Source organism: Pedobacter riviphilus, assembly GCF_014692875.1.
Taxonomy (GTDB): domain Bacteria; phylum Bacteroidota; class Bacteroidia; order Sphingobacteriales; family Sphingobacteriaceae; genus Pedobacter; species Pedobacter riviphilus.
On record NZ_CP061171.1, the window covers coordinates 4,554,393 to 4,612,063 of the forward strand.

A 57,671-nucleotide genomic window follows, 5' to 3' on the forward strand; every position below is an offset into this window, starting at 1 on the left:
TTGTACTGATAAAACTCCTAAAGAAATTTTCGCGGAGCTGTAGTGATGCCAGTATAATAATTACCGTTACCGGGATGAGCACCAGGTAATCGTTATAGTTGATTTTAAACACTGAGGGGAACTTATTGCCTAATGGCTTCCATATCTGATAAAACGAGCTTAAATTATCTTTCCAATAATAAAATACAGCCAAAAAAAAGAAAACCGTTATAAAGCCAATTAAACCCGCTACCCATTCGCGCCAATTAAACGACCTAAAAAGCAATAGCGCTAAAAAGATCATGAGCAACATGGCCATAAATGGAAAGTAGATCAATGTTCCAACCCCTATAATCATCCCGATATCGAAAACAGTAGTAATAGCGTTAGCACTTTTACCCAGTTTTAAAAACTTATCTATAATCCAGATCAACAGAAAGTTGCATAATAATGCCGGACTTAGAATCATAAAAGGCATAAATAGGCTTGTTCCTGTTATAAACATCAATCCCGGCAGGAAACTGGGTTTGGCCAATAAATTATGGTTGTTTACAACCCGGTTGAAAATTAAAGCCTGTACATAAACCAAAAGTGCAGCGATAAAAATATTAGTGTATGGCGTAAAGGCGTCGTCTAAATTGATATTGATCAGCAATCGGGCAAATGGCTCCAAAAAATCAAAGTTCAGCTTATCGTGCGTTTCATGAAAAATGGCAATACGCAGAAAGAACGTGTACGCCAGCAAGAATACGAGGTTAATTGGATTTAGCTTTCTAAACTGATTAATCATGCCTTTTTAAAGAGTAGGCAAAGTAAAGAAAATAATTTAATAGTAGCAGAAGAAAGACTAAAGCAGGGAATGCATATTGTTGTCTCTCTCATAAAGTTTTGTCAGTCTGTCCAAAGGACTCCTACGGAGAGCGGAGTTGAAGACCATTTGGTAAATAAAAAAGTAGAAAAGCTGATGACGGGAGTTCTGTTCTTTTTTAGGAAAGCAGGTTCCTGTTCTTATCGGTTCCGACAGTCCTGCCATCCGCTTTACCTCTCTGCGTTCGGTGCCCGCTCCTGCCAGGTTTAGATTACGCAGTACTGTGCCACGGATTAGAATAAAACTAAGACTAAAGCAGGGAATGCATATTGTCGTCTCTCTCATAAAGTTTTGTCAGTCTGTCCAAAGGACTCCTACGGAGAGCGGAGTTGAAGACCATTTGGCAAATAAAAAAGTAGAAAAGCTGATGAGGGGAGTTTTGTTCTTCCTTAGGAAAGCAAGTTCCTGTTCGTATCGCTTCCGATAGTCCTGCCATCCGCTTTACCTCTCTGCGTTCGGTGCCCGCTCCTGTCAGGTTTAGATTACACAGTACTGTGCCACGGATTAGAATAAGCCTAAGACTAAAGCAGGGATGTATTAGTTCTCTATCTTATAAAGTTTTATCAGTCTGTCCAAAGGACTCCTACGGAGAGCGGAGTCGAAGACCATTTGGTAAAAAAAAGTAGAAAAGCTAATAAGGGGAGTTCTGTTCTTCTTTAGGAAAGCAGGTTCCTGTTTATGTCTGTTCCGATAGTCCTGCCATCCGCTTTACCTCTCTGCGTTCGGTGCCCGCTCCTGTCAGGTTTAGATTACACAGTACTGTGCCACGGATTAGAATAAGACTAAAAATCAACCAGGTAACTCAATTAATCTTAGAGATCATTCGACTCTATTCGGGATGATAAATCATGAGCGAATTGACTTTGGACTGGAGATTTAAGACTCAGGACTAACCCTCGCGTATCTCTTCACCATATCATCAATGATTTGGGCCGTTTCGTCCGGAAAATTAAACTCATGCTGTTGAGGATTTTCTACCCAGTTTTTAATAATCGGCAACCAGTTTCTGGTACTTCCCCAAATTACAGGCAAACCAAATTGTTTTAAAGCGTAGGCATTACATTGCTGCTCAAATTGGAAACGCATAGGTGCAACCAAAAGTTTTTTCTTTAAGTAAAGTGCTTCTGCAGGTCCTTCGAAACCGCCGCCGGTAAATAAACCTTCGCAGGTAGCCAGGCTTTTATTAAATTTTTCATTGTTAACAGGCTCTACAAAAACATTCCCATCCCGGTAGGCAACTTTACTGTGTTTAGAAAAAACCTGCCACGTAACATCAGGTAGCTGAGTAAAAAGTTTGACCAAACGTTTATCGTCAATGGCTGGAAGATAGACGGTATAATGGCCTAAGTTTTCACTTTTCAGGTTTCGGATCTCCGCCCTGATTACCGGGGTATGAATAAAAGTATCGTAACGGTCGAAATGAAAGCCAATATGGTAATTGGTAGGTGCATAGCGGCTCAAAATAAGCTTTCCCCAATCTAAAGTTCTCGGACGGGGTACTTTTTTAGATTTAAACGCCGCCTGATGGCTCAAGGAAACACATTCTATGCCCTGTAGTTTACAGGCCCAGGCACTTACAGGTTCAAAATCGTTAACGATTAAGTTGTAATCTTTCAACGGCAGCTGCTTCATATCTTTTCTAAAGCGGAAAAGATTCATGTTCAACCATGTTTTAAAATGGTCTACACCACCTTTTTTCCCAAAGATAAAACTGAAACCATGCAATTGGTATTTTACGGGCTGACTGAGCTTCACGTCGGCTTGCGTTCCACTTACTAAAATATCCAATTCACCATATTTTTGTAGCAAAGGAATAATTTCCCTCGCCCTACTGATATGACCATTACCTGTTCCCTGTATTGCGTAAAGTATCTTCATTTATGCCCGAATATCTAAAATTATTGGGCAATTTCATATTTTATATTCTGTAAAAGAATATTTATATCGAGTTTACTTTTTAAATCCTCTGCGTCAGAAAGGATTCCTTCATCCAATTCATCCTTCGTAAAATGCTGATGTTCGTACTTAAACACCGTCCAGCTTTTGTTTTCGTACTCTAAAGCGGTTAAACTTTCTACCCAATCCCCACTGTTCAGGTAAACTACTTTTCCCTCTTCAGTGGCAATTTCGCGCTGTTCAGCCTGATGAATATGACCACAAACGACATACTGATAACCTTTTTCGATAGCCAGTTCTGCTGCTGTTTGTTCAAAACTGTTGATGAACTTAACGGCATCTTTAAACTTAGCTTTGATTTTTTTCGAAAAACTCATCTTCTCTCTTCCAAATGCTGTAAGTACCCAGTTTACAAAACTATTAATGAGGATCAGCGTATCGTAGCCAACTGCGCCAAGTTTAGCCAGCCATTTAGAATGCTGCATGGTAACATCAAAAACATCTCCGTGAAAAAACCATGCTTTTTTACCATCCAGTTCTAAGATTAATTTGTTCTGAAGGTGGAAAGTCCCCATTTCCATGCCATCGAATTTGCGGAGCATTTCATCATGATTTCCCGTGAGGTAGTGAACCTGAACACCTTCCGACACGAATTTCATCAGTTTACGGATCACTTTCATGTGCGATTCGGGCCAATAACTTTTGCTAAACTGCCAGATATCAATGATATCGCCGTTTAAAATCAACGTTTTTGGCTTTATACTCTTAAGGTATTTTAAAAGTTCTTTTGCATGGCAACCGTAGGTGCCTAAATGTACATCGGATATTACGACTACATCGACATTTCTTTTATCCATAAACGGGAAATTTTAGGGGGGAAGAATCTTATTACCGCTCGATTAAAGCAGTTCAGAGATAAATTAGCTGTGTTACCACTCCTCTTCCTCATCGAGTTTTACCTCAAAGGGGCTAAAGAAATAAAGTACAACAATTAATAAGCATACGGCAAAGAATGACTCCAACATATCATCTGATTTACATTACAAAGATAAGACGCTGTATATCAAACAAATGTTACGACATTGTTAAATTATTATTCCATTTGATAAAGAATGTTAAAATGACATTCGAAGGGGCTGTTTGGTTCAATAGTTCATTAGTCATTGGTTCATTGCCCACCGTCATCATCGCTGAGATGGTCCGCAAAGCGGAATACAGTAAGATATTAGTGTCTGTTAGCAAAAGGCCTAAAATAGTATTCTTAAGCACAGCGCTATTTCCATTCTTCATAGCCATTCCGTAAGGCCAAAGCACTGTTTTCCGTTCCGCTTTTAAACCGGCATGGTCAATTTTTTGGCAGGCACAGTTCAGGCCTATCCACTGGCTTTAATAAAAAAAATGCGAGCCGGTAGTTTTGTTTCTTTTGCTATCAAAAGAAAGAAGGCCCCGCGGCTAGCGGTTAAGCAAAATCCATTCCATCACCTATTTTACATTTTCTCTAGTTAAAAGGTCCTTCGACTACGCTCAGGATGACACGTGGGGTGAAATCGACTTTGGATTATTGAATAAAGACTTAAGGCTGATTGTACTTTATAGATCCTGAAACAAGTTCAGGAGGACGATCGCAAGTGTGAACACTCAGAATCACAGATACGCAGTGAATTCATCTTAAAGGTCCCCTTCGACAGGCTCAGGATGACAAACCGTGGCGACATTCCGTGTTTCTGTGTTTCCGTGGCAAGAAATCATTTGCAACCGGCAACAAAAAACCCCACAAGATCAAAATCCTGTGGGGTATAAATCTATTTAAAGAAATATTAAGCTTTAGCTGCTTTCTTTTTCTTCTTTTCTTCTGAATAAAATCCAAAGCCCAATCCGGCAAGCAACAAGATCGATCCTGCCAAAGAGATTTTCTCTCCAGTATAATACGATGTTGGGTGGAAAATAAACTCAAGTTTATGGTTACCTGCCTCTAATTGCGCTGCACGTAAAACGTAATCGGCCCTAAAGTATGGCTTTTCAACACCATCAATATACATTTTCCAGCCTTTATCATAATATATTTCTGAAAATACTGCAATTACATCTTTAGCGGTTGAATATTCGTAGGTTAAGTGATCAGGATTATAATTAGTTAATTTAATAAAACCTTCCTGGCCAGTTCCCAAACGTTTGGTATCGATCGAATTTTTGAAACTTTCATCAACAATGGCCTCCTTTTTAGCGTCAAAACTGCTAATGGCCTTCATTTCTTCATCAGCATTTTTGGCAAATTGAACACTTTGTACAAACCAGGCATTACCAGCAGCCGTTGCGTTACGCTGCATTTTATACGATCCGTTTTGAGGATCTTGTGTAATGATGTACTTGGTATTTAACATATCCAATACATCCTGATTAATGCTTTTGGTCATTTGGTTATCTACCAGCTCCTGAAAACGTTTTAACCTTGCCGAGTGGAAACCACCTACTGTCTTATGGAAATATGAAGTTTCTGCACTTTTAAACGGATCGCCTAATGACATATCAAAGACCCTGAAATTTGGATCTTTATCCGCTGCAATAAAATTATCTACATCTCTTGGCTGATAGTGATTGTCCAGATCGGATTTGCTTACAAAATTCTGGTTGTTTAAATATCTACGATCTACCTGCCATAAATCAATCAGTACAAACAAAGCCAATAAACCAAAAGCCAATTGCATGTTCATCTTTTTGGTAATGAAAGCCCAGGTAATACCAAAACCTACTGCAATAAACAATAGCGAACGTAAAGCATCTGCACGGGCTAAAGCTACACGATCAGCAACTATGCCATTTAAAATCTGCATCGCCGCAGCGCGGTTATTTTGTAAGGCTTGTGTTAAAGCATCTAAAATCTGTGGTTGATTAGCCTGCGTAAAGCTGAAAAACGCAGTTGGGATCACGGCAATGATCAATGCAAAACCGCCGGTTATACCTGCAGACCATGTTAACCGCTGTACCAAATATTTTTGATCGTATTTACCATCCTGTGCTTCCTTAATGGCCAATACCGCTAATAAAGGAACCAAGAACCCAACAACTGCTAGAATAGATTCAACTGCCCTGAATTTGTTGTAACCTGGTAGGTAATCAAAAAAGATATCTGAGATAAATGGCAGGTTTTGTCCGAATGATAAAAACAACAACAAAACACTGGTTCCCAAGATCCACCATTTCCAACGGTGTTTTACTATAAACAAACCGAAAACGAACAAGAAACAAATGATTGCTCCAAAATAATAAGGACCGGATGTACCTGGTTTATTACCCCAATACTGGTTAGTGCCCAAATTCTGTGCAACATAACCAATGGCCTGACGTGGATCTACACCCTGAAGATTTTTCTCTACAGCTTTATAGGTATTGCTTTCAGGTTTGATCATTTCATCAATACTGCTAGCACCGCCATAAATATTCGGGATCAGGAAAGAGAAACTCTCGCCAACACCCTGGCTCCATTGGTAAGCGTACTCTTTATCCAAACCATTTGCAGGTTCAGCCTTATCGGTTGTTAAATTAGATTTACCACGGATAGTTTCTTTGCCATACTCGTAAGTGGTCCACAAAGTACCCGCGTTTACGAGTACTGATAAGAAAATACCGGCAACGATATAAGCGATCGATTTACCAAATGTTTGAAGCTGTTTTGCCTTAATGGCATGGTAAAGCTCGATACAGCCTAAAATAAACAAGGCTATAAATAAATAATAGGTCATTTGGATGTGGTTCGAACGGATCTCCAAGGCCATAAACAGTGCCAGTAAACTCCCTCCAACCAAATATCTTCCTCTTAAGATGAGGATGATGGCCGCTAAAATAGGAGCGAAGAAACCAATGGCCAAAGCTTTATTACTGTGCCCTGCAGCTATAATGATGAAATTATAGGAGGTAAATGCAAAGGCAATAGCACCCGCAGCTGCCAGCCATGGATTTATTTTCAATACACAGAACAATAAATACGCACCCAAAAGATATAATAAAACCGTACCCACTGGATCAGGAAATACGCCTTTAATTACATCAATACCATAAGTGGTAATATTAAGCGGATATTGTACCCAGATCTGATAAGCGGGCATACCGCCAAACATCTGATTAGTCCAAAGTGGTCCTTTGCCATCTTTAGCCTTAATATCCATAATTTCTTTCTGCATGGCTTTGGCCTGTAAAACATCGCCTTGTTGTGGTGCCTTACCTTGCAAAACAGGACTGAAGTAGGCAAAAGTGATGACTACAAAAAATGCAATAATGGCTAAGTGAATGCCATTTTTATTAAACCAGTTATTCATTAAGGTTTGTTTAAGTTTAAACGAACGTCAAAAATAAAAAATTGGGCGGTATAAAAAAGTAATAAATTAAATGCATGCTGAATAAAAAATTAGATTTGTAGCAAAGAATAAAAATTCAACCTATTTATTATGAGAAAGTTTGTCGTTACAACCGCTCTTGCTTTATTATCTTTTTCTTCGTTTTCGCAAATTGTAAGTTTAAATACCAATGAAATTAAAAAGCTGAAAAGCCAGATCAAAAATGATGAGGAAACCAAAAAGCTATACCTGGGCTTTGAAAAATCGACATTAAATTATCTAAACGAACAACCCAACCCAATTGATACCATCAGAACCGAAGGATTGTTAAAGGGTAATCCAAAAAAAGAGAAAACCAGATTAGCCCTGGCAGATATGAACAAAATGTTTGCGCTGGCTTTACAATACAAAATTACCAGTGACCAAAAATATTTAAACAAATGTGTAGAATTTCTTGGCGCATGGGCCAAAATCAATAAACCAAATGGCGATCCTATTGACGATACCAATCTGGATAAAGCCATTGAAGCTTACGACCTGATTAAAAAAGATATTTCAACAACCGATAAAAAACAGATTGAACAATGGCTTACTGAAACAGCCTGGGCTGAAATTAACAGCAAACGCATGAAAGCAGGGAGAGCCACTGCCATTAATAACTGGAATGCACACCGCTTAAAAGAAGTTGGCGAAATCGGTTACACCTTAAACAATCAGGATTTTATTAAGTGGACCATCGGCAATTTAAAAAGCCACATCAATATCAATCTATATGCTGACGGAACAAGTTTGGATTTTAAAGAGCGCGATGCCATGCATTATCACATTTACGATCTTGAACCCATGCTAAAGTTGGCCATTATGATCGACAGAGCGAAGGGCCCAAATTTTTATACTTACGAGTCGCCTAAAGGATCTTCGATCAAAAAATCTGTAGAATGGTTGATCCCATACATCAATGGTGAAAAACAACACGAAGAATATGTGCATACTACCGTTAAATTCGACCGCGACCGAGCAAAGAACAATGAGCCTGGATTTGCTCCTGGGACGATGTTTAAACCAGATTTGGCTTTGCCCGTATTAAAGCTGTCTGTTTATTTCGATAGGGCACAGGTTGAACTGTTAAAAAAAGTAAATAACAATGATGGCAACTGGCAGATGGTACTAGATGAAATACAACGAGAAAGTAAATAGCTTCCAAAACAAATAAAGTTTCAATAATTATTGAAACTTTAAAAATAAGCTTATATTTGTTTATGGAATTAGCAGCAGCGAAATTAAAATTTATTGAAGCTTGGGGCAAATTAGGCTCCGAATGGGGAATTAATCGCACGATGGCCCAGGTACATGCGTTATTACTCATTTCTCCTGAAGCGCTTACCACCGAAGAAATTATGGAAGCACTCAGTATCTCAAGGGGAAATGCCAACATGACACTCCGCGATTTAATTGGATGGGGCTTAATTGAAAAACAACATAAAGCAGGCGAGCGCAAAGAGTATTTTTTTGCCGATAAAGATGTTTGGAATATTTCCCGCCAGGTAGCTAAAGAGCGTAAAAAAAGAGAGTTAGAGCCTGTTTTAAAAGTTTTGAATGAACTGTCAACTGTAACGGGTGATGAAAAAGACCCAGAGTTTAAAACCTTTAAAAAATCGGTAAGCGATATTAACAAACTTGCCCTCAACGTAGATAAAACTTTAGAAACGATGCTTAAAGCAGAAGAGAATTGGTTCTGGGGCTCGGTTTTGAAAGTGTTTAAATAGATTTGAGAGGGGAGATGTGAGTACGAGGTATTGAGTAGCTAGATTTGAGTAGTAAGTATTGAGTATCAAGTAGTAAGTATCGAGTATTAAGACATATTCACCTTAAATGATAAACCCTAACCACTAAACGCTAAACCCAAAAAAGCCTTACCCTTAAGTTTGGCTTAATTTTTTAACCATATCTTTCATTTTTTACTGAAAGTATTAAAATTTAAATAAAATGAAAACGCTTAAGAACCATGTGATTTTATTTGACAATGAGTGCCCAATGTGTTATGCCTATACCAAAGCCTTTGTAAAAACAGGTATGTTGGCTCAAGATGGTCGTGAGGCCTACCAGGAAATGCCACAAAACATTTGCCCGCTGGTAGATAAGCAAAGGGTTGCCAATGAAATTGCACTCGTTAATACCGAAACAGGCGAAGTTACTTACGGCATCCAGAGTTTGTTCAAAATTATCGCAAACGCTATCCCCTTTTTTAAGCCTTTATTTTTGTTTAGTCCATTTGTTTACCTGATGCGTAAATTTTATGCATTTATTTCTTACAACCGTAAAGTGATTATTCCAGCTGCAGTTAAAGAAAACACAATACAGCCAACTTTTAAACTCCATTACCGCATTGCTTTTCTACTTTTAACCTGGGCTATTACTGCTTATATATTAACAGATTATGAGCATCTGCTTACCGATTTTGTACCGTTAGGTAGTAGATACCGCGAATACTTAATTTGTGGCGGCCAGCTATTTTTCCAAGGCGCAATTATTAGCTTTTATAGAAAAGAAAAGCTTTGGGATTACTTGGGGAATATGATGACCATTTCTTTCGCAGGTTCACTTTTACTCTTGCCTATTATAATTCTGGCAAAATATGTCAGCTTTCTGCCTTTATTTTTTCTGCTGTATTTTCTAATGGTTGCGGGACTGATGTTTTTAGCGCATATCCGAAGAAGTAAATTATTAAAGCTAGGTTGGTTGATGAGTGTTACCTGGGCGCTTTACCGCTTAATTGTTTTGAGTTTAATCTTAATTTTATAATGATCATGAAATACGGAAAAATTATACTGGCCGGAGGAAATGGTTATTTGGGCGGTGTATTGGCGCAATATTTTAGCAGTCTGGCTGATGAGGTGATCATTCTGGCCAGAAAACCACAAGCCAAAACGGGCAATATTAAAACGTTGGTATGGGATGGTAAAACCATAGATGAGTGGAGCCAAAGCTTGAAAGGTGCTGATCTCTTGGTTAACCTTTGCGGTAAAAATGTAAACTGCAGGTACACCGAAAAAAACAAAAAAGAAATTTTTGATTCAAGATTGATCCCCACGCATTTACTGGGCAAAGCGATTGAGGAAATGGAAAATCCACCAAAACTTTGGATCAATATTACTTCTGCCACTATATATCGTCATGCGGAAGACCATTCTCAAGATGAGTTAACAGGCGAAATCGGTGAGGGTTTTTCTATTGAAGTTTGCAAAGCCTGGGAAAATAACTTTTTTGAAACCAATACGCCCAATACCCGAAAAATAGCCCTTAGAATGGGTATTGTTTTAGGTATTAAAGATGGTGCGTTTCCTCGCTTACTTAACCTGGTCAAACTGGGCATGGGTGGTAAACAGGGCAATGGCGAACAGTATGTAAGCTGGGTGCACGAGTTAGATGCCGCAGGCAGTATTGAATGGTTACTGAACCACAATGAGATTGAAGGCATAATAAACTGTACCGCACCCGAGCCAATTAAAAACCACCTGTTTATGCACAGCATCAGAAAAGCCTATGGCATCAGCTTTGGCTTGCCTGCTCCAGCCTGGCTACTGGCCATAGGCGCAAAAATAATCGGAACGGAAACGGAACTGATTTTAAAAAGCAGGTGGGTTAAACCAGCAGTACTCCTAAATAGTGGATTTGATTTTAAATACGGAAAAATTGATGAGGCGATGAGCGCGCTAAGTGCGAAGCAGAAAGACCAAAACAAAAGGCAAGGTGCGGTGAGCAGGGTCAGATAGCAAAAAGACTAAAAGGAATAAGCATATGCCTATAATCATATTAAAAACATTGATTAATGCGCCAATCGAGCATTGCTTTGATCTATCTAGAAATATCGATCTCCACTTACAATCGATGAAAGCTTCTGGAGAAAATGCAATAGCTGGAAAAAAGACTGGTTTGATCAATTTACATGAATCGGTTACCTGGCGAGCCAAGCATTTTGGTATTCCATTCGAAATGACAAATAAGATCAGTAAAATGGAATACCCAACATTTTTTGTAGACGAGATGGTTAAAGGTCCCTTTAAAAAACTCCATCACCAACACCAGTTTAAAATAATGGGTTCTCAGACAGAAATGACCGATATTTTCGAGTTTCAGGCACCGCTTGGCTTATTAGGCTGGCTTGTAGAAAAAATATTTCTTAAAAATTATATGTTAAAGCTCATTGAGAAAAGAAATAAGGTAATCAAACTTCAAGCTGAAAGGTAAGATGTATTATAAACTAACTGCATCTTGGATTTTAATAAAAAACCCTGAAGCAAGTTCAGGGTTCAGTTTTATTTCACTTCTTCGTAGTCTACGAAGTCGCCGAGTTTATCTGTTTTACTTTGATCGGGTTTTGGAGGCATATAATCTATCGAAATAGAGCCTTCAGGTTTTGACCGTCTTTGTTGTTGCTGTCCTGTAGCCTGACTTTGCATTTTGCTGGCCAGGTTATTAAACAGCATTGGCAGAATTAACCTAATCAACATTCTGATCAGCCAAAGTACCAATATTGTGATGAAAATGAATTTTACTAATGCCATTCTTTAAATTACTGTTGTTACAAATATAGACGTCATAAAATTTATTTTGTTACTTTTTCTGCCTTTAATTGCAATTTGATTACAATATAATACGTAAATAAGCCAAAAAGGTTTTATATCCCTATTAATCTTCAACTATTTCAGCTACGCGGCCAACCTGACCATCTTCGAGCCTCACTTTTATCCCTCTGGAATGAAATGCTGATGAAGTAAGCAGATCTTTCACCACGCCATAAGTGATGTTTCCAGATCGCTGATCTTTCTTCAAAATAATTCCGACCTCTAGCCCCGGATAAATATCTTTTCTGTTTTGCCCGTCCATTGTGCTGTAATTAAGATGATGATGAAAATTTCAAAATTCCATAATTATTTTGAATGTTAAGGTAATTTACTAAAATCTATTTCAGGTTTCTTACCTGTAGTACTTCTGGTAAAGATTTTTCTTGGTGTGGTATAATCGTTAAAAAAGCCACCATTTTTTAAATAAAAGGCACCCTTATCTACTCCTCCCTGGTAATCCATCCGATATCCTTTTGCTCCTGTATTGTCGGTAGTAAAGCGCGCAGATTTTAATTCAGTCCACGTTCCTTTATCATCGCAGATCCATTGGTTATCAAAGAAAACTTTTCGCGATAGATCGCCCTGTACAGGAGAGAAATTTTCTAAAAAGGAATGGAAGCGTTTTAAATAGGTTTTAGTTTGCGGCCTGGTAAAACTGGCAATCAGTTGCCATTTATTGGTTTCAGGGGCAAAGAAATAGGCCGTATATGTGGTTAGGCTATCTTTTCCAGGTACACCATGCAACAAGAATTTATAGGTGTTTCCTGCTTTCCACATGTAGTTCAGGTAGCTCTGGCCTCCAGCACCTTCGTTACCAAATTCTCCCGTGTGTACGCCTTCGCCTTTCTTAAGCATTTTAATTTTATGCGATTCTGGAATACTTTTAGGATCGTCGGTATTGAAAGGGCTCCATACCGAAAACAGGATATGCCGTTCGGTTGGACTATTTACCTGCATACCGAAATAGCCTTCACCAAATCCGTTCGCCATAAAATAAGAACCTAAGATATCTTCGCCCTTTGGTACAGTTACTTCGTTATAATACCACGCTGCATTTACATTTTCAGGTTGCTGATAGTTCAGGTGAACCGACGGCCCGCGTCTGCCCCAATGAAAAAAGTTGCCTTCATTGTTTTTAACGTAAGCTGTTTTGCCTTCGGTAGCTGTCCCGCCAATAGATAAGGTTTCTATCGAAGGAAATCTGCCTGCACTTTTGCTTATTCCTTTAATCGTTAAGGCTATATAACCTGTATCTTTAATTGTCCACTCGCCAATTTTACCGTCAAATGGCTTGGTTTCATCGAAACTCACCTTTTTAGATTGGTTGTTGATGGCGAATTCCAGAACTGATTGCCCATCGACCAAAGGTTTATCGCTTAATGATACCGTTATGGTACCAGGTTTAGAAACTCTAAAATAGGCTGTAAAATATTCTTTCGGATCAGACCAGTTTACAATTCCCCTGTTGGATAATGTTCTTTCTGAATCCTCATGTAAAGAACTGTAGGCATTACCTCCAAGTGGGAGGGAAATGGCTGTAATATTTTGGGCATAACTTTTTAGCCCCATTACGCCGAGTACGATCAGCGTGACTAGTTTTAGGGATTTCATTTGATGATTTTTAGATAACTTATTGAACTGCAATTCTAACTCAAATTATCTAAAAATCAATCTTTAAAACCAAATCGTTACTTGCCGAATTTTTCGTTGAACATTTTCTCTAGGGCAAACATTTCATCGCGCAGTTTTGCTGCCTGTAAAAAGTCCATGTCTTTTGCTGCTTTTTGCATATCCTTACGGGTTGTATCGATTGCCCTTTGCAGCTCAGCTTTACCCATGTACTGTACAATTGGATCTGCTGCAATACTGATTTCTGCATTTTCAACGTAAGCCCTTGCTTTATTATCACTAGCTTTTTGCGAGAAATCAAGTACTGAAGTCTGTTCTAAAATGGCTTCTCTCGATTTTCCGACCGTTTTTGGGGTAATGCCATTTTCAAGGTTGTAAGCAATCTGTATATCTCTACGCCTGTTCGTTTCAGAGATGGTTTTTTCCATACTTTCCGTAATGCCATCAGCATACATAATTACACGGCCCTTATCGTTACGGGCCGCACGGCCGATGGTTTGGATGAGCGATTTTTCAGACCGTAAGAAACCTTCTTTATCTGCATCTAGAATAGCAACCAAGGTAACCTCTGGCAAATCCAAGCCTTCACGTAAAAGGTTAATGCCCACCAATACATCAAATTCTCCTAAACGTAAACCACGAAGAATTTCTACGCGTTCAAGGGTTTTAATTTCTGAGTGGATATACCTGGTTTTGATGTTTAAGCGATCAAGATATTTTGTCAATTCTTCAGCCATGCGCTTGGTTAGCGTAGTAACCAGAATACGTCCGCCATCTTTTATGGTAATGTCTATTTCATCTAAAAGATCATCAACCTGGTTAATGGCAGGCCTAATCTCTATAACAGGGTCTAATAATCCGGTTGGCCTAATTACCTGCTCCACCACCACACCTTCTGATTTTTCCAACTCATATTCGGCTGGAGTAGCGCTTACATAAATGGTTTGTGGTGCAAGGGCTTCGAATTCGTTAAAGTTCAAAGGTCGGTTATCAAGTGCAGCCGGCAAACGGAAACCATATTCAACCAAAGATAATTTCCTCGATCTATCTCCACCATACATAGCCCTAATCTGCGGAACGGTAACGTGACTTTCGTCAATTACCATTAAATAATCATCAGGAAAATAATCCAGCAAACAGAAAGGGCGCATGCCTGGCTGTCTGCCATCAAAGAAACGAGAATAGTTTTCGATACCTGAGCAATAACCTAATTCTTTCATCATTTCGATATCGAAATTGGTCCGCTCTTCTAGTCTTTTAGCTTCCAATAAGTGTCTATCGGCAATCAATTGGTTCTTACGGATTTCCAGTTCTTCCTGTATACCCCAGATCGAGGAATTAAACCTATCTTTCGGGGTAACGAAAAGGTTGGCCGGATAAATGGCCATATCTTCTAATTTTTCTATCGTTTTTCCAGAAACCGGATCAATAGAAGAAAGTTCTTCAATATCATCACCGAAAAAAGAAATGCGGTAAGCGTGATCAAGATAGGCTGGAAAAATATCTACCGTATCGCCTTTAACCCTAAAGGTTCCGCGTTTAAAGTCTGTTGTGGTTCTGGAATATAAAATCTCAACTAAGTTATGCAAAAATGCATTCCTCGAAATCCTTAAGCCCACACCAAAACGGAAAACCATCCGCGAAAAATCTTCCGGATTGCCCATACCATAAATACAGGAGATGGATGATACCACGATAATATCACGCCTACCGCTCATTAACGAAGAAGTAGTGCGTAACCGGAGTTTTTCAATCTCTTCGTTTATGCTCAAGTCTTTTTCGATATAAGTATTGCTTGATGCGATAAAAGCTTCTGGCTGATAGTAATCGTAATAAGAAACAAAATAATTCACCGAGTTTTCAGGGAAGAAATTTTTGAACTCGCCATAAAGCTGCGCTGCCAAAGTTTTATTGTGACTCAAAATCAGGGTAGGTTTTTGCGTCTGCTCAATCACATTGGCTATCGTAAATGTTTTTCCAGATCCCGTAACGCCTAATAAAGTTTGATAATGTTCGTTGGCATTTACGCCATCTACCAATTGTTTTATCGCGTTTGGCTGATCTCCGGTAGGTTGATATTCTGAGGTGATTTTAAATTTCATGGGTATATCAAACTTAGTTAAAATTGATCTTTAAATCAATTTTAATGTTCTCTCCTCCGCTTATAAAAACATAAACGGCTGGGAGGAAATATACGGTTTAAGCCGCAAAGAGTAAAACAGGCTAAAGTCAGGAAAATTAGTAATTATGCGTTTTCATCTATTATCTAAATACAATAAGCTATAAAACAAAAATTGAGCATAAGCTCTACAAAAGGATATCAATGTTGTAAATCAAAAGTTATACTTTTGATTTACAACACAAAAGCATACATTTTTTAAATGGGAACCTATTTAATGGCGAATCGTTTGCAAGATCGTTAGGCGTTAGTGCACCAACCGTTAACAGGTATCTAGATTTTTTAGAGGGAGGTTTTTTGATCAGAAGATTACAACCATGGTTTGTTAATGCAAAAAAACGTCTGGTTAAATCATCAAAAACATATACCAGAGACACAGGGATTCTTCATAGGTTATTAAATATCCCCAGCTATAGTGACTTATTTGGCCATCCAGGAATAGGAGCTTCTTGGGAAGGCTACGTAGTTGAACAGATTTATCAAATAAAAGAAAAACAAACAGAACTTTTTTTTATCGGACTCAAAGAGGGGCAGAATGCGATTTGGTTCTTGTACAGGGAATTACACCACTTGCATGTATCGAAATTAAATTATCAAATGCGCCAACAGTATCTCAAGGTTTTATAAACTGCACCAAAGATCTTGAACCAAAGTACAAATATATTATCACTCCAAAAAGCGAAACTTACCTATCTTCAAATGATATAACGGTAACAAACCTGAAGAATTTTCTATTGGATATTTTACCTCAGATACAATAAGATCCCCGTTGAAATTCAACGGGGATCTTCTCCATCGTCGTCACCCTGAATTCATTTCAGGGTCTTTATCACGTCTGAGCTATACACAATCCTTTCCACAAGCTACGATTGACAGATTCCAAGAGCGATCGTCATTCTCGCGAAAGCGAGAATCTTAATACCACCTACAAATACTACTAAGGCATTACGATTTCCAATCAAGTTGGGAATGACGATTGCTCAGGATATAATGCGGCTATTTACCCGCTGCGGCCTGCATTGGGTTTTTACCAACCGATTGGCCTCTTACTGTTCCACCCGCTTTGGTTTTATATACCTTAAACTTACTTTCTTTTGCTTTACCGCCCCAAGTATTATTTGAAGTATCAATATCTGCGGTTTCGCGTAATGGATCAATTAAAATAGAGGCTACTTCTTTGTTTTTAACATAGAACTTAGCTGTTTTCAATTCATTATGTCTCCAAATCTGCGCCGGAATACGGTCTATTTCCTTTGTTCCGTCTTTATACGTAAATTCAACAATGATCGGCATTACCAAGCCTCCTCTGTTGCTAAAGCTTAATTCGTAAAGAAATTTGTTGCCATATTTGTCCTGTTCAGCCGAAGGAACAGCTTCTAATGTTGCAGCCGTTTCGGTTTTGGTAGCAACAGTGGTATCAACAGTAACCATTCCTCTGTCGTATTTATAATAGAAATCTTGTGCTCCAGGAGTTTTATCTACATAAAAATTAATCTTCTTATCCTCACGGTTTCTGATTTTCGAAATATCTTCAAAGGCATTAACAGCGGGTTTATCAATTTTAACCATTTTCGATTTGGCTTCCGGTAAATCTTTAGGAAAATCGGCTTTTGCAAATTTCACACTATCTAAAGATATATCGCAGGGATCGGTTCCGTAAAACCAGCCTCTCCAAAACCAATCTAAATCTTCACCGCTGGCATCTTCCATGGTACGGAAAAGATCAGCAGGCTCTGGATGTTTAAAAGCCCATCTTCTCGAATATTCCTTAAATGCATAATCGAAAAGTTCTCTTCCCATGATGGTTTCGCGAAGGATATTTAAGCCGGTAGCAGGCTTCGAATAGGCATTCGGACCGAAACGGGCAATATTTTCAGAGTTGGTCATAATTGGTTCCAACTCGTCTTTAGGCAGTTTCATGTAATCAACAATGGTATATGCCGGCCCTTTTTTACTTGGAAATTTGTTATCCCAGAGTTCTTCGGTTAAATACTCTACAAAAGAATTTAGTCCTTCATCCATCCAGGTCCATTGGCGTTCATCACTATTTATAATCATCGGGAAGAAGTTGTGTCCAACCTCGTGAATAATTACACCTAACATCCCATTTTTAGTGCTTTCGCTGTATGTACCATCAGTATCTGTGCGGCCATAGTTAAAGCAGATCATTGGGTATTCCATTCCGTTTGCAGCCTCAATACTTTGTGCAACCGGATAAGGATAAGGGATAGTAAAATCTGAGTAGGTTTTAATGGTATGCGCCACCGCACGGGTAGAAAACTTGCTGTAAAGGTTGTATGCTTCCTTTCCATAAAAACTCATACACATTACAGTATTGTTATTGGCCTGAATTTTTTGAGGCATCGCATCCCAGATAAACTTGCGGGAAGATGTCCAGGCAAAATCGCGGACATTATTCGCATTAAAAACCCATGTTTTTTTAGCTGTAGATTTTTTGGTTTCCGCCAGTTTAGCTTCAGCCAAGGTTTGGATTTCTACCGGCGCGGCCGCAGTTTTAGCAGAATTATACCTACTTAATTGCGTGGGATTTAAAACAGCGCTATAATTGATACACTCTCCTGTTGAACCCACAAGGTGATCAGCTGGAACTGTCATTTGAACTTTAAAATCGCCAAAGGTTAAGGCAAACTCACCTCTACCGGTAAATTGATGGTTCTGCCATCCCTGAAAATCGCTGTATACACACAAGCGTGGGTACCACTGGGTCATGGTAAACAGGTAGTTTCCATCGGCTGGAAAAAACTCATAACCTCCACGGCCACCAACACTCATCCGGTCAGAAATTTTATAGTTCCAATCGATATTGAAGATAAATTTTTGCCCAGTTCTCAGCGCAACTGGCAAATCAACCCTCATCATGGTTTTATTAACCGTATAAGGTAAGTTTTTGCCGGTTGCATCGGTTAATTTGGTAATATTTATTCCATATCCGTTATTTCCTGTTGCAATTAACTGATCTAAATTTTTAGTATTTCCGGGAGCAGGCATTTTAGTCGCATCCTGATAATTGGCATTTCTATCCGTGCTATGCTCATTTTCATCAAGCTGCAACCAGATATAAGTTAATGGATCGGGAGAGTTGTTGGTGTAAGTGATCGTTTCAGATCCCGTTAACAACAGATTTTTTTCATCCAGCTCGCATTTGATGTTATAATCGGCACGTTGCTGCCAGTATTTAACGCCCGGCGCTCCGCTGGCTGTACGTTGTTCGTTAGGTGTCGGTAAAATGGTGCCCAATTGCTCAAACTTATTCCCATGGTTGCTCCCTGGGTTATTCTGAATGTTTTGGGCCATAGCCACACTACCAGAAAAGAATAGCAGGCCGGTTAAAGTAAATAGTTTATTCATTATACAGTTTATTAAAAAGGAATTCGTTCTAAAGCCATTTTTAAAGCCAGGCTAAATACGGCTGCTGATATAAATAAAACCCAGCTTATGCGCTTTATGCGAGTATAATTAAAAATTAAAAAGGTAATTAAAAGGATGAAGATCACCATAAAAACCTGTCCGGCTTCTAAGCCTACATTAAACCCAAATAGGCCACAGCCAATATTCTGATCTTTGGCCAGCATTATCCGGATGGAGTTTGCAAAACCCATTCCATGGATTAGCCCAAAGCCAAGTGCCAAAAAATAATTGATCTTGATTGATTTTAAGGAGAAATTCTTTCTGAACAAATTGCTGATTGCGGTAATTACAATGGTACAGGGAATTAAGAACTCTACCCACCTGCTATCAAACCTGATAATATCTAATACACTTAAAAGTAAGGTAAATGAATGACCAATGGTAAAGGCCGTAACCAGTATGAGCACCTGTTTTAAATTGACATAACTATAAATAGCAACCAGTGCCAAAATAAACAGCTGGTGATCTAAAGCATCGGCACTGATAATGTGCGCCCAACCCAATTTAAAATAAAAGATAAAATCTTGTAACGGCATGAATAAAAAGCTAACTATTGAGAATAAAATAGTTTACAATAGCTAAAATTATATTTTTAATTACAAAAAGCCTAAATATCATTCAAACAAACCCATAAATACCAAATTTGTTACTAATTTTTAGCGCATTTAATACTTTTTGATGAAATTTTATCACAAATAACAGGGTTTACAGTTGTAAACAAAATTGTTGTTTCATATACATCGCCAATACAGTAACTTGGTACTTACAACTATTGGTCTTCTATCTGATACTATGCTTTGTCTTAAATATTATCTGCAAAAACCAGAAAAAGGTTTCGATCCGGTTCCAAAAGCTTTTGCAGAAAAATATGCAGCAAATGAATACAAAAAAATTGACAATGAAATAATAGAGGTCATAAAAAGCCATTTAGGTGATTTCGAAAACAAAACTTTACTTGATCTGGGTGCCGGTCCGGGGCAATATAGTATCGAATTTGCCAGGAGGGGTGCAAAAGTGACCTGGCACGACATTAGCCGGAATTACTTAACCATAGCAAAAGCTAAAGCTAAAGACGAGAATATAATGGTAGATTTTTCATTGGGTTATTTAGAAGAAGCCCATGGCAAGTTCGATGTTATTTTTAATCGTATATGTTGGTATTACTGCATCAACGATTACCGGTTTGCAAAATGCATCTATAAATTAATTAAAAAAAATGGGTATGGTTTTATTGTGGTTAACAATGAGAAGTTTCTTCAGGAAGAACTTGAAAAAGAATCAGGATTTAGAAAATTGGCCATTAAAATGAGTTATTGGCTCAATGAAAATTTTAACATTAAGCTTATGCATGTTCATCCATCACATAAGAAACTAAGTAAAATATTTGCCAGCTTAAATTTCAGGCACTTGCATTTAGAACAATGTGGACACAACACCTTAATTACATTTAACAAGTAGACTGATTATCTGTTAACTTTGCCCTCCTTAACCCTTTTAAGAAAAGATTTAAATATGTTGATACGTAAATTAAAATATAGCTTTTTGCTTTTGTTTGTTGCTTTTTTTTCCGTTGGAGCAGGAATAAAACATCCATTACATTTAAGTACAACAGAAGTAAGCTTTAATGCGAAGGATAAAACTTTAGAAGTAAGCTGTAAAATCTTTTCTGACGACTTTGAGGCAATTTTAGCCAGATTATACAAACAGAAAACCGACCTGAGCAATCCGAATATGAAGAATGCCATGGATGAATTGGTAAAAAAATATCTACTTTCTCATTTACAACTAAAAGCCAATGGGAAAGCTGTTGCCATGAACTACATCGGATTTGAGATCGATCATGAGGCCACTAATATTTATCTTGAGGTAGAGAAAATTCCGTCTATAAAATCTGTTGAGGTGAACGATACTATTTTATATGACATGTTTGATGATCAGATGAGCATTGTACATATTGTAAAAGGCTCCAACCGTAAAAGCACAAAAATCCTTTACCCTGAAAAAAAGTTCACAGCAAACTTTTAATTGTAATTTTTGTATTAAATTACGGCTCAATGTTAAATTACCGTTAATTTTAGAGGCAATATTATTAAAGTTAATATCTGCTGAGAAATATTTCTTGTAATCTTTTTTTAAATACCGTGTTATTAAAATAAGTTATGCATCTAATCATCTTCTCCAACATATTAACGCCTCGGATAAAATATATCTTTAACTTTATTTTTAAAGATATTCTTAAAACAGAATTAGAATTTACGGGCAATCGCCAATATTTTCTACAGAGTGAGCATATCAAAATCAGTTATGGCGAAGAGCCATTAGGTGAGGAACTTTTCTTTAAGCATACCGCTTTACTCTTCTCCAATAAATTAGAAGAAATTAAGCCAAAAACGATTCCTTTTGGCGAATATCAGGCTCCTTTTCCGGTTGCACAATCAACCCTGCCATTTGATGTTTTTGCTGCCTCATTTTTTATATTAAGCCGATATGAAGAATATTTTTATCCAAAAAAAAACGAAGAAGAATTTAAGCCATCAAAAAGCCATCAGCATAAATGGAAGATTTTAGATAAACCGATTATTGATGAATGGGCATTGATCATTAAAAGTTTGATCAAAAAAAAACATCCACATTTTAAGTTCCACGAAAAGAAATTCCAGCACCAGCCAACCATTCACTTCAATGTTTTGCCCAACCTACCCGAGGGATTATTAAATAGGGCCAAATTTATTTTTAGTGCCGTCTTTAAAAAAGAAAACAATTACCTGAGCTCGAAATTTGACAGGTTAACAGGGGTAGGAATTAATAATGAGCAGGTTTTGGGTGAGGTAAACCAGCTATTTTCTTCAAAAAAAAGTAATCCTCTTTATTTTGTCGATTTCCCTGACGTGCCGATAAATTATATCAGGATAAACGGTGTTTCAAAAACACTTAGCAATCAGTCAGTTGGATTATTAAGACCTTGTGCCAGCGATAAGCAAAAAATGCTCGAGATTAAAGAAGGCCTAGTTAAACTCAAAAAAATCAACCCAAACACCGCACCTGTAAGTAGTCAGCAGTTAGAAGTATTAAAATTCCCCATTTGTTATTTAAATATTCTTAATTCCGGTATTACTTCCGATTATTCTATGGGCTATAGTAATGTAGCTGGTTTTAGGGCCGGAACCTGTACGCCATTTAACTGGTACGATCTTCAGCTCGAAAAAGTAACCCCTTTAATCGTTAATTCTTACTGCCTCACCGATTATATTCTTCAGTTTTTAACACATGAGGCAGCCACTAAAACACTACACCAATATATCAGTGCAGTGAAGGTGGTAAACGGTGCCTTTTATAGCAGTTGGAGCCTAAAAAGCCTGTCTTCAAATGCAAAATACAAAAAACTAAAGTCGCTGTTTAAAGAAATGCTCGATTACGCGGGAAATTGATTTTAATTTAATTTATCCGGCTTAAAATTGCTAATTTTAGTAATTAAACGTCCCACTGGAATAAACCTGTAAGATACCGGAAACATTATTATGATTTTTGATGTAAGCAAGACAAAATCTATCGCCAATACCTTTATTGCCGAACTTCGGGATGAAAACATCCAGAAAGACTCGATGCGTTTCCGCAAAAATATGGAAAGGCTTGGTGAGTTTTTTGCCTACGAAATCAGCAAATCATTGGAATATACCATTCAAGAAATCGTAACCCCTTTAGGTGTATCGTCTTGTGAGGTTTTAACTCAGCAGCCCGTTTTAGCTACCATACTCCGGGCCGGTTTGCCACTTCAGCAAGGCTTGCTTAACATCTTCGACAAAGCCGAATGTTGTTTTATTTCTGCTTACCGAAAAGTAAAGAAGAGCGGCGATTTTGTGATTCAGATGGACTACATTTCTACCCCGGATTTAGAAGGAAAAGTTTTGATTATGGCCGACCCAATGTTGGCAACGGGACAAAGCATGGTGATGTGCTGTAAAGAACTGATCAACCGTTACAAAATTGCAGAACTTCATATCGTTGCCGCAATAGCCAGTACCGAAGGTGTTTCGCATGTACGCGCCAATTTACCTAAAGCAAAACTTTGGCTTGGCGCAATCGACGAAGAAATGACCAGTAAATCCTACATCGTGCCGGGGCTTGGCGATGCCGGGGATTTAGCCTATGGAGAGAAGGTTTAATTTTTAGTCCAAAGTCCTTAGCCTTAAGCCCAGAGCCAGTGAACATTCTCTTTGTATGCAGCAGAACAAATGGCGTAGCGCCACTGCCGAAAACATCTACAAAAACCATCCCGATCATCAGGTGAGGTCAGCGGGAACAGCGCCATCGGCCAGGATTAAAATCAGTGAAAAACTAATCATCTGGGCCGATCTCATCTTTGCGATGGAGAAAAAGCATAAACAAAGGATCATTGAACGTTTTCCTGAAGAAACCTACGAAAAGGAAATTATTACACTCAATATCCCGGATGAGTATCAGTATATGGATGAAGAACTTATTGAAGAGCTAAACGCAAAAGTTGCCGATTATTTATAAATCAAAAATCATTAGGCTACCTTTGTGAAAATCACCACTCATGAAAAAGCACATTTTCTTCGACCTTGACCACACGATTTGGGATTTTGACCGCAATGCCGAAGAAACATTAAATGAGCTATACCAAACTTATAAACTAGAGGAGCTCGGCTTAAAATCGTGTGCAGATTTTATCACCACTTATACCAAAAATAACCATCAGTTATGGGCTGATTATCACTTAGGAAAAATCACCAAAGATTTTTTAAGATCAGAGCGCTTTAGCAAAACGTTTATTCAACTGGGTGTTCACCCTGATGCCGTTCCACATCAATTTGAGGATGATTATGTAAATATTTCGCCAACTAAAACCAACCTGTTCGAAGGGGCAGAAAATGTTTTGGGTTATCTAAAGCAAAAATATACCCTGCATATCATTTCTAACGGGTTTAAGGAAACAACCTTAACCAAAATGAACCTATCGAACCTTAATCCTTATTTTAAAAACGTCATCATATCAGAAGATGTTGGCGTAAACAAACCCAATCCTATTATTTTCGAATATGCATTAGATAAGGCCAAAGCCTTAAAGGCAGAAAGTATTATGATTGGCGACAGCCTTGAAGCCGATATTTACGGTGCATTAAACTTCGGTATGGAAGCGATATTTTTTAATCCTTTACAAAAAGAGAAGCCCAATGATGTGCAGAAAGAAATTATTCACCTCGAAGAGTTGTTAAAACTTTTTTAATCTCCTCCTTTTTGTTTGGTTTTGGCATTCATTTGGCATTAGTTTAACACACACACAAATGAAACCTTAATTAAAATGAAGAAAACCATCTTTTTAGGATTGGCAATGCTTTTTGCTACCCTAAGTTTCGCTCAAAACAACCGCAGTTCTGCTGAAGTATTCCTGCAAATTGTTAATCCAGGCAAGTATAACGTGTATTTAGACGATGAACTTGTTGCATCAGCCAATGGCAGGTTCCGTTTTTACGATGTATACAATACCGCACCAATGCTATCTATTATTCAGGGCAATACAGTAATCTTGAAACAGAGAATAAGAGTTGTTCCACAACAAAGGCTAGTTTTAAGTTTGGAAGATAAGCAGTTAATTACTTTAAAGCAGCTAACGATCTACCGGAACAGACAGTATGCGCTTAATGATTTTGACGGCTATACCGGAGACTATAATACAGGGATCATTCCGCCCCTACCGCTACAGCCCGAGTTGAATTACAGATTACTATCTGACGAAGCTTTTCAGACCTTTTTAACGCAATACAGAAGGGAAAGTTTTGATGATGGAAGATTAAGAATGATAAATGTGGTGAGCAAAAATTCGTCACTGCTGAGCGCTCAGGCGAGGGTACTCTTAAAATCTTTTACCTTTGATGACGAACGTTTGAAGGTAGCCCGCAACCTTTATAAAAACGTTGCCGACCCGCAGAACTATTTTATCTTATCCGATATTTTTGTTTTTCCGTCTAATAAGGACGATTTCTTAAAATATTTGGAGAAACAGTAATTCAGCTTATCTTTATTAAATGACGGCTGCAAAAATTAAGGCATCGATACATAAAATTGTCGATGCCTATAAATCGAAATTATCTCACTATTCTGAAGATATTTTTCAAATCACTCCACCCAATGCTGGCTGGAGTTACAGTGAAGTATATTCGCATATTTTCGATTCAAGCCTGCTCTCCTTAATTGCACTCGAACGCGCCGCAAGTGGCAAAGGTGAAAACAAACCCACACTTTTTATTGTAAAACTGATTTTGCTTTTAGGTACCCTGCCGCCGTCAAAAAAGTATAAAGTTCCGAAAAGACTGGCCGAGCGTGTTAAAAAAATCAGCAAAACAGAAGCGCTCGATTTTATTTTGGAGTTTGAAAAAGGTCTTGATGATAATTACCCCACAATTGCCCATGCAAAAGCCGATTGTAAAACAAAACACCCACGGCTAGGCTACTTAAATGCCAAACAATGGTTAAGATTTATCGAAATTCATTTAAAACACCATCTCAAACAGTTAGAAAGAATAGAAAAGAGTTTTTAGGCATAAATTAATTTCGCCATATTTGGGTAAACTAAATTCAGCGCCATGAAAAACACCTTTTACCTATTAGTCATCGCTGTTCTTTGTGCCTGCAATAGCGAAAAGAAAGAAACTACTCAGGCGGTTATTCCAACTCCAACCGGAATACAGGGACTCCAAAAAAGCAATACCGTTCAGCCCGCAACACAGCAAGCTAAAACCAACCTTATTTTCAATCCGCCGCATGGCGAAGCTGGGCATACCTGTGCATTGGCTGTTGGCGCGCCATTACACCAAACAGCTGCAGTTCAACCACAAAAAAGTGTTAGTTCACAGCCAGTAACCATTCCAGCGCCTCCTGTAATAAATACTTCAGGTAAAAAACTAAATCCTAAACACGGAGAACCTGGTCACAGATGCGATATTGCTGTTGGTGCTCCTCTTGATAGTAAACCAACGCAGATAGTTACCGCGCAGCCAGCAGTAAAGCAAGCTGTAGCGATAAAAACCGGGAAGGGTTTGAACCCACCTCACGGCCAGCCCAACCACAGGTGCGATATTGCTGTTGGTGCGCCTTTAAACAGCAAACCTGTCCAAGCTGTAAATACAACCCCTATACCGACACCTGAAACTAAAACTTCAGAAACAAAAGTGCTGGAGACAAAAAATGAAGGGAAATAATCGTGTATTCATTGTGTCCTTAATATTTTGAATTTTCAGCACCTAACTTAACGCACATTTTTTTACATCTTTGCGTTAATGAAATTACCCGCCATAAAAGGTTTTGACGAAGAAGCGTTTAACAAGTATTTAAAAAATACGGGGTGGGTTATGTTTGGCAAAATACTGAGCATGATTGTTGGCTTTGTTGTCGCCAGGTTCCTGGGACCAATTTCCTTTGGTGATTTAAGCTTTGCCGATGCATTTACGGCAATTGCTGCAGCTATTGGCGCCTTAGGCTTGGATACTTTCATTATTAGAGAAATATTAAACGACCCGGCTAAAAAAGATGAAATATTAGGAACTTCCTTATTACTAAGGTTAGGCGTTAACCTATTATTGATCCCCATTTCAATCGGTTTATATCTTGTTTTTCATAAATTATCAGACAATCCCGGCGAACCATTAACCTATGTGGTGGCACTGCTGTCTTTTGCCGCGTTTTTTAAATCATTCAATGTAATCGATTCTTACTTTCAATCACAGGTACAATCTAAGTATGTAGTACACATTCAAAATATCTGCGTAATACTTTCAGCGTTAGTAAAAATTTTATTAGTCGTTTTACATTTACCTGTAATCTGGTTTGCCTGGGCATTGGTTTTCGATGGTTTTATCTTAGCCCTTGGCCTTGTTTTACTTTATCAAAATAAAGGATTAAATCTATTTGACTGGCATTTTAAGAAAAGTCGGGCAAAATCACTTTTAAAGCAATCAGCTCCTCTAATACTATCGGCTGTTATGGTATCTATTTACATGAAAATAGACCAGGTAATGTTAAAAACAGAAGGAAGTAGTGCTGTTGGAATTTATAGCGCCGTAGCCAAAATTAGCGAGGCCTGGTATTTTATACCCGTTGCAATAGTTACTTCTGTTTTTCCCGCCCTGATAAATGCCCGTAAAACAGATCATGGCCGCTATATTAAACGCCTGCAAAACCTATATGACTTACTCGTTGCAATAAGTTTACCTGTTGCAATAATTATTACTTTCGCATCAACACTCATTATCCGTATTATTTACGATAATCGTTTTGAAGGTGCAGAACACATGTTACCCATCCACATCTGGTCGGGGGTATTTGTATTTTTAGGAAGTGCCAGCTCCCAGTACTTATTGGCAGAGGGCTTTACAAAGATTTCCTTTTACCGTACCGCTTTTGGAGCGATCATAAACATCATGTTAAACTTTTGGCTAATACCACGCTATGCTGGTATTGGAGCATCAATTGCAACCCTAATAGCCTGTGCCTGTTCGGCATTTTATATTTTATTAATCCCCAAAACCAGACAACAAGGTATAATGATGTTAAAATCATTATTTTTGGTCACCGCATTTCAAAAAATATTTAAACGTTGAGTACTCTTAAAGCATTAACCACATTAATTTCAAAGCCCAGCAGGCTTAAGGCATTATTATCTTACGGACATAAAGGCTACCTGAACAGCATTGGCTGGTTTACGGCTTTCGATAAAAAACAGGCCGTAGACGGACAAGGGAAAGCTTTGCCTTGGGTAACCTATTCTTTTATCGATTTTATTAAAGAGCGGATAAACAAAACACAGCATATTTTCGAATATGGCTCTGGCAGTTCTACTATTTTTTATGCAGAAAGAGCAGGTTCGGTAACTTCTGTGGAGCACGATAAAGGCTGGTTTGATAAAGTAAAAAATACAAGTCCGGCCAATGCCGAAATGATATTCTGCCAATTAGAAAAGGATGGGGAATATGCTAAAAAAGCAACCTTACTCGATAAAAAATTCGACATTATTATTGTTGATGGGCGCGACCGTGTAAACTGTTGCAAGTATAGCGTGGCTGCATTATCAGCTAATGGCGTGCTGGTTTTGGATGATAGTGAACGTGAAGTGTATAATCCGGCCCGTGTGCTTTTAAAGGCCCAAGGTTTCAAAGAAATTAGTTTTAGTGGAATTTCGCCAGGCCTTTTTTACGAAAAAGCAACCTCAGTTTTTTATAAGCAAGATAATTGTTTAGGTATTTAAATCAGTAAGCACCATGTTAAGCGAAGAAGTAAAAACCGCCTACGATAATTTTTATACCAATAGCGATGTAGCATGGAGAATGCTTGGCGCAAAATATAAAGCGCAGAACATTGTTGATGTTTGCAAAGGGTTAAAGCCTAAAAAAGTGCTTGAGGTTGGCGCCGGAGATGGCAGTATTTTACATTTTTTAAATGAATGGCATTTCGCACCAGAACTTTATGCGTTAGAAATTGCACAAAGTGGTGTCGATATTATAAAAGACCGTAACCTTGCCAGTTTAAAAGAAGCACAAACTTTTGATGGATATAAAATCCCTTATGGAGATGATGCATTTGATCTGATTATTCTTGCGCACGTTTTAGAACACGTAGAACATGAACGGATCCTCATTCGCGAATTGAAAAGGGTAGCAAAATATATTGTAGTTGAAGTACCTAAAGATTATCGCTTCGGTGTAGACCAAAGAATGAAGCATTTTCTTGATTATGGGCATATTAACATGTACACGCCAACTTCTTTAAGATTCTTGTTACAGAGTGAGGGTTTAGAAATTTTAGCAGATAAAGTATCAATGACAGCGCCAGAAACGGTAAAGTTTAATGAGTTTATCAATAAAAAAGCCCCTAAAACATTTTCCAAAAACCTAAAAATAGAGCTGGAATACCGGATTAAAAAAACCTTAGGCAATTTGTTTGGGAAGAAAAAGCAAGAACAGTTTGCAAATGCCTACACCGTGTTAACCAAAAAGTCTGACCATAATCTACATATATTTTAGGGGTCGGGCGATCGTCATTTCGAGCGAAGTGCAACGAAGCCGAGAAATCTTTATAGCTTGATTCTTAATATAATTTAAAGATTTCTCCGTTCCGCGGTGCTTCAGTCGAAATGACGGAGGAACTGAGCAGTTTATTGATGGACTTAATTGATAAAAAACAAAAATGCAAAACCTTGCCCCAATAGCACTTTTCGTATACAACCGTCCGCAGCACACCGAGCGTACGTTACAATTCCTGCAGCAAAATGAACTGGCAGCACAAAGCCATTTGTATATCTTTTCCGATGGTGCCAAAACAGTTCAGGATGAAGAAAAAGTTGCAGCGGTAAGAAAAATCATCAAAAAAGCAGATGGTTTTAAATCGGTTAAGGTAATCGAAAGTAAGACAAATGCAGGCTTGGCCAATTCGGTAATTGCAGGGGTAACCAAATTAATAGCAGAATACGATCAGGTAATTGTGTTTGAAGATGACCTGGTTACTTCGCCCCATACCTTAGCCTATTTCAACAATGCGCTAAACCATTACCGCGAAGAGCAAAAAGTAATGCACATTGGAGCCTATATGTATCCCTTAAAATCAGATAATCTTTCACAATCGTTTTTCTACAGGGCAGCTACAAGTTGGGGCTGGGCGACATGGGGAAGAGCTTGGAAAAACTTTGAGCCTGATATAGATGTTCTTATTAAGCAGTTTGATAAAAAGAAAAGAACTGCATTTTCCATCGATAATAAAATGAATTTCTGGAAACAGATGCAGGAATTTAAAAAAGGGAAAAATAATAGCTGGGCCATAAGATGGTATGCCTCTATCTTTTTAAAAGGAGGCATTACACTTAATCCATCGCAATCACTGGTTAACAATATTGGGCATGATGGCACTGGTGTACACTCAGGAATAAACGATATCTATAACGTAATTATCAACCCCAAACCAATTGTCGAATTTCCAACGGTAATAGCCGAAGATCCTATTGCATACAAAGCCATTAAGAGCTTTTTGATTAAACGGAAAGGCAATATGGTAACCCGGGTTAGGCGTTTTGTAAAAGAAAAGCTTGCACAATACTTTTCAAAGAAATAATTAAGCCAATATAGCTCACTGTTGTAGACAATTAAAAAAATGACAAACCTTTTTTTAATTGGTCATGTTGCTTTTATACATCGAAACTATAAAAATAAAAAAACATGAAAACGACAACAGCAACAGCAGAGGTATTAAACGATCTGGTTCAAATTAATAACGATCGTATTGAAGGTTATGAGAAAGCCCGTCAGGAATTAAAAGATAGTGATACCGACTTAAAGACCCTATTTCTAAATATGATAGGCGAAAGTCAAAAATATAAAATGGCTTTGGCTACGGAGGTAGCTGCACTGGGCGAAGATATTGAAACCGGAACAACAAACTCCGGAAAAATTTACAGGGCATGGATGGATGTTAAAGCTTTATTTACCGGCCACGACCGTAAAACTGTTTTAAACAATTGTGAGTTTGGAGAGGACGCTGCACAAAATGCATATAAAATGGCCTTAGAGGAAGAAGATATTCCTTCAAACATCAGAGATTTAATTGCTGACCAAAAAGCATCGTTAAGGGTATCGCACGATGAAATTAAAAGATTACGTGATGCTCAAGCATAAGTGACCGAGATATAAAAACAGAAAAACCTCCTTCGATAATAAATCGAAGGAGGTTTTTTTTTATTACAACCGTCATTCCTGCGCAGGCGGGAATCTTAAAGCTTATTGCATTACGATTCCCAATCGAGTTGGGAATGACGATCAAAAGCGGAAATCAGTCAAGAAACTATGCCTCTAATTCCCGATCTAAATGCTCGGTAACACGTTGGATCGTATTGTCGATCGTGTTACTTAAAATCGTTAAATAAGAGCCTTTTTTAGCAGTTTCGATCGCGATCTGCAAGCACTCGGTGCTCTTATTGTTAATAATGATCTCTTTATCCGGATCAACCTCCTTAATGCCTTTTACCAGCAGATCAACCAGTTCTTGTTGTTGTCTGCCACGAAGATATTTCTCTTGACAAACATAAATTTTATCAAACATCTGAGCAGAAATACGTGCCGTTTCGATAATATCTTCATCTCTTCTATCTCCAGTTGCCGAAATAATGCCTACGTGTTCGGTAGCCTCTACGCCTTGCAAGAAACCTTTTACACCATTAAATCCGTCAGGGTTGTGTGCAAAATCGACCAGTACTTTGAAATCTTTGAACCTGAAAATATTCATTCTTCCTGGTGTATGTGCTGCAGAAGGGATAAATGTTTCTAACGATAAACGGATATCTTCAGGTTTATAACCCCACAAATAGGTCGCTAGTGTTGCTGCAAGCACATTCTGGATCATAAAATTTACAGAGCCACCGAAAGTTAAAGGAATATGGGTGGCTTTATCTACCCTTAATTTCCAGTCACCGGTTTTAATGGTAATGTATCCGTTTTCATAAATTGCTGCTATGCCACCTTTTCTGCAATGCTCTTTAATTACTGGATTATTTTCATCCATACTAAAATAAGCAACATTACAGCGCGCATCTTTGGCAATGCGAACGCAATAACCATTATCGGCATTTAATACCGCCCAACCTTTACGGCGTACCGCCCCGATTACAACGGCTTTAACCCGGGTTAAATCGTCAAGATTGTGGATATCAGAAATACCCAGATGATCTTCCTGAATATTGGTAACTACGCCAATATCACAGGCATTAAATCCCAGCCCTGCTCTTAAAATTCCACCTCGGGCAGTTTCGAGTACAGCAAACTCTACTGTTGGGTCTTTTAAAATGAACTCGGCGCTTACCGGCCCGGTGGTATCGCCCTTCATCAGCATGGTATTATGCACATATACCCCATCACTTGTGGTAAAACCTACACGTTTACCATTGCTACGGATAATATGTGCAATTAAACGTGTGGTAGTGGTTTTTCCATTTGTTCCGGTTACCGCAATAATTGGAATCTGTGATAATTTTCCTTGTGGGTACAGCATATCAATAACGGATGCAGCCACATTTCTGGGCAAGCCTTCGCTCGGTGCCAGGTGCATTCTAAATCCTGGTGCTGCATTTACCTCTAAAACCACTCCTCCGTTTTCGGTTAAGGGCTGGGTAAGGTTCTGCGCCATGATGTCGATACCACAGATATCCAATCCGATTACCCTCGAAATCCTTTCACAAATGAAAATATTCTGTGGGTGAACAATGTCTGTTACATCAATAGATGTTCCACCTGTACTCAAATTTGCTGTAGATTTTAAGTAAACCACTTCTCCCTTTTCCGGAATGGTTTCTAAAGTATATTCTTTTTTGGCCAGCAGATCTAAAGTATCCCGATCAACAGCAATTTCTGTTAACACATTTTCGTGACCATAACCGCGGCGTGGATCTTCATTTTCCTTATCAATTAACTCTTGAATGGTATGAATTCCATTTCCTTTAACATGTGCAGGATCGCGTTGTGCCGCTGCAATCACTTTATGATCGATTACCAGCACCCTAAAATCGAAACCGGTAATAAATTTCTCTATAATTACCTTTCTCGAATAGGTTTTGGCATATTCAAAAGCCGCTACCGCATCTTCCATCGTTTTCACATTAATGGTTGCACCTTTGCCATGGTTGCCATCCAGCGGTTTAAATACTAAAGGAAATCCAACTTTTTTAACTGATGCTTCCAGATCATCAGGATTTGAAATGGTCACTCCAGAAGCTACAGGAATGGCGGCTTCAGTAAGCAACCGTTTCGTTTCTTCCTTATTGCTGGCAATATCTACAGCAATACTACTGGTTTTTTCGGTCATGGTTGCCCTAAAGCGGACCTGATTTTTACCATACCCCAACTGAACCAACGAGCTTTTATTCAGCCTGATCCAGGGAATACTTCTACTTACAGCCTCTTCTACAATAGAACCTGTACTTGGCCCTAGTGCTTCCAGCTCGCGTATTTCCTTCATCCTCCGGATATCGTGCTCCAAATCGTACTCTTCGTTATTAATCAGGGCTTCGGCAATTTTAACTGCAGCTTCAGCAGCGTAAACACCTACTTTTTCTTCCAGGTAGCTGAATACCACATTGTAAATGCCCTCGGTTTTGGTCATGCGCGTTCTGCCAAAGCCAGTTTCCATACCGGCTAGTGTTTGAATTTCTAGCGCAATATGCTCAATTACGTGCCCCATCCAAGTTCCTTCTTTCACGCGGGTAAAAAAGCCGCCTTCAACTCCTTTTGAGCAACGATGGGTAAACATACTTGGCAACAATTTCTCAATCCGCTCACTAAAACCCTCAATAACATTGGTTGGTTTTTGTTCTAAATCTTCTAAATCCAACCGCATTTGGATCAATTTCTTCCGGCTAATCGACCATATATTTGGTCCTCTTAATACTTGTATATTTAATATCTTCATGTAATGTTTTGTTCGTTTTTTATTTTAAACAAGGATTTGGGATAGCCTTTTTAACTCAATTTTTAGAATAAAATTGATGATTGTAAATTATGCATTTATTTTGAAATTAGACGTCCCATTTACGTAAATCAATTTTAGCGCCTATTTGTTTTATTTTCAAGCACAACACCGTTAATTTTTTGTTATAATATTTTAACGTTTGTTAATAAATTGAATATTCTTGACAAAAAAAGTCGTGTTTTTTATCTTAAGCCTATATATTTGGGTTTTTTGATAGAATTATAATACACAAAGAATGGTTCCGAAAGGTAAACTCATCATCATTGGTGGCGCAATAAACACAGGTAGCTTCGCAGAAACGCAATTTGGACTGCCTGAGAATATGAATTTTTTTGAGCGTGGAATTTTAAAACGGATTACTACAGAATCATTAAGAGATACCCAATCTCGCTTCGAGATCATCACCACAGCGTCGTTAATGCCCGAAAAAGTTGGTGAGGAATATATCAAGGCTTATGCACAGTTAGATGTACATAATGTTGGTGTTCTTAATATTACCAACCGCGAAGAAGCCAATTCTGATGAAAATTATGAGCGTATCAAAGCAGCAGAGGTAATTATCTTTACCGGGGGTGATCAGCTCCGCCTTTCATCTATCTTTGGCGGAACAAAAATCCATCAGATCCTGTTAGAGAAATATAGAAATGAACCTGTGGTAATTGCAGGTACATCAGCTGGAGCCGCAGCAAGTTCTAAAAATATGATTTACCAGGGTAGCAGCAAAGATGCTTTACTTAAGGGAGAGGTTAAAATTACCGGTGGACTAGGCTTTATTGATGATGTTATTGTAGACACGCATTTTGTTCAACGCGGCAGAATTGGTCGCTTGTTATATGCTGCTGCCAGTAATCCTGGTATTTTAGGGATTGGTCTTGGTGAAGATACCGGGCTTTTCATCTCTGACGGGCATACAATGGAAGCCATTGGCTCTGGTATGGTAATTTTGGTAGATGGCCGCCATATGGCCGATACCAATTTAACCGATGTGGAAATGGGACAACCGGTTTCGATCAAAAACATGGTGGTACACGTAATGTGCGATGGCGACGTTTATGATTTAACAGACCATAGCTTGGTAATCCATCACCCAAAGGTTGTTCCAATAGGGTAATTCAGTTAGCAGTTAACAGTGGGCGATTTTCAGTTAGGACTTAACCAATCTTCTTGCTACTTAATACTTGCTCTTAATACTACAATACTCAAAAAATGAAACTAATCATACATGGCGGCTTCTTCAGCGAATCAGCTACCAACCAGGAAACAAAAAAGGCTAAACAAGATGCTTTAGCTTTGATTGTTACGCTCGGACACGAATATCTAAAAACACATACTGCTTTAGAAACCGTGGTTTATACTGTTGCGCTGTTGGAAGACAACGAGCTCTTTAATGCAGGTATCGGATCCCAGATCCAAAGCGACGGAAAAGTGAGATTAAGTGCCGCGCTAATGGATGGTAAAACTGAAAAATTTAGTGGTGTAATTAATGTAGAGGATGTTAAAAACCCTATACAAATTGCACAAAACCTGCTAGCGTATGATGATCGGGTGTTAAGTGGTGCTGGCGCCCAGCAATTTGCAAGAGCAAATGGATTTGAATATTTTAATCCGATTACCCCGCAGCGCCAATCAGAATACGAAACTAAATTAAACCAAAAGAACAATAAAGGAACGGTAGGCTGTGTAGCACTCGATGCAGATGGGAATTTAGCAGCAGCAACCTCTACAGGCGGAAAAGGATTCGAAATCCCTTGTAGGGTTAGCGATTCTGCAACCGTGGCAGGCAATTACGCCAATCAATATGCAGGTATTTCTTGTACCGGAGTAGGGGAAGATATTGTAAGCGGTGCCTTAGCCGCTAAAATTGTAACCCGCGTTACTGATGGCTTTTCTTTAAAGGAAGCATCAGATAAATCTTTTACCGAACTTAAAGCTTTTGATGGCTTTGCAGGCATTGTAGGCATATCTGCAGCAGGAGAAGTTTACCATTGCGACTCGCATCCTTACATGGTTTGGGCATCTTTTGATGTTAATTTACAGGTATTTAGCTGAAATTAGATTTAAAGTATTATTTTTGTTGCATGACCAAGATTGTATTGGCCTTAATTGGCCTTTTTGCATCATTACAACTACAAGCTCAAAATATAGATAAATCTGAGACCCAAGAACCTAATGGTAGTGCTATAAATATAGCCGTATCTAAATTTGATTTGGAGGATGGGAATTCTTTTTTTGAGGAAGCAGAAGATTTAGAGCGAAAAGGCGATTACAATGAAGCCCTCACCTTATTTGGCAAAGCCGCTTTCGAGTATAATGCCGTAAAAAACTTCAATCGGTACGGACAGGCTATTATCAAGATGAGTAGTATGCATTATCAACTTGGTCGTTTCACTGATGCAGAGCAGATTCTTTTAAACGTAGCCTTAAAAAACTACGCTAAAACCGGGAACAAAGCCGGAGTAATGAACACCTATAACCTTTTAGGCAAAGTTTATCTGGCCAATACCAAGTATACCCAATCGATGTGGTTCTACACACAACAAGGTATTCTCGCAAAACAGTTAAAAAGCAACAACGCTTATATCGAATCTATTTTAGGCATTGTACAGGTTAAAATTAAAAAGAAAGATTTTACGCTTGCGCTGAGGGATCTGAAATCTGCCGAATGGCTGGCCAACTCCATCAAAACCACCCAGTATAAAACGCAAATTAAAGATGCCAGGGAAATGATTGCCAGCAAAACCACCAATAAAAAGGTAAACCCAAGCTAATTTAAATACTTATTTTCCGCTAAAGCTTCCTACATTATTGATAATTATAGTCTTTAAAGGTCTGTAATTGGTCAAATTTTAAGTATCGAACAAAACAAAAAATAACGCTCAACGTTCTACATAAGAAATTGTTAAATAAAAAGCTTTTAGTTAGATTTGATAAAGTTTTAACAAGAGACGGTAATAATGCTGTCTCTTTTTTGTTTTTTTGCTAAAATGGTATCATATTGGCTATATAGAATTGGAAATGGATTTTAAATCATTTAAAGAGATGTTAAAGAGAATATTTTTTGTAATTTTTACTGCGGCAGTACTTGCTTGTCATGCTGCACCTAAAACTCAGCCTATGGTTGAAGGGGTTACCAATGTTAAACCTGATGAGCAGCAACAACTCGTTATAAAAGAGGTTGTAAATTTAATTGAGAGTTATAATTATAAAAAAATTCAGATTAATGATTCTATTTCTTCGATCATTTTAGATAAGTATATCAAGTCGCTAGATCAGGGCAAAAATTACTTCCTGGCATCGGATATCAAGGAATTTGAGAAATACAGATATACCTTGGATGATGATTTTAAAAATGGCGATCTAAGCGCTCCGTTTTTCATCTATAATGTTTATGCCAAGAGATTAAATGAATACTTCACCTATTCTCTAGCCCAGATTAAAACAAAATTTGATTTTAATCAAACCGATACCTATGTGTACGATAGAGAGAAGCAACCGTGGGCAACTTCTTCTGCAGCATTAAATGATACCTGGAAAAAACGTGTTAAATACGAATTGATTAACCTAAATTTAGCTGGTACGACCGAAGCAAAGAATGTAGAAACATTAACTAAACGTTATCAAAACCTACAGTCGCAAACTTCAAAAACCAATAATCAAGATGTTTTCCAGATTTTAATGGATGCTTTTACCGAATCCATTGATCCGCATACCAATTATTTTAACCCAACTAATGCAGCAGCATTTAACGAAGATATGTCTCGTTCTTTCGAAGGCATTGGCGCCCGTTTACAATTGGAAAATGAGGTGGTTAAAATTTCGGAAATTATTGCTGGTGGACCTGCATTTAAAGGCAAACAACTGAGTGCTGGCGATCGCATTATTGCTGTAGCCCAAGGTGATGGAGAGTTTGTTGATGTAGTAGGTTGGAGATTGGATAACACCGTATCGAAAATCAAAGGCCCGAAAGGAACCAAGGTGCGTTTAAAAGTAATCCCTGTGGGAAAAGAAATGTCATCTAAGCCAGTAATTATCGAATTGGTTCGTGATAAAATTGTTTTGGAAGAAACATCTGCTAAGAAAAAAGTTAAAACCATTAACAGCAATGGTAAAGATTATAAAATCGGAATTATTACTTTACCAGCGTTCTATGCTGATTTTAAAGCGGCTAACGCAGGCGATAAAAATTACAAAAGTACCACGCGCGACGTTAGAAAATTAATCGACTCGTTAAAAACTTACGATAAGGTAAATGCAATAGTAATGGATTTACGTGGAAACGGCGGTGGTTCATTGGTTGAAGCCATATCATTAACCGGTTTATTTATCGATAAAGGGCCTGTTGTTCAGGTAAAAGACTTACGCGGTAAAATTGAAGTAGATGAAGATGAAAACAGCGGTGTAGCTTGGGATGGCCCTTTTGGTGTAATGGTAGACCGTTTAAGCGCATCAGCATCGGAAATTTTTGCCGGAGCAATACAAGATTACGGACGCGGAATTATTATGGGTAGCCAAACCTATGGTAAAGGTACCGTTCAATCTTCGATCGATTTAAATAAATTGGTAAACCCAAGTATGCTGCAAAGGGTAGCAGGGTTAATCTCGAAAGATAAAACTGTTGGAACATCGCCTAGCAGTGCTAATCCTGCAGATATTAATTTAGGTCAGATCAATTTAACCATGGCTAAATTTTACCGCGTGGCAGGTAGCAGTACACAACATAAAGGGGTAACACCTGATGTTGTTTTCCCTTCTATTTACCCAATGGATAAAATTGGTGAAGATACAGAGCCATCTGCTTTGCCATGGGACGTTATTCCAAGCTCTAACTTTAAAGCAGTTGCCAATCTGGCTCCTGTTAAAGCGCAATTGATTAAAAATAGCGAACAGCGTATTGCAAACTCGTTGGATTTTAAATACCTGAAACAGGATATTGCAGACCTTAAAAAACGTGATAGTGAAGTTTCTGTAACCTTAAACGAGGCAAAACTTAAAGCAGAGCGCGATGCACAAGAAACTAAAACACTAGCCAGACAAAATGAGTTAAGGGCATTAAGAGGATTACCAGCCATTAAAAAAGGAGATAAAATTACCAAGCAGGATGCTTTCGATTTTATTGAAGATGAATCGTTAAAAGTAATGGGCGATTTCATGCAACAATCTGGCAACTATGTGATGAATCTGGGTGTAACGGCACCTAAACTTTAACAAAAGAAATCTATATATCTATAGCGAGCTATCTTATTTTAGATAGCTCGCTTTTTTTTATTTTTCAATTAAATGATTGTCTAAATGCTGAAGGTGTAAGGTTTGTTTTGGATTTGAACAACTTAGTAAAGGATTGTAAATGCTCAAAGCCAAGGGCATAAGCAATTTCACTAACAGAAAGATTTGTTGTTGAAAGCTTTTCTTTTGCTAAATCAATCAGTTTCTGATGTAAATATTGCTGAGTGTTTTGTCCGATAAGTGTTTTCAACAGTCCGGATAGATATCCTGGTGAAACGTTGAGTCTTTCGGCGATGTAAGTTACTGTTGGTAACCCTCTATTGCCAAGATCATCGTTTTCAAAATAGCCCCTAACAACACGCTCTAATCGATCGAGCAGCTGATGGTTGATTGCTTTACGTGTAATAAATTGACGGCCATAAAAACGTTGTGCGTAGTTGAGAAGCAGTTCTATTTGCGCGATCACAACATTTTGAGTAAAATGATCGATATTGTTATTGGTTTCATTTTTAACCAATTTGGCGATCGAATTAAGTACTGCTTCTTCAGCTTCAGAAACATGTAAAGCCTCAAATAGCGAATAACTAAAGAAGTCATAATCCTTAATTGTTTTGGCTAAATGTGTCTGCCAAAGTAAGTCAGAATGGAAAAGTATCATCCATCCAGTTGGACGATGGGTTTTATCCTGATCAATTTCGACTGTAAAAACCTGCCCTGGAGCCATAAAAAACAATACACCATCATCAAAATCACTCATTTGTTGCCCATATTTAATTTTCGCATCAGGAACACGTTTGAGCGCAATGGAGTAGAAATCAAAAATTATTGTTTTTGATCGGCCATCGAATGGCATATTAACCTCCTCCATATTAATAATACTAACTAAGGGATGACCTGGTTTAGGCAATCCTGCAAGTTTATGGTATTCTGATATTGTTTTAAAACGATAGCGGTTCGAAGGTTCCATGATACAATTTACTTAAAATAAACTCCCTGCTCCAAATCTTGAATCAAACTGGAGTATTTAGGCTCCCAATTTAAACGTTCCCTGGTTAAGTACCCAGAAGCCGGTCCATCTATACTGACGAAATGTTCAAACCAACCAAAGTGCGCAGCTGCTTCTTTTTTAGATATAGAAACAACAGGTAAACTGAGTTGCTCGCCAATGGCCGCTGCTATTGATTTAAGGGTTATTGATTCTTCAGTTACCCCGTGAAAACGTGCTCCTGGCGTAGCTTGTTCTAAAGCCAACCTGTAAAGTTTCGCGGCATCAAGCCGATGAATACCTGTCCATCGGTTTTCTCCATCACCAACATAAGCCGATGAACCCGTTTTGCGGGCGATATCAATCAGCATCGGTACAAAGCCATGATCATCACCTTCACCGTGTACAGATGGCGATAAACGAACCACTGACACTCGAATATTTTGAGAAGCAAGTGCATCAACTGCCTTTTCCGAAGCAAGCCTAGGATTCCCGCCATTATAATTGGGTAACATATCTTCTGTGGCCAATATGCCAGGATTAACCAAAAGAGTTCCAGAAGTTACAATAAAGGGTTTATTGGTTCCTGCAATTGAGTTCCCAATGGTTTCTATTGCAAGTCTATCAATTTCGCAAACTGCTGCGAATCGGGAAAAATCATGAATAAAGCCAGTATGAATAATACCATCAGCTAGCTTTGCGCCCTCCTGTAAACGCTGTAAGTCTTCCAAATCTCCTTTATGTACTTCAGCCCCAGCCATTACAAGCGCTTTTTCAGCCGCCTCATTCCTTGCCAAACCCAAAACCTCGTGGCCTGCGCTAATTAATTCTTTTACTACCGCAGAACCGACAAATCCGGTTGCGCCTGTTACAAAAACTTTCATTATAATTAATTTTAAATGGTGTACAACAATTAAGCATCGATCTGAAATAAATCGCATCTCATCATCACTCAAAATTCAATTAATTTTATAAAAACAATTTAGGCTAATCAATTCTTCATTTAGCCAAAACGAATAATTGACGCAAAAAAAAAGACTGCTGCTATGCGCAACAGTCTTTTTTGTATAAAAAATACTTCTAGCCCTTCTTCGGAGGGTTCTGACCCAACTGCATGGCCATCATTTCTTTCATGGTTTTATTCATTCCCTCCGTACTACCATCTAAGAAAATGATATTACCCTCGCCATATTCTGCAAATTGTTTAATGGCTTCTGTCCACATGGTGAAAAGAATTACCGATGTATCAAGGTTAGCTTGTTGCATTTCATGCGCAGCATTGGTCATACCTTTTGCAACCTCTTCCCTAAACAAAGCAATACCTTGTCCACGAAGTTGTGCAGCCTCGCGCTCTGCTGTAGCGGCAATTTTAATCGCATTACCATCCGCTTCGGCAGCTTTGGTTTTGGTAATCAATAATGCCTGTCCTTCATTCTCAGCTGCTGCTTTTAAGTTGTTCGAAGCCACTACACGACTCATTGAACGCATAATTTCTTCATCAAAGGTAATATCATTCAATTGAAGGTCCTGAAGATGGTAACCCCATCCATCTAAAACCTGATCGATCTGCTCCTTAACATGAAGCACAATTTCGTTACGTTGTGCCAATACATTTGCCTGCTTTTGTGTAGCAACATATGCCCTAATCGAACCTTCAATAGTCCTGATTAATGCCTGCATTAAGTTGGTCGCATCTACAAACTTAAAAGCTACATTTTTGATCGTTTCTTCATCCTGATTCACAACAGAATACAATAGCATCGCCTTAAAATATACATTGGCCTGATCTTGTGTTACCGCTTGAAACGACAGCTCTACCGAGCGGTTTTGAATGGAAATACGAGAATAAATCTGCTCAATTAATGGAATTTTAAAATTTAAACCTGGCCTTAACTGGCGGCGGTACTTACCGAAAACGGTTATCACCGCAATGGTGCCCTGTTTAACAGTAACAAAGGAGCTCAGTAGGATGATAAACCCTACAACAGCTATAATGTAAATGGTGTATTGCATAATTAGATTTTTTTATGAAGTTATAAAAAATTCATACAAACTACATCAGGCATTTTGTAGCTTTAAGCTTTTCTAACTAACTTATTTACAATGAAACCATCATGATTTTTCAAACCAAGTAGTGGGATGAACAAATCTGATCGCTTCATCACCTTAAAAAAACAAATTATAGACAGATGAAAATTAAATTATTTCTTCCGGCGGCAGGCGTTTTGCTATTTGCGGCGTGCCAGAATAAGAGCCATCAAGAAACCGATACGGTAAATGCACGTACCGAATTTTTCGATAAGGCTGGCATGGATACCACCGTAAAACCCAGCGATAACTTTTTCCTGTATGCCAATGGGAAATGGATGAAAAACACCGAAATTCCTAAAACCGAAACAGGCTGGGGTTCTTTTTATACTTTATATAACGATAACCTAAAGAATCTGAACAGCATCCTCGAAAACGCGTCAAAAGCTAATGCAGCTAAAGGAAGTACCAAACAGAAAGTTGGCGATTTCTATACCAGTGGAATGGATACCCTTACCATCGAAAAGTTGGGCATCGAACCTATAAAACCACTCTTAAATAAAATAGAAGGGATTAAAAATGACAAGGATTTAATCAATTTTGTTGCCGACGGCTATAAAAACGGTGAGGGAGATTTATTGGACTTTGGCGTAGAACCGGATGATAAATTAAGTACCAAAAATGCTTTATCATTTACGCAGGCCGGTCTTACCCTGCCAGATCGCAGTTATTATTTAGAACAAGATGATAAGGCAAAAAAAATCAGAGCCGAGTACATTAAATACATCACAAAAATTTTTAACCTGTCAGGCGATTCAGCGAATGCGGCTAAATATGCCGACAATATTTTAAAACTGGAAACAGCAATTGCACAATCGCATTCAACTCCAGTACAACTACGCGATCCACAGAAAAATTATAACAAAATGACGGTGGCTGACTTTCAAAAGCAGACCCCGAACATTGAGTGGAAATCTGTTTTAAGTAAACTGGGGGCAAACACAGATACGGTTATCGTTAGGCAGCCAAAATATTATCAAACCTTGTCATCCCTGATAAAAAGCCAGCCTATCGAAATCTGGAAAGAAAAATTAAAGTTTGATGCTTTAAACAGATCGGCCAATGCCTTTACCAAAAAATTCAGAGATGCTAAATTCGCTTTTTTCTCTAAAACACTCTATGGCCAACAGGCACCAACAGAAAGATGGAAAGCCATTGTAAACGCTACGGATCGTAATTTAGGCGAGCTTTTAGGCCAATTATATGCCGAAAAGTATTTCAAGCCTGAGGCTAAAGAGCGTATGTTAACCCTGGTAAACAACTTACAAAAGGTATATGCAGAAAGAATCCAGAAGGTAGACTGGATGACACCAGAAACCAAAAAGAAAGCTTTAGAAAAGCTAAACGCATTTATCAAAAAAATCGGCTATCCTGATAAGTGGAAAAAGTACGATGATGTTGAGGTTTCTAAAAGCACTTATTATGCAAACCTTCAATCGGCAAGTAAACATGCTTACAAAGAAATGATGGATAAACTGGGCAAAAATGTTGATAAAACAGAGTGGGGAATGACTCCACCTACTGTTAATGCCTATTACAATCCCTCTTTCAACGAAATTGTTTTCCCTGCCGGAATTTTACAGTTCCCTTTCTTTGACTTTGCCGCAGACGATGCTATTAACTATGGTGCTATAGGTGCAGTAATTGGTCATGAAATGACACATGGTTTTGACGATCAAGGTCGCCAGTATGATGCAGTAGGCAACTTAAAAGAATGGTGGACCAAAGCCGATGCTGATAAATTTAAGATCAAAGCTGGTAAAGTAGAAACATTTTACAATAACTTCTCGCTGTTGGATAATCAGCATGTAAATGGTTCGTTAACCTTAGGTGAAAACCTTGCCGATATTGGTGGATTAAACATTGCATACGATGCTTTTAAGTTAACTGAACAAGGAAAAGGTGATAAAAAAATTGATGGTTTTACACCTGATCAACGTTTCTTTCTAAGTTTTGCGCAAGTATGGAGAATCAAATCCCGTGACGAAAGTATGCGTGTAAGATTAAAAACAGATCCTCATAGCCCGGAGATGTTCCGTGTAAATGGCCCTGTATATAATATGGAAGCATTTTACAAGGCATTCAACATTCCTACTACGGCGAAAATGTATATCGCTCCAACAAACCGATTAGGGGTCTGGTAAATTATCTTTTCATCTAATAAATAAAAGCAGCCATCCAGTTAATGAGATGGGCTGCTTTTTTGGTTTAAAACAAAAGCGCGAATATTTTGTCTTACTCATATTAAAAGATAACCCTATGAATGTAAAACGCACTTTTGGAACTATATTAACCATTCTCGGAATAATCGGTTTAATTTACGCAGGTTACGGCTTTGTAAACCACAGCCAAAACACAAGGGGATTGATGGTTTATGGCATCATCGGACTTATATTCTTTGTGTCAGGAATTGGTTTGGTGAAGAATACGAAGGACGAAAGCTAAACTAGGCTTTAGCCACCATACTATTGCTTTTTTTTATGTTTGATGATCTGGTACTGGCTAAAAGCAACCAGGCAGCCTGCCAGGATAATAATTCCAGCAGACAATAGGTTATCAGGGTTCTGATTGATATAGTAAGCTGCCGCCAATACTAAAATTGCAGCTGCAATACCTATAATATAATGAAGTATTAATCCTTTTTTCATCCGTATATCATTATTAATTTATTGCTCATTGTTTTCAATGGCATTAATGAGCTCGCAAAAGCCCGGTTTGTTCTTAAGTTGATTAAACGATCAGATCTTTCAGCCAATGTAAATGTTTTTAACAGTATTCAAGAAGACTTGAGCCGTTTATTCAGACCACTGTGCGGTTTGAAAAATCATGATGGTTTCATACAACAAATATTCTGAAATAAAACGAGATTGATGTCGCAGAAGATTAATCTTTTAAACTGATTCTGTTGTCAGCAAATTTCAACTTATGGCCAGTGAAATCAGCATCTGTTAATTCTCTGATCCGTTTAAAAGCACTATGATTAACATCCAGGGTTAAACGGTTAATTTTATCCTGCTTAACTGAGGTAATATCCGCATATAGAAAATCGCCTTTCGCATTTATTTTTAGCTGAAGCAAAGGCGCAATACCGTTATTACCTTTTAAGCTGAACATCCCATAGGTACAAAAATTGCCCAAACTGTAAGCGATGAATTTATTTTTATAAACTTCAACAGCTCTTGTTACATGCGGACCATGCCCCAGCACCACATCGGCCCCGGCATCAATAACTGCATGTGCAAAGGCATAAACATTGCCTCTGTTCTCCTTATAAAAAATCTCATTTTTGCGCGGAACATGTTCAAACCTTGCACCTTCACCTCCACCATGAAAAGAAACAATCACAATATCGGCCATTAATTTTAAACGGGCTACTAAAGCCTTCGCACTATCAATCTTATTAATCGATACTGTATTCTCATTCGGGGCAAAAGCACAGAACGCATACTTTACACTGTCTTTTTCAAAAACTTCAAAAGGTTTGTTTACCTGTCCGGCGTAATGGATTTGTAGCGAATCTAAAATCCTTGCTGTATTTTTCCTCCCTTTTGCATCAAAATCGCCAACATGGTTATTGGCAATGCTCAAGACATTAAATCCTGCCTCCTTGTATATCCCGGCATAGTGCTCTGGCATTCTAAAAGCATAACAGTTGTTCGGATTAATGCCATTACATTTGTTCGAATTACCTGAGTTCAGGAAGCAGCCCTCTAAGTTTCCAAAAACAATATCTCCTTTTAACAAACTATCAACCGCCCGAAAGCTGTTTACAGCATCATCAGGGGGCAGGTTTGTTTTAGATGGAAAAGCGGAACCGAGCATAATATCGCCTACAGCGGTAATGGATATGGTATCCTTTATTTTTCTGATCACCGTGTCTTGTTTGGCTACAGGCGCAGTAACCTGTGCATTATTGCTTGTGCAACTAATTAAAATAATTAGGATAAAAGGTAAGATTAGGATGTTATTGATGAACTTCATTAGGCGTTTATTGTAGTCGTCATCCCAACTGAAACATAGTGGAACGGAGAGATCTATCCCGACTACGTTTCACTCCGCTCGAAATGATGGACTGGAGTTGTGTTAAACAAAAAATCCTCCGAAAATTTCTTTAGGAGGATTCTATATTTTTAATTAATGGTTAACTGAAAATAGTCAACTACTAACTGATTTATTCTACAGTGAATTCTTTCTTAAACGATTCTAAAACGCGGCCGCCCTTGTAAAAATAACGGCTGTAATAAGGTTCGTTAAGGTTGCTGATTACCACACCACGAGAACTTGATGCATGTGCAAATCTGTTATCGCCCAGGTAAATACCAACATGTGAAATACTTCTGCTTTTAATCTTGAAGAAAACTAAATCGCCTTCTTTTAAATCTTCTTTTGATAATGGATCTACCATGCTGAAAATATCGCGTGAATTTCTTCGAATGGTGGTGTTGAAAACTTTATCGTAAATCGCTTTGGTAAAAGCCGAACAATCGATTCCTCTTTTGGTGTTTCCACCATAACTATAAGGAGTTCCGATCCATTCGTAAATAAACTTGTACAGTTTTAAATTCGAAGTCGCATCTACCGCAACGCCCATAACCTGCGAAAAATATTGGGATGCAAGGTTATCAGGATCATTTAATTCTTTACCAGATTCTTTTGTTTTTGTTTGCGCAAATGCGGCTGAGAGCGTGCAAATAGCAATTAGAGTAGAAAACAAAATTTTTTTAATCATGTTATACAGTTATGTTTGGGTATTCACTTACACATTAACGTACACCACATGGGCTTATTGTTGGTTGCCAAAAGTATTAATTATACAAATGTTATCCAAATGTTAGATGTTAAAAAACGAAAGTTATTAACATTTTTATTTTTCATCCATCATTTTTACTTATAAACACCTCCTAAAAATTATCTTTTTTAAAAAAACGATTTAATTCAATATTCTAAACAGGAATAAATTTGCATTATTTTAAATTATGGGAATAAGCACTTATACAGAATTAAATTTTAGAATAAATTGATTCCATATTATGATAAAGGGTGTTGATTTAATTATAAGAAATCGCTGTTAAACCGATATCAGTAACCCAGGTTTATATTTAATTGTAAAACAACTGTTAAATCTGATTACAACCCTAATACTATGATGTTTTTACACTAAAAAGTGCCAAAAATTACAATAAAAAAATTAGATTTGCTGTCGCAAAAAACAAATACCCTAAAATGAGTGCAGTAGAAATAAATAAAGATACCTGGTTAAAGTGGTTCGAGTCGATGTTGCTGATGCGCAAATTCGAAGAAAAAACTGGCCAGTTATACGGACAACAAAAAATACGTGGCTTTTGTCATTTATACATTGGACAAGAAGCTGTAGTTGCAGGCGCAATATCTGCAATGCAAAAAGGTGATTCAATGATTACAACATACCGTGACCATGCCCATGCTTTAGCTTTAGGAGTTAGTGCCGATAGTATTATGGCAGAAATGTATGGTAAAGCTACAGGTTGCTCTAAAGGTAAAGGCGGTTCAATGCACATGTTCAGTAAAGAGCATAACTTCTATGGTGGCCATGCAATTGTTGGCGGTCAGATTCCATTAGGTGCTGGTGTTGCTTTTGCAGAAAAATACAAAGGAACTGATAATGTTAATATTTGTTATATGGGCGATGGTGCTGTGCGCCAGGGTGCATTAAACGAAACTTTCAACATGGCCATGCTCTGGAAATTACCTGTTGTTTTTGTTTGCGAAAACAATGGTTATGCAATGGGTACTTCAGTACAACGTACGACCAACATGACTGATATTTATAAAATAGGTTTAGGTTTCGATATGCCATGTGCACCTGTTGACGGTATGGATCCGGTTGCTGTACACAATGCAATGGACGAAGCGATTCAACGTGCACGTAAAGGCGAGGGACCTACCTTCTTAGAAATGAGAACTTACCGTTACCGCGGTCACTCAATGTCAGATCCGGCAAAATACCGTACCAAAGAAGAGTTAGAAGATTATAAAGCAAAAGATCCGGTTGAGCACGCAAGAGAAACTATTCTTAAAGAAAAGTATGCAGATCAGGCCTGGATTGAAGAAGTAGAGGCTAAAGTAAAAGCAATTGTAGATCAAGCAGTAAAATTTGCTGAAGAATCTCCTTGGCCTGATGCATCTGAATTATATAAAGATGTATATATGCAACAGGACTACCCTTACGTAACGGACTAATATTAATAAGATTTCAATTAATTAGATATAATGGCTGATGTAATTAAAATGCCCAAAATGAGCGACACCATGACCGAAGGGGTTTTGGCAAAGTGGCATAAAAAAGTGGGCGATAAAGTGAAAAGCGGCGATGTTTTGGCAGAAGTAGAAACTGACAAAGCAACAATGGATATGGAATCTTATTGGGATGGTACACTTTTATACGTTGGTGTAGAAGAAGGAACAGCTGTTCCTGTTGATGCTATCATGGCCGTTATTGGTAAAGAAGGCGAAGATTATAAAGCAGCATTAGAGGCTGAAAAAGGCGCAGAAGCTCCAAAAGCAGAAAGCACCGAAGCCCAAAAAGCTGAAGAGAAAAAAGAAGAAGCCGCACCGGCTCAGGGTGGTGGCTTAAGCGAAGAAGAATTAGCTGCAAAAGGTGTTACGGTTATCCGCATGCCTTTGTTAAGCGATACCATGACTGAAGGCGTTATTGCCGAATGGCATAAAAAAGTTGGCGATAAAGTAAAAGACGATGATGTTCTTGCTGACGTAGAAACCGATAAGGCAACTATGGAAGTAATGGGCTATGCAACCGGAACTTTATTGCATATTGGTGTAGAGAAAGGTGCCGCTGCAAAAGTGAACGGAATTATTGCTATCGTTGGTCCAGAAGGAACTGATGTAAGCGGAATTTTAGCAGGAGGCTCAGCACCAGCTCCAAAAGCTGAAACTGCAGAAGCACCCAAAGAAGAAAAACAAGCTACAAACGCCAATACAAATGCACCTGCTCCAGTTGCAGAAAGCGCTTCTGATAGCCGTGTTAAAGCATCTCCTTTGGCCAAGAAAATTGCTAAAGATAAGGGTATCGATTTAGCGCAGGTTGCAGGTAGTGCAGAAGGCGGTCGTATCATTAAAAAGGATATCGAAAACTTTAAACCAGCTGCTGCTCCGGCAAAAGCAGAATCTGCAGCTCCAGCTGCTGAAAAAGCTGCTGCACCAGCACCAGTTATTCCGCAATATGTTGGTGAAGTTAAATTTACAGAAGCCCCAGTTTCGCAAATGCGTAAAGTAATTGCAAAACGTTTAGCAGAAAGTTTATTCACTGCGCCACATTTCTATTTAACCATAAGTATTGATATGGACAGTGCGATAGCTGCTCGTACGGCTATTAACACAGTTGCTCCTGTTAAGGTTTCTTTCAACGATATCGTAATTAAAGCGGTTGCCGTTGCATTGAAAAAACACCCTGCTGTTAATTCATCGTGGGGTGGCGACAAAATCAGGTTTAACGAACACACCAACATTGGTGTAGCTATGGCCGTTGAAGATGGCTTATTGGTACCAGTAGTCCGTTTCGCTGATGGTAAATCTCTATCACACATCTCTGCAGAAGTAAAAGATTTTGGCGCTAAAGCAAAAGCTAAAAAATTACAGCCAGCAGATTGGGAAGGCTCTACTTTCACCGTTTCTAACTTGGGTATGTTTGGTATTGACGAATTTACTTCAATTATCAACTCTCCTGATGGCGCAATTTTATCAGTAGGTGCAATACAGCAAGTTCCGGTGGTTAAAAACGGTGCTGTTGTTCCTGGTAATGTTATGAAATTAACTTTAGGTTGCGATCACCGTGTGGTTGATGGCGCAACCGGAGCACAATTCTTACAAACATTAAAAGGTTTATTAGAAGAGCCAATCAGGTTATTAGCATAATCAGTTAACAATTCGCAGTTTCAGTTCACACTGACTACATATTAAAGCCATCCTAAAGGATGGCTTTTTTGCGTTTAAGGCTTTTAGTAAATGGCAACTTAATTTGTTATTTTTGATTAAGGATCTTTAAATAGAACAAATGAAAAAAATATTTCTTTTTACTGCTTGCATTGCTTTCTTATCTTCCTGTAAGCAAGGAGCCAAATCTGATTCAGGCTCAGAAAACAAAGCCTTTGCCAATATGTGCGAGCAATACTACCAGGATGGGTTAAAAATTAACCCAATTAATGCCACTTATATTGGTGATGAACGTTATGACGATCTCCTTCCAAATGATGGTTCACAAGCTTATCTTAAGGAATACAAAGCATTTAACCAACGTTATCTCGACAGTTTAGGCAAGTACGATAGGGAAGGCCTGAATGACAATGACAAACTGTCTTTTGATTATCTTAAAGACCAGCTAAGCATCAATTTAGAGGGATTAAAATATCATTCAGAATACCTTCCATTTAACCAGATGTTTGCTCTACCCTTAACCATTGGTCAGTTAGGCTCGGGTACAGGAGCACAGCCATTTAAAACGGTCAAAAATTATGAAAACTGGTTAAAACGCGCTACCGCCTTTTCCGTTTGGGCCGATACAGCAATTGCCAACTTTAAAAAAGGTGAGGCCGCAGGTATTGTTTTACCTAAGGCTTTGGTCGTTAAAATGATTCCGCAAATGCAGAGTATGGTGGTAACCGATCCTAAAAAAAGTTTGTTCTATGGCCCTATCAATTCATTACCAGCAAATTTTTCTGCAGCAGATAAACAAAGATTAACAGAAGCATACCGAAATGCTATCACTACTGTTATTGTACCAACTTATAAAAAACTGGGCGATTTTCTTCAAAACGAATACCTGCCTAAAGCAAGAACTACGTCTGGCTGGTCTGCCATGCCAGGTGGCCTGGAGTGGTATATTTACCTGGTTAAACAACAAACTACCACCAACAAAGCGCCTGAAGAGATTTATCAAACAGGTTTAAAAGAGGTTGCCCGTATTAAAGGGCAAATGGATAGCATCAAAAACTTAGTGGGCTTTAAGGGCGATTTGAAAGCTTTTTTCGAATACATGAAAACCGATAAAAAATTCATGCCTTATAAAACCCCAAAAGAAGTATTGGCGGCCTTTGAAAATATCCACCAGCGCATGAAACCCAATTTGAAAAAGATGTTTGATGTGGAGCCCAAAACCCCTTTCGAAATTCGTCAAACAGAGGCTTTCAGAGCAGCATCTGCCAGTGCAGAATACAACCAGGGTTCGGCTGACGGGTCTCGTCCTGGCATCTTTTATGTGCCAATTTTAGACGCTAAAACATTTAACACCACCTCAGGGATGGAATCTCTATTCTTGCATGAAGCAATACCCGGTCACCATTATCAGATTTCTTTAACGCAGGAAAATAAGTCGTTACCTAATTTCCGCCGTTTCGGTGGTCATAACGCCTATGTAGAAGGCTGGGCGCTCTATTGTGAGTCATTAGGTAAAGAGCTGGGGTTATACCAGGATCCATATCAGCATATGGGAGCTCTGGGTGATGAAATGCACCGGGCCATTCGTCTGGTGGTTGATGTGGCTATTCACACCAAAAACATGACCCGCGAGCAAGCCATTAAATACATGACTGATAACGAAGCCATAAGCACTGAAGGTGCAACAGCAGAAATTGAGCGTTATATGGGTATACCTGCACAAGCTTTAGGCTATAAAACAGGTGCAATGAAAATAAGGGAATTGAGAACCAAATATGAGAAAGAATTAGGTCCGAAGTTTAAATTAGCAGCTTTTCATACTGCAGTTTTAAAAGATGGATCTTTCCCTTTATCTGTTTTTGAAGCTAAGATGGATGCTTGGGCAGAAAGCCAGAAATAGAACTATTCGTCTTTGCGAGGAGGAACGACGAAGCAATCTTAATGCGATCGCGAATAGCAGCAGTATAAGATTGCTTCGTCGGCTGAAAAAGCTTTCTCGAAATGACGACCACTTCTATACAAAATATAAATCCGCAGGAAACCATCCAAATCTTTAAACCCTTTTCCAATTCCTTTGTTAACTATTAAAACATCCCAAATCATGGACAAAGAAAAATTGATTCAAGAAGCCTACCTGGTTGCGCATAAAATAGAGGAGAATGGCAATTTTCCTAATAACCCTACTTTACCCTTAATGATTTACAAAGGTACGTTCAGGTTGCACCCTGATGATACTGAAGAAACAATCAAAAGGGTTTTCGCGCAAAACGGATACACTAATGCCTGGATAGATGGCATCTTTGATTACCATCATTATCATAGCAATACTCATGAAGTAATGGGCGTATTTTGTGGCAAAGCCGATGTGCAGTTTGGAGGTGATCATGGTGTTTGTATAGAGCTGGATAAAGGTGATGTCATTATCATCCCTGCAGGTGTAGCGCATAAAAAGCTGAATTCAACTGATGACTTCACTGTAGTTGGGGCATATCCAAATGGCTTAGATTATGACATTAAATATGGCAAAGCAGAGGAGCGGCCCGAAGCAGATGAAACCATAGCTAAAGTGAAAAATCCAGACAGCGATCCTGTTTACGGAAGTAAAGGTCATTTATTTGAATGCTGGTACAACCAAAATTGCGAAAATGTGTAAAACTCTTTCGTTTTAACCGTCTAAAATTCTTTAATTTTCGGGTTTTAAATACACCACCCCCAATATAAATGAATTTTCGATATATATGTTCAGCATTAGCCCTCTCTGTAACTTTACTAACCGCTTGCTCAAGCAAAAAATCTGAAGAGAAAAAGGCGGCTGAAAAAAAAATCCGCACTAAAGACGACGACAAAGCAGATAGCCTGTTACTGGTTTATAACCCACAAAAAGGCGATAAATGGATAGCTGATTTTGTAGATAACCTACACCGAAAATTCGGTTTCAATGGAAATATGCTGGTAGCCAAAGATGGAAAAATTCTTTACGAAAAAGCCATAGGTTGGGCCGATTACCTGCACCGTGATAGTTTAACCATCAATTCAGAATTTGAGCTGGCCTCGATTACCAAAACCTTTACCGGTACAGCTATTATGCAATTGGTAGAGGCGGGAAAACTTTCATTGAACGATAATGTAAAAAAATTCTACCCTAATTTTCCGTATGATGGCATAACAGTGAAATTATTGCTTTCTCACCGCAGTGGCATGATGAACTATGTTTATTTCATTGACGATATCTGGCGTAAGGAAAAACGCAATATGAAAAAAGGTGTAACCAACCAGGAAGTAATGAATGTTATTGCCGAGCGGAAGCCAAACCCATACACTAAACCAGATAACCGTTTTCATTATAACAACTCAAACTTTATGGTTTTGGGGGCTATTATAGAAAAGGTTACCGGACAGCGTTATTCACAATATATGATGGAGCATGTGTTTAAACCTGCCGGGTTAAAACATACACACGTATATAGCACCACTGAGTATGAAAAAATTCCTGTTGATGTGGTTGGTCATGACCGTACCTGGAGATATTCTGTTGCGCAGAATTTTTTAGACGGCCCAGTTGGAGATAAAGGCATTTATAGTACTGTACACGATTTAGTATTATTTGATAAATACCTGAAAAATGGGAGGTTATTAACTAAAAAAAGCCTAGATTCTGCATATGTAGGCCGTAATAAGCCTGTTAATGGTCATTTTAACTATGGTTATGGCTGGAGGATGTTCGATGGCGAAAAGATGGACAAAGTAGTTTACCACACAGGTTGGTGGCATGGTTTTCGCCATATTTATGTGCGGGATTTAGATAAAAATATTGTGATTATATTTTTAGGCAACCTTACTAATGGAAGTTTGATGCATCTTGACGAACTTTATAAACACTTCAATATGCCTATTATCCGTAAAGGTGCTTACCATGGCAACGGCAGTTTACCGGGAAGTGATGAAGATTAATTAATATATTTAGACTAAAGGAAATCAGTATTTTACTTTAAGGTTTTTGATAGAAAAATAATATTTATTTTTTTGACTTAACAAGATGTTAACCGACACTAAGGGAGCAGGATTTAGTTTCTTAGCCCCGAGCGAAGCGGCATCCCTGTAGCGCAGCGAAAGGATATAGCGAAGAACGGGAACAAATGTTGATAGGGTTGCTGTACCTGCGCTTCAAAAACAAATATTTCTTTTAGTAAAACAAATTATCCTAATTTCATTTTATAATAAAAACAACAAATTATGTTCGACAAGTTATTTGCGGCTCAACAAAAAGCCGAAGAAATTAAAAAACGTTTGGATACCATCTCGGTATTTGGCGAAGTTGAAAATGGCGCAATAAAAATTACCGCTACCGCCAACAAAGCCATTACCGGAGTTTCTATTGATGAAGAGTTTTTGAAAAATGCTGATAAGGAAGAATTAGAGGAACTTTTATTAACTGCTATTAACAAAGCGATGGCAAGCGCCGAGCAAGTTAGTGCAGCAGAAATGCAGGCATCGGCACAAGATATGCTGGGCGGCTTAGGCGGTATGTTTGGCCAATAAAAACCATTAGAAGAATCAACTGTTATACTTACAACAATCAGTCTTAACACTCGATTCTCAGATCTTGCTACTTGTTATTCAAATCTAGATACTGTTATTATGAAATATACTTATTACGGCCAATCATGTTTCTTACTGGAAGCAGCTGGCAAAAAATTACTCTTCGATCCGTTCATATCACATAATCAATTAGCTAAAAATATAGATATTAAAGCCATTGAGGCCGATTATATATTGGTAAGCCATGGCCACGGCGATCATGTGGCCGATCTTGTATCCCTGGCAAAACAAACCCAGGCTACGGTTATAGCCATGCCAGAAATTATTGATTGGGTTTCGAAACAGGGCATAGAAAAAGTGCATGGAATGAATTTCGGTAAAGTTACTTTCGACTGGGGAGTTGTACGCATGGTACCAGCTACACACTCATCGAGTTTACCAGATGGAAGTTACGGTGGAAATCCTGCTGGTTTTGTACTTGAAGTAGGCGGCAAACAGATTTATTTTGCGGGCGATACGGGCTTAACCATTGAGATGAAAGTTTTGGCTGATATTTACAATCTGGATTATGCCATCTTACCGATAGGCGGGAATTACACCATGGATGTTGATGATGCTTTAATTGCGACTAAATATTTCGACTGCGACAATGTAATCGGTGTGCACTACAATACTTTCCCGGTAATTGAAATTGATACACAGGCTGCGTTAGATAAATTTAAACGCGAAAATAAAACCTTATTGTTGCCAGAAATTGGTGAGACGATAAGTTTATAGTTTAATGCGAATTACAAATCCTCCTTTCAAAGGGCCGTGATTTGCAATCACGGCCCTTTGAAAAACACCTTTTAGATCATTTACCTAATATGATCGTCATGCTGAATTTATTTTACAAGTAGAGGTAGTATTTTCAAATGTTTTGTAGCTACTACGTGGTCAGCATCTTTCCAGCTATTAAGCCCTAACCTGCTGCAGAACGGAAAGCTACGCAGCAAAATGAATTCAGGGTGACGACACAAATATTTTAAGATTTCTTAAAACAAAAAAGGGCCTCCGATTTTCATTGGAGACCCTTTCAAATTATAAACCTGAACCTAATTCTTTTTAGCAGCAGCTTTGTTTGCTTTATAACGCATATCTGCTGTACCGTCTTTTTTAGTTGGACCAGCAACTTTAGTTACTGCTTTTGCTTTATTTTCTTTAAAACGCATATCTGGCGTGCCATCTGCTTTTACTTTAGCAGCTGTAGTAGTAGTTTTAGTTTCTACTTTTTTAGCCTCTTGTTTTACGCCTGCTTTAACAGGTGCTGTTGTTGTTTTTACTTCTTTTTTTACAACTGTTTTAGCTTTAGCTGCAGGAGCAGTAGCTGGTGTTTGAGCAAATGCTGTTGTTAAACCAAATGCTGCGATTGCGATTAAACTCAATAACTTTTTCATGTTTTTTTCGATTTTTGTTTTACTCGTTTATTTGTTGGTATAAAATTGATTAATCGGGATGAAGTTTTTATGAAGATAACAAATATTTTTATTTTTTGTGATACAGCTACCTTAAAGTAAAATAAACATTGATGTTGTACGATACGGCTATGGGATTACCAAATAATGTACCTGGAATCCAGTTTGGCGATTGCTGCGTAACTCTGATGGCCTCTTCACTTAAACTTACACTAGGTGATGAAATAATTTTAATATCTTCTATTGCGCCAGTTTTATTTACTGTGAATGATAAATAAACTTTCCCTTGGGTTTTAGCCCGATGATCTTCCACAGGATACCTGATATTTTTGCTCAGATATACATAAAATTGCTTCATGCCTCCCGGAAAAGACGGCTCTGTACTAACATCGGCTTTGGCTACAGGTTTACCGTCTATATCTAGATATGCACTATCGGTTACTTTATTTTTACTGTCGTACTCTTCTTTAAGCGCCAGGTTGCCGTTCTCGTAAAGAATCTTCCATTCGCCCAGTTTCTTTCCATTGTTATAATTGCCGCTTATTTTTGTAGCGCCATTTTTCCAATAGGTGGTGTATGCTCCGTTAAGCCTATCCTCCTGGTATACTTTAGATTCCTTTGGCTTACCATCAAGGTCAAAGCTCGTCCACAAACCTGTTTTTTTATTGTCGAGATAAAAACCCTTCAATGAAACTTTTTCATTGTTATACTCTTGATATTCGCCGTTCAACGTTTTCAGTTTTTTATCGGTGAAAGTTTCCGTTTTAACAATAGCGTGTTTGGCATTAAAGGTTGTTTTGATCCAAACACTATCCTTTCTGTAAACTTTATAAGTTTCACCTGTTTTGGCTACCGCTTTAGTATAATCGCCAAAACTATAGGTTATTAAGGTGTCGCTTTTCTGCGCAAATACATTAAGCGAAATAAAACTGAGTACGATGATTAAGGTTCTTTTCATCACATGTATTTCATTATCCCTTAATGTGCAGCCAGCCAGTTTTCGCCCTCGCCAATTTCTACAACAATAGGCACGGTTAATTTAATGGCATTAGCCATTTTATCCTGAATAATTGCTTTCATGGCTTCCTTTTCCGTTCTCAGCACATCAAACACCAACTCATCATGCACCTGCATCGTCATGGTTGATTGCAAATGTTGCGCTTTCATTTCTTTATGGATATTAATCATCGCAATCTTGATCATATCGGCGGCAGAACCTTGAATTGGCGCGTTAATGGCATTTCTTTCCGCAAAACCTCTTACCGTTTGGTTGGCAGAGTTAATGTCTCTTAAATAACGTCTTCTACCCATTATCGTTTCTACAAATCCATTCTCACGCGCAAAATTCATGGTATCACTCATGTAACGTTTAATGCCGGGTATTGCGCAAAGTATTGTTCAATAATCTCAGCTGCTTCTTTTCGCGGAATACCTAAGTTCTGCGATAAGCCAAAGGCAGATTGACCATAAATGATTCCGAAGTTAACCGCTTTGGCATTTCTACGTTGCGTTCCGTCTACTTCTTCGATACTTACACCATATACTTTAGCTGCTGTTGCGGTGTGGATATCAATCCCCTGGTTAAACGCATCGAGCATGTTCTCTTCCTTACTTATTTCGGCAATAATGCGTAATTCTATCTGCGAATAATCGGCTGATAACAATATATGGTTTTCATCCCTTGCGATAAAGGCTTTACGTACTTCTCTTCCGCGCTCAGTGCGGATCGGAATATTCTGTAAATTTGGGTTGTTAGAACTTAATCTTCCTGTTGCCGCAACGGCCTGATTGTAGGATGTATGCACCCTGCCCGTTTTAGGGTTAACCATTAATGGTAATGCATCTACATAGGTTGATTTAAGTTTCTGTAACTGGCGGAAATCTAAAATATCCTGTACAATATCACTCTTACTGGCTAATGCCAACAAAACATCTTCACCGGTCTGATATTGACCCGTTTTAGTCTTTTTAGCTTTCGGATCGAGCTGAAGTTTATC

General features: G+C 38.3%; 52 protein-coding genes and 1 pseudogene (2 of these 53 cut by a window edge). 33 read left to right on the forward strand and 20 right to left on the reverse strand.

The annotated features are described in order from the left end of the window. From H9N25_RS18680 to H9N25_RS18695, 4 genes are all read right to left on the reverse strand, one after another. A protein-coding gene (locus H9N25_RS18680; protein ID WP_167295631.1) for a DUF6427 family protein crosses the window boundary here: on the reverse strand, nt 1-769 show its 5' portion. It extends 212 nt beyond the left edge of the window; 769 of the gene's 981 nt are visible here — the first part of the coding sequence; the start codon lies at nt 767-769; its stop codon lies off the left edge, out of view. Nucleotides 770-1,723: 954 nt separating this feature from the next. After that, nucleotides 1,724-2,725 (reverse strand): glycosyltransferase family protein, encoded by a 1,002-nt coding sequence (locus H9N25_RS18685; RefSeq protein ID WP_190326850.1) that lies wholly within the window; start codon nt 2,723-2,725, stop codon nt 1,724-1,726. Nucleotides 2,726-2,745: 20 nt separating this feature from the next. Beyond that, nucleotides 2,746-3,600: a UDP-2,3-diacylglucosamine diphosphatase gene (locus H9N25_RS18690; RefSeq protein WP_167295633.1), complete on the reverse strand. Its 855-nt coding sequence runs from the start codon at nt 3,598-3,600 to the stop codon at nt 2,746-2,748. A gap of 960 nt (nt 3,601-4,560) precedes the next feature. Next, complete coding sequence (locus tag H9N25_RS18695) at nt 4,561-7,056, reverse strand: YfhO family protein (protein ID WP_190326851.1); 2,496 nt, start codon at nt 7,054-7,056, stop codon at nt 4,561-4,563. 129 nt (nt 7,057-7,185) lie between these two features. Between H9N25_RS18695 and H9N25_RS18700 the strand changes: the two genes are divergently transcribed. From H9N25_RS18700 to H9N25_RS18720, 5 genes are all read left to right on the forward strand, one after another. Continuing rightward, nucleotides 7,186-8,271 (forward strand): alginate lyase family protein, encoded by a 1,086-nt coding sequence (locus tag H9N25_RS18700; protein ID WP_190326852.1) that lies wholly within the window; start codon nt 7,186-7,188, stop codon nt 8,269-8,271. 62 nt (nt 8,272-8,333) lie between these two features. Beyond that, nucleotides 8,334-8,840, forward strand: a complete 507-nt coding sequence (locus tag H9N25_RS18705) for a GbsR/MarR family transcriptional regulator (RefSeq protein WP_167295636.1) — start codon at nt 8,334-8,336, stop codon at nt 8,838-8,840. A 220-nt stretch (nt 8,841-9,060) separates the two neighbouring features. Further along, entirely contained in the window at nt 9,061-9,876 is an 816-nt protein-coding gene (locus H9N25_RS18710) for a DUF393 domain-containing protein (protein ID WP_190326853.1), read from the forward strand. Nucleotides 9,877-9,881: 5 nt separating this feature from the next. Next, nucleotides 9,882-10,847 (forward strand): TIGR01777 family oxidoreductase, encoded by a 966-nt coding sequence (locus H9N25_RS18715; RefSeq protein ID WP_190326854.1) that lies wholly within the window; start codon nt 9,882-9,884, stop codon nt 10,845-10,847. Between the two features lie 25 nt (nt 10,848-10,872). Next, complete coding sequence (locus H9N25_RS18720) at nt 10,873-11,322, forward strand: SRPBCC family protein (protein ID WP_190326855.1); 450 nt, start codon at nt 10,873-10,875, stop codon at nt 11,320-11,322. A gap of 68 nt (nt 11,323-11,390) precedes the next feature. On the opposite strand, the gene H9N25_RS18725 is transcribed toward H9N25_RS18720, so the two are convergent. The 4 genes from H9N25_RS18725 to uvrB all read right to left on the reverse strand — a co-directional run bounded on the left by H9N25_RS18725 (nt 11,391) and on the right by uvrB (nt 15,430). Beyond that, a complete protein-coding gene (locus H9N25_RS18725; RefSeq protein WP_029278588.1) occupies nt 11,391-11,639 on the reverse strand; it encodes a DUF4834 family protein in 249 nt (82 codons plus the stop codon). Between the two features lie 124 nt (nt 11,640-11,763). Further along, entirely contained in the window at nt 11,764-11,961 is a 198-nt protein-coding gene (locus H9N25_RS18730) for a YwbE family protein (RefSeq protein ID WP_090497912.1), read from the reverse strand. Between the two features lie 56 nt (nt 11,962-12,017). Continuing rightward, nucleotides 12,018-13,310, reverse strand: coding sequence for a DUF3472 domain-containing protein (locus H9N25_RS18735; RefSeq protein ID WP_190326856.1), 1,293 nt, complete (start codon nt 13,308-13,310; stop codon nt 12,018-12,020). Nucleotides 13,311-13,387: 77 nt separating this feature from the next. Further along, nucleotides 13,388-15,430, reverse strand: a complete 2,043-nt coding sequence (gene uvrB, locus H9N25_RS18740) for an excinuclease ABC subunit UvrB (RefSeq protein WP_330221053.1) — start codon at nt 15,428-15,430, stop codon at nt 13,388-13,390. A 266-nt stretch (nt 15,431-15,696) separates the two neighbouring features. On the opposite strand from uvrB, the gene H9N25_RS18745 reads away from it, so the two are divergent. After that, nucleotides 15,697-16,134 (forward strand): DUF4143 domain-containing protein, encoded by a 438-nt coding sequence (locus H9N25_RS18745; protein WP_223833778.1) that lies wholly within the window; start codon nt 15,697-15,699, stop codon nt 16,132-16,134. 369 nt (nt 16,135-16,503) lie between these two features. Here the strand turns inward: H9N25_RS18745 and H9N25_RS18750 are convergent, their stop codons facing one another. Both H9N25_RS18750 and H9N25_RS18755 read right to left on the reverse strand, forming a co-directional pair. Beyond that, complete coding sequence (locus H9N25_RS18750) at nt 16,504-18,876, reverse strand: M1 family metallopeptidase (RefSeq protein WP_190326857.1); 2,373 nt, start codon at nt 18,874-18,876, stop codon at nt 16,504-16,506. A gap of 11 nt (nt 18,877-18,887) precedes the next feature. Further along, complete coding sequence (locus H9N25_RS18755; protein ID WP_190326858.1) at nt 18,888-19,472, reverse strand: HupE/UreJ family protein; 585 nt, start codon at nt 19,470-19,472, stop codon at nt 18,888-18,890. 256 nt (nt 19,473-19,728) lie between these two features. Here H9N25_RS18755 and H9N25_RS18760 point away from each other — a divergent pair, with 256 nt between their 5' ends. From H9N25_RS18760 to H9N25_RS18825, 14 genes are all read left to right on the forward strand, one after another. After that, nucleotides 19,729-20,394, forward strand: coding sequence for a class I SAM-dependent methyltransferase (locus H9N25_RS18760; RefSeq protein WP_190326859.1), 666 nt, complete (start codon nt 19,729-19,731; stop codon nt 20,392-20,394). 54 nt (nt 20,395-20,448) lie between these two features. Then, nucleotides 20,449-20,961: a DUF6702 family protein gene (locus H9N25_RS18765; RefSeq protein ID WP_190326860.1), complete on the forward strand. Its 513-nt coding sequence runs from the start codon at nt 20,449-20,451 to the stop codon at nt 20,959-20,961. Nucleotides 20,962-21,095: 134 nt separating this feature from the next. Further along, a complete protein-coding gene (locus H9N25_RS18770; RefSeq protein WP_190326861.1) occupies nt 21,096-22,364 on the forward strand; it encodes a DUF7033 domain-containing protein in 1,269 nt (422 codons plus the stop codon). Nucleotides 22,365-22,454: 90 nt separating this feature from the next. Then, nucleotides 22,455-23,099, forward strand: coding sequence for a uracil phosphoribosyltransferase (gene upp / locus H9N25_RS18775; protein WP_167295647.1), 645 nt, complete (start codon nt 22,455-22,457; stop codon nt 23,097-23,099). A gap of 55 nt (nt 23,100-23,154) precedes the next feature. Continuing rightward, nucleotides 23,155-23,454: a low molecular weight protein tyrosine phosphatase family protein gene (locus H9N25_RS18780; RefSeq protein WP_223833436.1), complete on the forward strand. Its 300-nt coding sequence runs from the start codon at nt 23,155-23,157 to the stop codon at nt 23,452-23,454. Between the two features lie 40 nt (nt 23,455-23,494). Continuing rightward, complete coding sequence (locus H9N25_RS18785) at nt 23,495-24,184, forward strand: YjjG family noncanonical pyrimidine nucleotidase (RefSeq protein WP_167295648.1); 690 nt, start codon at nt 23,495-23,497, stop codon at nt 24,182-24,184. A gap of 75 nt (nt 24,185-24,259) precedes the next feature. After that, nucleotides 24,260-24,964: a DUF4476 domain-containing protein gene (locus tag H9N25_RS18790; protein WP_190326862.1), complete on the forward strand. Its 705-nt coding sequence runs from the start codon at nt 24,260-24,262 to the stop codon at nt 24,962-24,964. A 19-nt stretch (nt 24,965-24,983) separates the two neighbouring features. Then, nucleotides 24,984-25,496: a DUF1569 domain-containing protein gene (locus tag H9N25_RS18795; protein ID WP_167295650.1), complete on the forward strand. Its 513-nt coding sequence runs from the start codon at nt 24,984-24,986 to the stop codon at nt 25,494-25,496. A 45-nt stretch (nt 25,497-25,541) separates the two neighbouring features. Then, the gene (locus tag H9N25_RS18800) at nt 25,542-26,156 is read left to right on the forward strand and encodes a hypothetical protein (protein WP_190326863.1); all 615 of its coding nucleotides are present in this window, start codon (nt 25,542-25,544) and stop codon (nt 26,154-26,156) included. Between the two features lie 78 nt (nt 26,157-26,234). Beyond that, entirely contained in the window at nt 26,235-27,554 is a 1,320-nt protein-coding gene (locus H9N25_RS18805; protein ID WP_167295652.1) for a flippase, read from the forward strand. Continuing rightward, a complete protein-coding gene (locus tag H9N25_RS18810) occupies nt 27,551-28,198 on the forward strand; it encodes a class I SAM-dependent methyltransferase (protein WP_190326864.1) in 648 nt (215 codons plus the stop codon). The genes H9N25_RS18805 and H9N25_RS18810 overlap by 4 nt, the downstream gene beginning before the upstream one ends. Before the next feature lie 13 nt (nt 28,199-28,211). After that, nucleotides 28,212-28,973 carry a class I SAM-dependent methyltransferase gene (locus tag H9N25_RS18815; RefSeq protein ID WP_190326865.1) on the forward strand — a complete coding sequence of 254 codons (762 nt, stop codon included), beginning with the start codon at nt 28,212-28,214 and terminating at the stop codon, nt 28,971-28,973. A 163-nt stretch (nt 28,974-29,136) separates the two neighbouring features. Beyond that, nucleotides 29,137-30,054: a glycosyltransferase family 2 protein gene (locus tag H9N25_RS18820; RefSeq protein ID WP_190326866.1), complete on the forward strand. Its 918-nt coding sequence runs from the start codon at nt 29,137-29,139 to the stop codon at nt 30,052-30,054. 104 nt (nt 30,055-30,158) lie between these two features. Then, nucleotides 30,159-30,614 (forward strand): PA2169 family four-helix-bundle protein, encoded by a 456-nt coding sequence (locus H9N25_RS18825; protein WP_190326867.1) that lies wholly within the window; start codon nt 30,159-30,161, stop codon nt 30,612-30,614. A gap of 166 nt (nt 30,615-30,780) precedes the next feature. On the opposite strand, the gene cphA is transcribed toward H9N25_RS18825, so the two are convergent. Further along, complete coding sequence (gene cphA / locus H9N25_RS18830; RefSeq protein WP_190326868.1) at nt 30,781-33,396, reverse strand: cyanophycin synthetase; 2,616 nt, start codon at nt 33,394-33,396, stop codon at nt 30,781-30,783. Nucleotides 33,397-33,691: 295 nt separating this feature from the next. On the opposite strand from cphA, the gene H9N25_RS18835 reads away from it, so the two are divergent. From H9N25_RS18835 to H9N25_RS18850, 4 genes are all read left to right on the forward strand, one after another. Next, nucleotides 33,692-34,567, forward strand: coding sequence for a cyanophycinase (locus H9N25_RS18835; RefSeq protein ID WP_167295658.1), 876 nt, complete (start codon nt 33,692-33,694; stop codon nt 34,565-34,567). Nucleotides 34,568-34,662: 95 nt separating this feature from the next. Next, nucleotides 34,663-35,505 (forward strand): isoaspartyl peptidase/L-asparaginase, encoded by an 843-nt coding sequence (locus H9N25_RS18840; protein ID WP_167295659.1) that lies wholly within the window; start codon nt 34,663-34,665, stop codon nt 35,503-35,505. Between the two features lie 29 nt (nt 35,506-35,534). After that, entirely contained in the window at nt 35,535-36,224 is a 690-nt protein-coding gene (locus H9N25_RS18845) for a hypothetical protein (protein ID WP_190326869.1), read from the forward strand. 271 nt (nt 36,225-36,495) lie between these two features. Continuing rightward, complete coding sequence (locus tag H9N25_RS18850; RefSeq protein WP_223833437.1) at nt 36,496-38,661, forward strand: carboxy terminal-processing peptidase; 2,166 nt, start codon at nt 36,496-36,498, stop codon at nt 38,659-38,661. A gap of 64 nt (nt 38,662-38,725) precedes the next feature. Here H9N25_RS18850 and H9N25_RS18855 read toward each other — a convergent pair whose 3' ends face one another. The 3 genes from H9N25_RS18855 to H9N25_RS18865 form a co-directional block, all read right to left on the reverse strand. Then, a complete protein-coding gene (locus tag H9N25_RS18855) occupies nt 38,726-39,586 on the reverse strand; it encodes a helix-turn-helix domain-containing protein (protein ID WP_330221055.1) in 861 nt (286 codons plus the stop codon). A gap of 68 nt (nt 39,587-39,654) precedes the next feature. Beyond that, on the reverse strand, nt 39,655-40,548 hold the full coding sequence (locus H9N25_RS18860; protein WP_190326871.1) for an SDR family oxidoreductase: 894 nt from the start codon (nt 40,546-40,548) through the stop codon (nt 39,655-39,657). Nucleotides 40,549-40,744: 196 nt separating this feature from the next. Next, a complete protein-coding gene (locus H9N25_RS18865; protein WP_167295664.1) occupies nt 40,745-41,677 on the reverse strand; it encodes an SPFH domain-containing protein in 933 nt (310 codons plus the stop codon). 176 nt (nt 41,678-41,853) lie between these two features. Here H9N25_RS18865 and H9N25_RS18870 point away from each other — a divergent pair, with 176 nt between their 5' ends. Together H9N25_RS18870 and H9N25_RS18875 are read left to right on the forward strand one after the other, a co-directional pair. Next, nucleotides 41,854-43,896 carry a M13 family metallopeptidase gene (locus H9N25_RS18870; protein WP_190326872.1) on the forward strand — a complete coding sequence of 681 codons (2,043 nt, stop codon included), beginning with the start codon at nt 41,854-41,856 and terminating at the stop codon, nt 43,894-43,896. Nucleotides 43,897-44,011: 115 nt separating this feature from the next. Then, a complete protein-coding gene (locus H9N25_RS18875; protein WP_132395471.1) occupies nt 44,012-44,197 on the forward strand; it encodes a hypothetical protein in 186 nt (61 codons plus the stop codon). 20 nt (nt 44,198-44,217) lie between these two features. Here H9N25_RS18875 and H9N25_RS18880 read toward each other — a convergent pair whose 3' ends face one another. From H9N25_RS18880 to H9N25_RS18890, 3 genes are all read right to left on the reverse strand, one after another. Then, nucleotides 44,218-44,400 carry a hypothetical protein gene (locus H9N25_RS18880; protein ID WP_086548182.1) on the reverse strand — a complete coding sequence of 61 codons (183 nt, stop codon included), beginning with the start codon at nt 44,398-44,400 and terminating at the stop codon, nt 44,218-44,220. A 235-nt stretch (nt 44,401-44,635) separates the two neighbouring features. After that, entirely contained in the window at nt 44,636-45,733 is a 1,098-nt protein-coding gene (locus tag H9N25_RS18885) for a CapA family protein (protein ID WP_190326873.1), read from the reverse strand. 190 nt (nt 45,734-45,923) lie between these two features. Further along, nucleotides 45,924-46,481 (reverse strand): C40 family peptidase, encoded by a 558-nt coding sequence (locus tag H9N25_RS18890; protein WP_131029491.1) that lies wholly within the window; start codon nt 46,479-46,481, stop codon nt 45,924-45,926. 494 nt (nt 46,482-46,975) lie between these two features. On the opposite strand from H9N25_RS18890, the gene pdhA reads away from it, so the two are divergent. The 7 genes from pdhA (at nt 46,976) to H9N25_RS18925 (ending at nt 54,997) form a co-directional block, all read left to right on the forward strand. Then, nucleotides 46,976-47,971, forward strand: coding sequence for a pyruvate dehydrogenase (acetyl-transferring) E1 component subunit alpha (pdhA, locus tag H9N25_RS18895; RefSeq protein WP_167295667.1), 996 nt, complete (start codon nt 46,976-46,978; stop codon nt 47,969-47,971). Nucleotides 47,972-48,001: 30 nt separating this feature from the next. Further along, nucleotides 48,002-49,663 (forward strand): dihydrolipoamide acetyltransferase family protein, encoded by a 1,662-nt coding sequence (locus tag H9N25_RS18900; RefSeq protein WP_190326874.1) that lies wholly within the window; start codon nt 48,002-48,004, stop codon nt 49,661-49,663. A 139-nt stretch (nt 49,664-49,802) separates the two neighbouring features. Further along, nucleotides 49,803-51,581 (forward strand): DUF885 domain-containing protein, encoded by a 1,779-nt coding sequence (locus H9N25_RS18905; protein ID WP_190326875.1) that lies wholly within the window; start codon nt 49,803-49,805, stop codon nt 51,579-51,581. A 201-nt stretch (nt 51,582-51,782) separates the two neighbouring features. Continuing rightward, nucleotides 51,783-52,334 (forward strand): cupin domain-containing protein, encoded by a 552-nt coding sequence (locus H9N25_RS18910; RefSeq protein WP_190326876.1) that lies wholly within the window; start codon nt 51,783-51,785, stop codon nt 52,332-52,334. A gap of 68 nt (nt 52,335-52,402) precedes the next feature. Beyond that, nucleotides 52,403-53,632 (forward strand): serine hydrolase domain-containing protein, encoded by a 1,230-nt coding sequence (locus H9N25_RS18915; protein ID WP_167295671.1) that lies wholly within the window; start codon nt 52,403-52,405, stop codon nt 53,630-53,632. Nucleotides 53,633-53,914: 282 nt separating this feature from the next. Continuing rightward, the gene (locus tag H9N25_RS18920; protein WP_167295672.1) at nt 53,915-54,220 is read left to right on the forward strand and encodes a YbaB/EbfC family nucleoid-associated protein; all 306 of its coding nucleotides are present in this window, start codon (nt 53,915-53,917) and stop codon (nt 54,218-54,220) included. Nucleotides 54,221-54,319: 99 nt separating this feature from the next. After that, complete coding sequence (locus tag H9N25_RS18925; RefSeq protein ID WP_167295673.1) at nt 54,320-54,997, forward strand: metal-dependent hydrolase; 678 nt, start codon at nt 54,320-54,322, stop codon at nt 54,995-54,997. 317 nt (nt 54,998-55,314) lie between these two features. Here the strand turns inward: H9N25_RS18925 and H9N25_RS18930 are convergent, their stop codons facing one another. The 3 genes and pseudogenes from H9N25_RS18930 to polA all read right to left on the reverse strand — a co-directional run. Further along, on the reverse strand, nt 55,315-55,656 hold the full coding sequence (locus H9N25_RS18930) for a hypothetical protein (protein ID WP_029274964.1): 342 nt from the start codon (nt 55,654-55,656) through the stop codon (nt 55,315-55,317). 106 nt (nt 55,657-55,762) lie between these two features. Continuing rightward, the gene (locus H9N25_RS18935; RefSeq protein WP_190326877.1) at nt 55,763-56,632 is read right to left on the reverse strand and encodes an energy transducer TonB; all 870 of its coding nucleotides are present in this window, start codon (nt 56,630-56,632) and stop codon (nt 55,763-55,765) included. Nucleotides 56,633-56,652: 20 nt separating this feature from the next. Next, a pseudogene (gene polA, locus H9N25_RS18940) lies at nt 56,653-57,671 on the reverse strand (DNA polymerase I); it runs 1,788 nt beyond the window's last position.

What these genes read in the sequence shown, in the direction of transcription:
- H9N25_RS18785 (WP_167295648.1), top strand. Translation starts at nt 23,495, where the DNA reads ATGAAAAAGCACATTTTCTTCGACCTTGACCACACGATTTGGGATTTT.
- H9N25_RS18825 (WP_190326867.1), top strand. Translation starts at nt 30,159, where the DNA reads ATGAAAACGACAACAGCAACAGCAGAGGTATTAAACGATCTGGTTCAA.
- H9N25_RS18690 (WP_167295633.1), bottom strand. Translation starts at nt 3,600, where the DNA reads ATGGATAAAAGAAATGTCGATGTAGTCGTAATATCCGATGTACATTTA.
- H9N25_RS18910 (WP_190326876.1), top strand. Translation starts at nt 51,783, where the DNA reads ATGGACAAAGAAAAATTGATTCAAGAAGCCTACCTGGTTGCGCATAAA.
- H9N25_RS18705 (WP_167295636.1), top strand. Translation starts at nt 8,334, where the DNA reads ATGGAATTAGCAGCAGCGAAATTAAAATTTATTGAAGCTTGGGGCAAA.
- H9N25_RS18800 (WP_190326863.1), top strand. Translation starts at nt 25,542, where the DNA reads ATGAAAAACACCTTTTACCTATTAGTCATCGCTGTTCTTTGTGCCTGC.
- H9N25_RS18850 (WP_223833437.1), top strand. Translation starts at nt 36,496, where the DNA reads ATGTTAAAGAGAATATTTTTTGTAATTTTTACTGCGGCAGTACTTGCT.
- H9N25_RS18725 (WP_029278588.1), bottom strand. Translation starts at nt 11,639, where the DNA reads ATGGCATTAGTAAAATTCATTTTCATCACAATATTGGTACTTTGGCTG.
- uvrB (WP_330221053.1), bottom strand. Translation starts at nt 15,430, where the DNA reads ATGAAATTTAAAATCACCTCAGAATATCAACCTACCGGAGATCAGCCA.
- H9N25_RS18790 (WP_190326862.1), top strand. Translation starts at nt 24,260, where the DNA reads ATGAAGAAAACCATCTTTTTAGGATTGGCAATGCTTTTTGCTACCCTA.
- H9N25_RS18870 (WP_190326872.1), top strand. Translation starts at nt 41,854, where the DNA reads ATGAAAATTAAATTATTTCTTCCGGCGGCAGGCGTTTTGCTATTTGCG.
- cphA (WP_190326868.1), bottom strand. Translation starts at nt 33,396, where the DNA reads ATGAAGATATTAAATATACAAGTATTAAGAGGACCAAATATATGGTCG.
- H9N25_RS18885 (WP_190326873.1), bottom strand. Translation starts at nt 45,733, where the DNA reads ATGAAGTTCATCAATAACATCCTAATCTTACCTTTTATCCTAATTATT.
- H9N25_RS18720 (WP_190326855.1), top strand. Translation starts at nt 10,873, where the DNA reads ATGCCTATAATCATATTAAAAACATTGATTAATGCGCCAATCGAGCAT.
- H9N25_RS18935 (WP_190326877.1), bottom strand. Translation starts at nt 56,632, where the DNA reads ATGAAAAGAACCTTAATCATCGTACTCAGTTTTATTTCGCTTAATGTA.
- H9N25_RS18765 (WP_190326860.1), top strand. Translation starts at nt 20,449, where the DNA reads ATGTTGATACGTAAATTAAAATATAGCTTTTTGCTTTTGTTTGTTGCT.
- H9N25_RS18860 (WP_190326871.1), bottom strand. Translation starts at nt 40,548, where the DNA reads ATGAAAGTTTTTGTAACAGGCGCAACCGGATTTGTCGGTTCTGCGGTA.
- H9N25_RS18930 (WP_029274964.1), bottom strand. Translation starts at nt 55,656, where the DNA reads ATGAAAAAGTTATTGAGTTTAATCGCAATCGCAGCATTTGGTTTAACA.
- H9N25_RS18920 (WP_167295672.1), top strand. Translation starts at nt 53,915, where the DNA reads ATGTTCGACAAGTTATTTGCGGCTCAACAAAAAGCCGAAGAAATTAAA.
- H9N25_RS18695 (WP_190326851.1), bottom strand. Translation starts at nt 7,056, where the DNA reads ATGAATAACTGGTTTAATAAAAATGGCATTCACTTAGCCATTATTGCA.
- H9N25_RS18815 (WP_190326865.1), top strand. Translation starts at nt 28,212, where the DNA reads ATGTTAAGCGAAGAAGTAAAAACCGCCTACGATAATTTTTATACCAAT.
- H9N25_RS18685 (WP_190326850.1), bottom strand. Translation starts at nt 2,725, where the DNA reads ATGAAGATACTTTACGCAATACAGGGAACAGGTAATGGTCATATCAGT.
- H9N25_RS18840 (WP_167295659.1), top strand. Translation starts at nt 34,663, where the DNA reads ATGAAACTAATCATACATGGCGGCTTCTTCAGCGAATCAGCTACCAAC.
- H9N25_RS18905 (WP_190326875.1), top strand. Translation starts at nt 49,803, where the DNA reads ATGAAAAAAATATTTCTTTTTACTGCTTGCATTGCTTTCTTATCTTCC.
- H9N25_RS18845 (WP_190326869.1), top strand. Translation starts at nt 35,535, where the DNA reads ATGACCAAGATTGTATTGGCCTTAATTGGCCTTTTTGCATCATTACAA.
- H9N25_RS18715 (WP_190326854.1), top strand. Translation starts at nt 9,882, where the DNA reads ATGAAATACGGAAAAATTATACTGGCCGGAGGAAATGGTTATTTGGGC.
- H9N25_RS18755 (WP_190326858.1), bottom strand. Translation starts at nt 19,472, where the DNA reads ATGCCGTTACAAGATTTTATCTTTTATTTTAAATTGGGTTGGGCGCAC.
- H9N25_RS18900 (WP_190326874.1), top strand. Translation starts at nt 48,002, where the DNA reads ATGGCTGATGTAATTAAAATGCCCAAAATGAGCGACACCATGACCGAA.
- H9N25_RS18890 (WP_131029491.1), bottom strand. Translation starts at nt 46,481, where the DNA reads ATGATTAAAAAAATTTTGTTTTCTACTCTAATTGCTATTTGCACGCTC.
- H9N25_RS18700 (WP_190326852.1), top strand. Translation starts at nt 7,186, where the DNA reads ATGAGAAAGTTTGTCGTTACAACCGCTCTTGCTTTATTATCTTTTTCT.
- H9N25_RS18750 (WP_190326857.1), bottom strand. Translation starts at nt 18,876, where the DNA reads ATGAATAAACTATTTACTTTAACCGGCCTGCTATTCTTTTCTGGTAGT.
- H9N25_RS18865 (WP_167295664.1), bottom strand. Translation starts at nt 41,677, where the DNA reads ATGCAATACACCATTTACATTATAGCTGTTGTAGGGTTTATCATCCTA.
- H9N25_RS18770 (WP_190326861.1), top strand. Translation starts at nt 21,096, where the DNA reads ATGCATCTAATCATCTTCTCCAACATATTAACGCCTCGGATAAAATAT.
- H9N25_RS18730 (WP_090497912.1), bottom strand. Translation starts at nt 11,961, where the DNA reads ATGGACGGGCAAAACAGAAAAGATATTTATCCGGGGCTAGAGGTCGGA.
- pdhA (WP_167295667.1), top strand. Translation starts at nt 46,976, where the DNA reads ATGAGTGCAGTAGAAATAAATAAAGATACCTGGTTAAAGTGGTTCGAG.
- H9N25_RS18760 (WP_190326859.1), top strand. Translation starts at nt 19,729, where the DNA reads ATGCTTTGTCTTAAATATTATCTGCAAAAACCAGAAAAAGGTTTCGAT.
- H9N25_RS18805 (WP_167295652.1), top strand. Translation starts at nt 26,235, where the DNA reads ATGAAATTACCCGCCATAAAAGGTTTTGACGAAGAAGCGTTTAACAAG.
- H9N25_RS18880 (WP_086548182.1), bottom strand. Translation starts at nt 44,400, where the DNA reads ATGAAAAAAGGATTAATACTTCATTATATTATAGGTATTGCAGCTGCA.
- upp (WP_167295647.1), top strand. Translation starts at nt 22,455, where the DNA reads ATGATTTTTGATGTAAGCAAGACAAAATCTATCGCCAATACCTTTATT.
- H9N25_RS18915 (WP_167295671.1), top strand. Translation starts at nt 52,403, where the DNA reads ATGAATTTTCGATATATATGTTCAGCATTAGCCCTCTCTGTAACTTTA.
- H9N25_RS18820 (WP_190326866.1), top strand. Translation starts at nt 29,137, where the DNA reads ATGCAAAACCTTGCCCCAATAGCACTTTTCGTATACAACCGTCCGCAG.
- H9N25_RS18735 (WP_190326856.1), bottom strand. Translation starts at nt 13,310, where the DNA reads ATGAAATCCCTAAAACTAGTCACGCTGATCGTACTCGGCGTAATGGGG.
- H9N25_RS18795 (WP_167295650.1), top strand. Translation starts at nt 24,984, where the DNA reads ATGACGGCTGCAAAAATTAAGGCATCGATACATAAAATTGTCGATGCC.
- H9N25_RS18925 (WP_167295673.1), top strand. Translation starts at nt 54,320, where the DNA reads ATGAAATATACTTATTACGGCCAATCATGTTTCTTACTGGAAGCAGCT.
- H9N25_RS18835 (WP_167295658.1), top strand. Translation starts at nt 33,692, where the DNA reads ATGGTTCCGAAAGGTAAACTCATCATCATTGGTGGCGCAATAAACACA.
- H9N25_RS18780 (WP_223833436.1), top strand. Translation starts at nt 23,155, where the DNA reads ATGCAGCAGAACAAATGGCGTAGCGCCACTGCCGAAAACATCTACAAA.
- H9N25_RS18710 (WP_190326853.1), top strand. Translation starts at nt 9,061, where the DNA reads ATGAAAACGCTTAAGAACCATGTGATTTTATTTGACAATGAGTGCCCA.
- H9N25_RS18875 (WP_132395471.1), top strand. Translation starts at nt 44,012, where the DNA reads ATGAATGTAAAACGCACTTTTGGAACTATATTAACCATTCTCGGAATA.